Source organism: Duganella sp. 1411 (genome assembly GCF_017833525.1).
GTDB lineage: Bacteria > Pseudomonadota > Gammaproteobacteria > Burkholderiales > Burkholderiaceae_D > Rugamonas.
Window position 1 is genome coordinate 1 of sequence record NZ_JAFICD010000006.1, and the last position, 57,671, is coordinate 57,671.

The 57,671-nt window shown below is 65.2% G+C and carries 47 protein-coding genes and 1 pseudogene (1 of these 48 running past the window's edge); 11 read left to right on the plus strand and 37 right to left on the minus strand.

The genetic code is table 11. The features are described from left to right. Positions 1 to 3,758 (plus strand): S-layer family protein (locus tag JOD97_RS24955; protein WP_209724625.1); only part of this gene is annotated, 3,758 nt, incomplete at its 5' end. 139 nt (positions 3,759 to 3,897) lie between these two features. Here JOD97_RS24955 and JOD97_RS24960 read toward each other — a convergent pair. Genes JOD97_RS24960 through JOD97_RS24970 form a run of 3 tightly spaced genes read right to left on the minus strand, consistent with a single transcriptional unit; the run spans position 3,898 to position 6,180 of the window. Continuing rightward, the gene (locus tag JOD97_RS24960; RefSeq protein WP_209724627.1) at positions 3,898 to 4,917 is read right to left on the minus strand and encodes an alpha/beta fold hydrolase; all 1,020 of its coding nucleotides are present in this window, start codon (positions 4,915 to 4,917) and stop codon (positions 3,898 to 3,900) included. A 28-nt stretch (positions 4,918 to 4,945) separates the two neighbouring features. Continuing rightward, positions 4,946 to 5,476 (minus strand): thioredoxin family protein, encoded by a 531-nt coding sequence (locus JOD97_RS24965; RefSeq protein WP_209724629.1) that lies wholly within the window; start codon positions 5,474 to 5,476, stop codon positions 4,946 to 4,948. Between the two features lie 2 nt (positions 5,477 to 5,478). Then, positions 5,479 to 6,180, minus strand: a complete 702-nt coding sequence (locus JOD97_RS24970) for a cytochrome c biogenesis CcdA family protein (RefSeq protein ID WP_209724631.1) — start codon at positions 6,178 to 6,180, stop codon at positions 5,479 to 5,481. A 173-nt stretch (positions 6,181 to 6,353) separates the two neighbouring features. On the opposite strand from JOD97_RS24970, the gene JOD97_RS24975 reads away from it, so the two are divergent. Both JOD97_RS24975 and JOD97_RS24980 read left to right on the plus strand, forming a co-directional pair. Next, a complete protein-coding gene (locus JOD97_RS24975) occupies positions 6,354 to 7,091 on the plus strand; it encodes a response regulator (RefSeq protein WP_209724633.1) in 738 nt (245 codons plus the stop codon). Further along, positions 7,088 to 8,401: an ATP-binding protein gene (locus JOD97_RS24980; RefSeq protein WP_209724636.1), complete on the plus strand. Its 1,314-nt coding sequence runs from the start codon at positions 7,088 to 7,090 to the stop codon at positions 8,399 to 8,401. Before JOD97_RS24975 ends, JOD97_RS24980 begins: the two co-directional genes overlap by 4 nt. Positions 8,402 to 8,408: 7 nt before the next feature. Here the strand turns inward: JOD97_RS24980 and JOD97_RS24985 are convergent, their stop codons facing one another. The 8 genes from JOD97_RS24985 to JOD97_RS25020 form a co-directional block, all read right to left on the minus strand. Continuing rightward, positions 8,409 to 9,416 carry an NADP-dependent oxidoreductase gene (locus tag JOD97_RS24985; RefSeq protein ID WP_209724638.1) on the minus strand — a complete coding sequence of 336 codons (1,008 nt, stop codon included), beginning with the start codon at positions 9,414 to 9,416 and terminating at the stop codon, positions 8,409 to 8,411. Positions 9,417 to 9,444: 28 nt separating this feature from the next. After that, positions 9,445 to 10,521, minus strand: a complete 1,077-nt coding sequence (locus JOD97_RS24990; protein ID WP_209724640.1) for an alkene reductase — start codon at positions 10,519 to 10,521, stop codon at positions 9,445 to 9,447. Positions 10,522 to 11,101: 580 nt separating this feature from the next. Then, complete coding sequence (locus tag JOD97_RS24995) at positions 11,102 to 11,446, minus strand: CzcE family metal-binding protein (RefSeq protein ID WP_209724642.1); 345 nt, start codon at positions 11,444 to 11,446, stop codon at positions 11,102 to 11,104. A 116-nt stretch (positions 11,447 to 11,562) separates the two neighbouring features. Further along, positions 11,563 to 12,981: a heavy metal sensor histidine kinase gene (locus JOD97_RS25000; protein ID WP_209724644.1), complete on the minus strand. Its 1,419-nt coding sequence runs from the start codon at positions 12,979 to 12,981 to the stop codon at positions 11,563 to 11,565. Then, complete coding sequence (locus JOD97_RS25005) at positions 12,978 to 13,649, minus strand: heavy metal response regulator transcription factor (RefSeq protein ID WP_209724646.1); 672 nt, start codon at positions 13,647 to 13,649, stop codon at positions 12,978 to 12,980. Before JOD97_RS25005 ends, JOD97_RS25000 begins: the two co-directional genes overlap by 4 nt. Positions 13,650 to 13,822: 173 nt before the next feature. Next, positions 13,823 to 15,340: a family 43 glycosylhydrolase gene (locus tag JOD97_RS25010; protein ID WP_209724648.1), complete on the minus strand. Its 1,518-nt coding sequence runs from the start codon at positions 15,338 to 15,340 to the stop codon at positions 13,823 to 13,825. Between the two features lie 148 nt (positions 15,341 to 15,488). Then, complete coding sequence (locus tag JOD97_RS25015; protein ID WP_209724650.1) at positions 15,489 to 16,118, minus strand: M17 family peptidase N-terminal domain-containing protein; 630 nt, start codon at positions 16,116 to 16,118, stop codon at positions 15,489 to 15,491. 111 nt (positions 16,119 to 16,229) lie between these two features. After that, the gene (locus tag JOD97_RS25020; protein ID WP_209724652.1) at positions 16,230 to 17,159 is read right to left on the minus strand and encodes an AraC family transcriptional regulator; all 930 of its coding nucleotides are present in this window, start codon (positions 17,157 to 17,159) and stop codon (positions 16,230 to 16,232) included. A gap of 169 nt (positions 17,160 to 17,328) precedes the next feature. Here JOD97_RS25020 and JOD97_RS25025 point away from each other — a divergent pair, with 169 nt between their 5' ends. After that, the gene (locus JOD97_RS25025) at positions 17,329 to 18,378 is read left to right on the plus strand and encodes an NAD(P)-dependent alcohol dehydrogenase (RefSeq protein ID WP_209724653.1); all 1,050 of its coding nucleotides are present in this window, start codon (positions 17,329 to 17,331) and stop codon (positions 18,376 to 18,378) included. 36 nt (positions 18,379 to 18,414) lie between these two features. Here the strand turns inward: JOD97_RS25025 and JOD97_RS25030 are convergent. Further along, positions 18,415 to 18,966 (minus strand): annotated as a pseudogene (locus JOD97_RS25030) (carboxymuconolactone decarboxylase family protein); the annotation flags it as partial. Between the two features lie 110 nt (positions 18,967 to 19,076). Here JOD97_RS25030 and JOD97_RS25035 point away from each other — a divergent pair. Continuing rightward, on the plus strand, positions 19,077 to 19,460 hold the full coding sequence (locus JOD97_RS25035) for a carboxymuconolactone decarboxylase family protein (protein WP_209724655.1): 384 nt from the start codon (positions 19,077 to 19,079) through the stop codon (positions 19,458 to 19,460). Here JOD97_RS25035 and JOD97_RS25040 read toward each other — a convergent pair. Both JOD97_RS25040 and JOD97_RS25045 read right to left on the minus strand, forming a co-directional pair. Then, complete coding sequence (locus tag JOD97_RS25040) at positions 19,457 to 19,843, minus strand: cyclophilin-like fold protein (RefSeq protein ID WP_229264713.1); 387 nt, start codon at positions 19,841 to 19,843, stop codon at positions 19,457 to 19,459. The genes JOD97_RS25035 and JOD97_RS25040 overlap by 4 nt on opposite strands. Before the next feature lie 47 nt (positions 19,844 to 19,890). Continuing rightward, positions 19,891 to 21,090 (minus strand): MFS transporter, encoded by a 1,200-nt coding sequence (locus tag JOD97_RS25045; protein WP_229264714.1) that lies wholly within the window; start codon positions 21,088 to 21,090, stop codon positions 19,891 to 19,893. 166 nt (positions 21,091 to 21,256) lie between these two features. Between JOD97_RS25045 and JOD97_RS25050 the strand changes: the two genes are divergently transcribed. Further along, the gene (locus tag JOD97_RS25050; RefSeq protein ID WP_209724657.1) at positions 21,257 to 22,150 is read left to right on the plus strand and encodes a LysR family transcriptional regulator; all 894 of its coding nucleotides are present in this window, start codon (positions 21,257 to 21,259) and stop codon (positions 22,148 to 22,150) included. Positions 22,151 to 22,371: 221 nt separating this feature from the next. Here JOD97_RS25050 and JOD97_RS25055 read toward each other — a convergent pair whose 3' ends face one another. The 7 genes from JOD97_RS25055 to JOD97_RS25085 all read right to left on the minus strand — a co-directional run bounded on the left by JOD97_RS25055 (position 22,372) and on the right by JOD97_RS25085 (position 30,797). Continuing rightward, a complete protein-coding gene (locus tag JOD97_RS25055; RefSeq protein WP_373999934.1) occupies positions 22,372 to 23,475 on the minus strand; it encodes an alpha/beta hydrolase in 1,104 nt (367 codons plus the stop codon). 219 nt (positions 23,476 to 23,694) lie between these two features. Then, complete coding sequence (locus JOD97_RS25060) at positions 23,695 to 24,792, minus strand: NADH:flavin oxidoreductase/NADH oxidase (RefSeq protein ID WP_209724659.1); 1,098 nt, start codon at positions 24,790 to 24,792, stop codon at positions 23,695 to 23,697. A gap of 139 nt (positions 24,793 to 24,931) precedes the next feature. Beyond that, positions 24,932 to 25,690, minus strand: a complete 759-nt coding sequence (locus JOD97_RS25065) for a PEP-CTERM sorting domain-containing protein (protein ID WP_229264715.1) — start codon at positions 25,688 to 25,690, stop codon at positions 24,932 to 24,934. Positions 25,691 to 26,147: 457 nt separating this feature from the next. After that, positions 26,148 to 26,942, minus strand: a complete 795-nt coding sequence (locus JOD97_RS25070) for an isocitrate lyase/phosphoenolpyruvate mutase family protein (RefSeq protein WP_209725357.1) — start codon at positions 26,940 to 26,942, stop codon at positions 26,148 to 26,150. A 10-nt stretch (positions 26,943 to 26,952) separates the two neighbouring features. Further along, entirely contained in the window at positions 26,953 to 29,337 is a 2,385-nt protein-coding gene (locus JOD97_RS25075) for a DNA polymerase II (protein ID WP_209724661.1), read from the minus strand. A 106-nt stretch (positions 29,338 to 29,443) separates the two neighbouring features. Next, positions 29,444 to 30,148, minus strand: a complete 705-nt coding sequence (locus JOD97_RS25080; RefSeq protein WP_209724663.1) for a histidine phosphatase family protein — start codon at positions 30,146 to 30,148, stop codon at positions 29,444 to 29,446. Positions 30,149 to 30,230: 82 nt separating this feature from the next. Next, complete coding sequence (locus tag JOD97_RS25085) at positions 30,231 to 30,797, minus strand: TetR/AcrR family transcriptional regulator (protein ID WP_209724665.1); 567 nt, start codon at positions 30,795 to 30,797, stop codon at positions 30,231 to 30,233. Between the two features lie 100 nt (positions 30,798 to 30,897). Between JOD97_RS25085 and JOD97_RS25090 the strand changes: the two genes are divergently transcribed. Beyond that, positions 30,898 to 32,337, plus strand: a complete 1,440-nt coding sequence (locus JOD97_RS25090) for an amidase (protein WP_209724667.1) — start codon at positions 30,898 to 30,900, stop codon at positions 32,335 to 32,337. Between the two features lie 5 nt (positions 32,338 to 32,342). On the opposite strand, the gene JOD97_RS25095 is transcribed toward JOD97_RS25090, so the two are convergent. The 6 genes from JOD97_RS25095 to JOD97_RS25120 all read right to left on the minus strand — a co-directional run bounded on the left by JOD97_RS25095 (position 32,343) and on the right by JOD97_RS25120 (position 38,952). Continuing rightward, a complete protein-coding gene (locus tag JOD97_RS25095; protein WP_229264716.1) occupies positions 32,343 to 32,960 on the minus strand; it encodes a membrane integrity-associated transporter subunit PqiC in 618 nt (205 codons plus the stop codon). After that, on the minus strand, positions 32,957 to 34,588 hold the full coding sequence (locus tag JOD97_RS25100; RefSeq protein WP_209724669.1) for an intermembrane transport protein PqiB: 1,632 nt from the start codon (positions 34,586 to 34,588) through the stop codon (positions 32,957 to 32,959). Before JOD97_RS25100 ends, JOD97_RS25095 begins: the two co-directional genes overlap by 4 nt. Continuing rightward, positions 34,581 to 35,855: a paraquat-inducible protein A gene (locus JOD97_RS25105; protein ID WP_209724671.1), complete on the minus strand. Its 1,275-nt coding sequence runs from the start codon at positions 35,853 to 35,855 to the stop codon at positions 34,581 to 34,583. Before JOD97_RS25105 ends, JOD97_RS25100 begins: the two co-directional genes overlap by 8 nt. Positions 35,856 to 36,034: 179 nt before the next feature. Then, positions 36,035 to 36,478, minus strand: coding sequence for a thioesterase family protein (locus tag JOD97_RS25110; protein WP_209724673.1), 444 nt, complete (start codon positions 36,476 to 36,478; stop codon positions 36,035 to 36,037). Positions 36,479 to 36,493: 15 nt separating this feature from the next. Beyond that, positions 36,494 to 37,723, minus strand: coding sequence for a M20/M25/M40 family metallo-hydrolase (locus JOD97_RS25115; RefSeq protein WP_209724675.1), 1,230 nt, complete (start codon positions 37,721 to 37,723; stop codon positions 36,494 to 36,496). An 11-nt stretch (positions 37,724 to 37,734) separates the two neighbouring features. Further along, complete coding sequence (locus tag JOD97_RS25120) at positions 37,735 to 38,952, minus strand: urate hydroxylase PuuD (RefSeq protein WP_209724677.1); 1,218 nt, start codon at positions 38,950 to 38,952, stop codon at positions 37,735 to 37,737. Between the two features lie 126 nt (positions 38,953 to 39,078). Here JOD97_RS25120 and JOD97_RS25125 point away from each other — a divergent pair, with 126 nt between their 5' ends. Both JOD97_RS25125 and JOD97_RS25130 read left to right on the plus strand, forming a co-directional pair. Beyond that, entirely contained in the window at positions 39,079 to 40,017 is a 939-nt protein-coding gene (locus JOD97_RS25125; RefSeq protein WP_209724679.1) for a LysR substrate-binding domain-containing protein, read from the plus strand. Between the two features lie 105 nt (positions 40,018 to 40,122). Beyond that, positions 40,123 to 41,889 carry an allantoate amidohydrolase gene (locus JOD97_RS25130; protein WP_209724681.1) on the plus strand — a complete coding sequence of 589 codons (1,767 nt, stop codon included), beginning with the start codon at positions 40,123 to 40,125 and terminating at the stop codon, positions 41,887 to 41,889. A 136-nt stretch (positions 41,890 to 42,025) separates the two neighbouring features. Here the strand turns inward: JOD97_RS25130 and JOD97_RS25135 are convergent, their stop codons facing one another. From JOD97_RS25135 to JOD97_RS25175, 9 genes are all read right to left on the minus strand, one after another. Next, positions 42,026 to 43,444 carry a tetratricopeptide repeat protein gene (locus JOD97_RS25135; protein WP_209724683.1) on the minus strand — a complete coding sequence of 473 codons (1,419 nt, stop codon included), beginning with the start codon at positions 43,442 to 43,444 and terminating at the stop codon, positions 42,026 to 42,028. 55 nt (positions 43,445 to 43,499) lie between these two features. Further along, positions 43,500 to 44,735, minus strand: coding sequence for a Zn-dependent hydrolase (locus JOD97_RS25140; protein WP_209724685.1), 1,236 nt, complete (start codon positions 44,733 to 44,735; stop codon positions 43,500 to 43,502). A gap of 16 nt (positions 44,736 to 44,751) precedes the next feature. Further along, complete coding sequence (hydA, locus tag JOD97_RS25145) at positions 44,752 to 46,146, minus strand: dihydropyrimidinase (protein ID WP_209724687.1); 1,395 nt, start codon at positions 46,144 to 46,146, stop codon at positions 44,752 to 44,754. A gap of 10 nt (positions 46,147 to 46,156) precedes the next feature. Continuing rightward, positions 46,157 to 47,641: an NCS1 family nucleobase:cation symporter-1 gene (locus tag JOD97_RS25150; RefSeq protein WP_209724689.1), complete on the minus strand. Its 1,485-nt coding sequence runs from the start codon at positions 47,639 to 47,641 to the stop codon at positions 46,157 to 46,159. A gap of 144 nt (positions 47,642 to 47,785) precedes the next feature. After that, the gene (gene preA, locus JOD97_RS25155; protein WP_209724691.1) at positions 47,786 to 49,078 is read right to left on the minus strand and encodes an NAD-dependent dihydropyrimidine dehydrogenase subunit PreA; all 1,293 of its coding nucleotides are present in this window, start codon (positions 49,076 to 49,078) and stop codon (positions 47,786 to 47,788) included. Then, positions 49,078 to 50,463 (minus strand): NAD(P)-dependent oxidoreductase, encoded by a 1,386-nt coding sequence (locus JOD97_RS25160; protein WP_209724693.1) that lies wholly within the window; start codon positions 50,461 to 50,463, stop codon positions 49,078 to 49,080. The genes preA and JOD97_RS25160 overlap by 1 nt, the downstream gene beginning before the upstream one ends. A gap of 38 nt (positions 50,464 to 50,501) precedes the next feature. After that, a complete protein-coding gene (locus JOD97_RS25165) occupies positions 50,502 to 52,004 on the minus strand; it encodes a CoA-acylating methylmalonate-semialdehyde dehydrogenase (RefSeq protein WP_209724695.1) in 1,503 nt (500 codons plus the stop codon). 23 nt (positions 52,005 to 52,027) lie between these two features. Then, a complete protein-coding gene (gene ald / locus JOD97_RS25170; protein WP_209724696.1) occupies positions 52,028 to 53,143 on the minus strand; it encodes an alanine dehydrogenase in 1,116 nt (371 codons plus the stop codon). Between the two features lie 101 nt (positions 53,144 to 53,244). Then, on the minus strand, positions 53,245 to 54,561 hold the full coding sequence (locus JOD97_RS25175; protein WP_209724698.1) for an aspartate aminotransferase family protein: 1,317 nt from the start codon (positions 54,559 to 54,561) through the stop codon (positions 53,245 to 53,247). Between the two features lie 187 nt (positions 54,562 to 54,748). Between JOD97_RS25175 and JOD97_RS25180 the strand changes: the two genes are divergently transcribed. Both JOD97_RS25180 and JOD97_RS25185 read left to right on the plus strand, forming a co-directional pair. Then, positions 54,749 to 56,224, plus strand: coding sequence for a PLP-dependent aminotransferase family protein (locus tag JOD97_RS25180; protein ID WP_209724700.1), 1,476 nt, complete (start codon positions 54,749 to 54,751; stop codon positions 56,222 to 56,224). Next, positions 56,206 to 56,883: a TetR/AcrR family transcriptional regulator gene (locus tag JOD97_RS25185; protein ID WP_209724702.1), complete on the plus strand. Its 678-nt coding sequence runs from the start codon at positions 56,206 to 56,208 to the stop codon at positions 56,881 to 56,883. The genes JOD97_RS25180 and JOD97_RS25185 overlap by 19 nt, the downstream gene beginning before the upstream one ends. Positions 56,884 to 56,974: 91 nt before the next feature. Here the strand turns inward: JOD97_RS25185 and JOD97_RS25190 are convergent, their stop codons facing one another. After that, positions 56,975 to 57,671, minus strand: the 3' portion of a protein-coding gene (locus tag JOD97_RS25190) for a choice-of-anchor A family protein (protein WP_209724703.1). Its footprint extends 377 nt past the window's final position; the window shows 697 of its 1,074 coding nt (coding positions 378-1,074); its start codon lies beyond the right edge, outside the window; its stop codon occupies positions 56,975 to 56,977.

The window sequence follows — 57,671 nt, forward strand, 5'->3', positions numbered from 1 at the left end:
CCTCGGCCACCCTGGCCACGGGAGCAGAAGACACCGCCTACGTCGTCAGCGCGGCCGCCCTGCTGGCAGGCTTTGGCGACGTCGACGGTGACACCTTGAGCGTCTCCGCGCTTGGCGCCGACCACGGCAGCATCACTGACAACGGCGACGGCACGTACACCATCACCCCGGCTGCCAACTACAACGGCGCGGTCAGCCTTAGCTACAGCGTCACCGACGGGCACGGCGGCAGCGTCGCGGCAACCCAGAGCTTCACGCTGGCGGCGGTCAACGACGCGCCGGTTGGCACGGCCTCGGCCACCCTGGCCACGGGAGCAGAAGACACCGCCTACGTCGTCAGCGCGGCCGCCCTGCTGGCAGGCTTTGGCGACGTCGACGGTGACACCCTGGCCATATCCTCGCTGATCAGCGACCATGGCAGTGTCGTCAACAATGGAGACGGCACTTACACGATCACGCCGACCGCCAACTACAACGGCGCGGTCAACCTTAGCTACAGCGTCACTGACGGGCACGGCGGGACGGCGCCAGCGACCCAGAGCTTCACGCTGGCGGCGGTCAACGACGTGCCCGCCGGCGCGGCCTCGGCCGCCCTGGCCGCAGGCACCGAAGACACTCCCTACGTCGTCAGCGCGGCCGCCCTGCTCACAGGCTTTGGCGACGTCGATGGCGACACCTTGAGCTTCTCCGCGCTGGGCGCCGACCACGGCAGCGTGGTCAACAATGGAAACGGCACCTATACGATCACCCCGGATGCCAACTACAACGGCGCGGTCAGCCTCAGCTACAACGTGATCGACGGCCATGGCGGCAGCGTCGCGGCGACCCAGAGCTTCACACTGGCTGCGGTCAACGACGCGCCGGTTGGCACGGCCTCGGCCAGCCTGGCTACGGGCACCGAAGACACCGCCTACGTCGTCAGCGCGGCCGCCCTGCTCGCAGGCTTTGGCGACGTCGATGGCGACACCTTGAACGTCTCCGCGCTGGGCGCCGACCACGGCAGCGTGGTCAACAATGGAAACGGCACCTATACGATCACCCCGGCTGCCAACTACAACGGCGCGGTCAACCTTACCTACAGCGTCACCGACGGGCACGGCGGCAGCGTCGCGGCGACCCAAAGCTTCACACTGGCGGCGGTCAACGACGCGCCGGTTGGCACGGCCTCGGCCACCCTGGCTACGGGCACCGAAGACACCGCCTACGTCGTCAGCGTGGCAGCCCTGCTGGCCGGCTTCGGCGATGTTGACGGCGACACTTTGAGCGTCTCCGCGTTGGGTGCCGACCACGGCAGCATCACTGACAATGGCGACGGCACGTACACCATCACCCCGGCTGCCAACTACAACGGCGCGGTCAGCCTGAGCTACAACGTGATCGACGGCCACGGCGGCAGCGTCGCGGCGACCCAGAGCTTCACGCTCGCGGCGGTCAACGACGCGCCGGCCGGCGCGGCCTCGGCCGCCCTGGCCGCAGGCACCGAAGACACCGCCTACGTCGTGAGCGCGGCCGCCCTGCTAGCCGGCTTTGGCGACGTCGACGGCGACACCTTGAGCGTCTCCACGCTAAGCGCCGATCACGGCAGCATCACTAACAACGGCGACGGCACCTACACCATAACCCCGGCTGCCAACTACAACGGTGCGGTCAGCCTTAGCTACAGCGTCACCGACGGCCACGGCGACAGCGTCGCGGCAACCCAGAGCTTCGTGCTGGCGGCGGTTAACGACGCGCCGGCCGGCGCCGCCTCGGCCGCCCTGGCCGCAGGCACCGAAGACACCGCCTACGTCGTCAGCGCGGCCGCCCTGCTCGCAGGCTTTGGCGACGTCGACGGTGACGCCCTGGCCATATCCTCGCTGATCAGCGACCATGGCAGCGTGGTCAATAATGGAAACGGCACCTACACGATTACCCCGACCGCCAATTACAACGGCACGGTCAACCTTAGCTATAACGTGATCGACAGCCACGGCGGCAGCGTCGCGGCCACCCAGAGCTTCATGCTGGCGGCGGTCAACGACGCGCCTGCCGGCACCGCCACGGCCACCTTGACCGCGGGCATCGAAGACACCGCCTACGTCGTCAGCGCGGCCGCCCTGCTTACAGGCTTTGGCGACGTCGATGGAGACGCCCTGACCATATCCTCGCTGACCAGTGATCATGGCAGCGTGGTCAACAACGGGAACGGCACCTACACGGTCACGCCGACAGCAAACTACAACGGTACGGTCAACCTTAGCTATAGCGTCACCGACGGCCACGGCGGCAGCGTGGCGGCGACCCAGAGCTTCACGCTGGCGGCGGTCAACGACGCGCCGGCCGGCGCCGCCTCGGCCACCCTGGCCGCAGGCACCGAAGACACTCCCTACGTCGTCAGCGCGGCCGCCCTGCTCACAGGCTTTGGCGACGTCGATGGAGACGCCCTGACCATATCCTCGCTGACCAGTGACCATGGCAGCGTGGTCAACAATGGAAACGGCACCTACACGATCACGCCGACCGCCAATTACAACGGTACGGTCAGCCTCAGCTACAACGTGATCGACGGCCACGGCGGCAGCGTCGCGGCCACCCAGAGCTTCACGCTGGCGGCGGTCAACGACGCGCCGACGATCACATCGGACGGCGGCAACGCGACCGCAACCGTCCAAGTCGCCGAAAACACGACAGCCGTGACCACCGTGAGCGCGATTGACCCGGACGCCGCCGCGGCCCTCAGTTATGCCATCGCAGGCGGGGCGGACGCCGCAAAATTCACCATCAACGCGTCGACGGGCGCGCTGGCATTCATCGCGGAGCCGAACTTCGAGACCCCAACAGACTCGGGCGCAAACAACGTCTACGACGTCATCGTCAACGTATCCGATGGTGCGCTAAACGACACGCAATCGATCGCGGTCACCGTCACCGACGTGCTCGCCGAGACAATCGTCGGCGGGTCCGGGAATGATGTCCTCATTGGCACCAACGGCGACGATACGTTCGACATCTCGGCTGGCGGCAACGATTCCGTGTCCGCTGGCGGCGGCAATGACACCATTGATGCCGGTTCCGCAATGACGAGCGCGGACACCATCGACGGCGGCTCAGGTTCGGATACGCTCATCCTGAGCGGAAGCTATATGAACCTTGTCTTCGGCGCGTCGACGATGACGGGTGTCGAAAACCTTGTGCTGGCAGCGGGCGGCAACTACAACCTGAGCACCAACAATGCGACCGTCCTGCCCGGCCTATCGTTGACGATTAACGGAGCGGCGTTAGGGGCCGGCAATACACTAACGGTCGATGCCTCGGCCGAGAGCGACACCACCGCAACCTACGTTCTTAACGGCGGATCGGGCAACGATTCGCTGACCGGAGGCGCCGGCAACGACGCATTGACAGGTGGCGCCGGCAATGACATCCTGACCGGCAACAAAGGCCAGGATACCTTGACCGGTGGCGCAGGCGCCGACACGTTCAAATTCGGCGCCACGTCGGATACCATCGTCGCCTTGCCTGACACCATCAAGGACTTCGTCCACGGGGTCGACAAGATCGACTTGTCATCGATCGATGCAAACCTGGCGGCAAACGGCAGACAGCACCTCACGTACGCAGGATCTAATTCGAATACCGTGGCCTTTAGCGTCACGTGGTCCGAAACGGCAGGTAATACCGTTATCCATCTCGACAATACCGGCGATACGGGAAGCGATGCGGAAATCATCTTAACAGGAATAAACCTCGGCCTGACCGTGGGAGACTTTGTCCTGTAGCGGACAGGGGCGGCGCCGCGAGCACTCGTCAATACATCGACAAGGTCGACATGGGTAAAGGGCGTGTCGTCAACGCCCGCTTCGCCGTCGCACGCGCCCGAGCCGGCACGGGCGCCGCCGGCTCGAACGTTACAGGCCGCTAAGTCAGCTTCGCCACATCGAGGATGGCCTGCGCAAAGGCTTGCGGCGCCTCCTGCGACAGGTTGTGGCCGATGCCGCCGGTGATCAGCCGGTGCTCGTACTTGCCGGTGAATTTCTTCGCGTAGTTCTTCGGATCGGGATGCGGGGCGCCGTTGGCGTCGCCCTCCAGCGTGATCGTCGGCACGCCGATGTCCGGGAAGCGCGCCAGTTGCCGCTCCAGATCGTCGTAACGCGCCTCGCTCGGCGCCAGTCCCAGGCGCCAACGGTAGTTGCTGATCGAGATGGCGACATGGTCCGGATTGTCCAGCGACGCGGCGGAGCGGGCGAACGTGGCGTCGTCGAATTTCCACTGTGGCGAGGCCAGTTCCCAGATCAGGCGCGCAAACGCGTGGGTGTTGGCGCGGTAGCCCTGCTCGCCGCGCTCGGTGGCGAAGTAATACTGGTACCACCATTGCAGCTCGGCCTTCGGCGACAGCGGCGCGCGGTTCGCCTCCTGGCTGCCGATCAGGTAGCCGCTGACCGACACCAGCGCCGTGAACCTGCGCGGCCACAACGCGGCCAAGGTGGCGGCGATGCGCGCGCCCCAGTCGAAGCCGGCGACGATGGCCCGGTCGATCTTCAGAGCGTCCATGAAGGCGACGGCGTCGGCGGTGAAGGTGGCCTGCTGCCCGTTGCGCAAGGTCTGCGCCGACAGAAACCGCGTGCTGCCGTAGCCGCGCAGATGCGGGATGATGACGCGGTAGCCCGCCGCCACCAGTATCGGCGCCACCTCGGCGAAGGCGTGGATGTCGTACGGCCAGCCGTGCAGCAGCAGCACCGGCACGCCGTCGGACGGCCCCATGTCCACATAGCCGACATCGAGCAGGCCGGCCTTGATCTGCCGGATCGCCGGGAACGCGCCCGCCGGCGAGGCGACGGCCGCCAAGGCGCCGCCCGCGTAACCCATTTGCATCGCCGCCAGTCCCAGCGCGGCCGTGTTCAGAAAATCGCGGCGTTTCAGGTTGGTCATTTCAGTCATGATGATTCCTTTCGAGTGGGTGGGTGAATTACTGGGCGGCGGGCGCCGGCTCGGCCAGCAGCGCGCGGATCTTCGCCTCGGTTTGGGCGTACTCGCCTTCGCCGAAGTGTTGGTAGACCACCCTGCCCTGCTTGTCGATCAGGTAGACCGCCGGCCAATAGCGGTTGCCGTAGGCGTTCCAGGTGGCGTACTGGTTATCCTGCGCGACGGCGTACGGGATGCCGAAGCGCTTGATGGCGCCTTTGACGTTGTCGGTCGAGCGCTCGAATGGATATTCAGGCGTGTGCACGCCCACCACGACCAGGCCCTGGTCCTTGAACTTCTCGTGCCAGCTCTTCACGTACGGCAGCGTGCGGACGCAGTTGATGCAGGTGTAGGTCCAGAAGTCGACCAGCACCACCTTGCCGCGCAACTGGCGCATGGTCAGCGGATCGCCATTGAGCCATTTATCGATGCCGGTGAATTCCGGCGCGGTCGGCGCCATCGGCGCCGCCATGGCGGTGACGCTGGCGGCGGACAAGGCGGTGGCGGCGAGCAGCGTGTTGATCAGGGATTTCATGTTCAATATCCTTTCAGGGTGGGGAAGAAGTCGGCCAGCGCGGCGTAGATGACGACGTCGTACTGGAAATAGATGGCCAGCCCGGTCAGCAGGATCAGCACACCGAAGAGTTGAATCAGGCGATGCGAGTGGCGCGCCAGCACCCGCACCCGGGTCGCCATGAACTGGCCACCGTAGGCGATCACCAGCATCGGGATGCCGGCGCCGAGGGCGTACAGCACCAGCAGCGTGGCGGACCAGCCGATGTCCTGCGCCTTGGCCACCAGCACCAGGATCGACGCCAGCACCGGACCGGCGCACGGCGTCCACACGGCGCCGAGGGACATGCCGAGCACGAAGCCGCCGGCGTTGCCGCCGCTGTCGGCGGACGGGCCGCCCAGGTTGAGCAAGCCGCCCATGCGGCCCATCAGCCATTCATACGGCCGGCGCCACAGCATCAGCAGCCCGGTCAACATCAGCATGCCGATGCCGGCCAGGCGCAGCGTCTCCTGGGCGATCACCACGTGCTGCGAGGCGCTGGCCAGCAGCATGCCCAGCGCCGCGAACGTGACAACGAAGCCCGCCACGATGAACAGGGGCCGGGTGGGATTGCTGCGTTGGAGGGTGCTCCCCAATACGATCGGCAGGATCGGCAGCACGCAGGGAGACGCGATGGTCAGTACGCCGGCGAGCGTCGCCAGCGGCAGTTCGATGAGGTGGTTCATGGCGGGTTGTCCTGTTTTTTTCCTGTTTTTGAAGACTCCATTTAACGGCCGCGGTGTGTACCGGCTGTGTCCCAAAACCCCTCTTTTGCAATCTTGTGTGTACAAGTACGATCCGGATACACTGAGATACAAAGCCGGCGATACCGCCCTTCTTCACAGGTTAAGATGCGTCCATGGAAAATACAGACCACATCCTCATCGTCGACGACGACCGCGAAATCCGCGAACTGCTGGCCGCCTATCTGGAAAAGAACGGCATGCGCGCCACCGTGGCGGCGAACGGCCGCCAGATGCGCGCGCTGCTGGAACAACAAACGTTCGATCTGCTGGTGCTGGACCTGATGCTGCCCGGAGAGGACGGCCTGACCTTGTGCCGCGAGCTGCGGGCCAGCAAATGGCGCGCGCTGCCGGTGCTGATGCTGACCGCGCGCGGCGAGGAGACCGACCGCATCATCGGCCTGGAGATGGGCGCCGACGACTATCTGACCAAGCCGTTCGCGGTGCGCGAACTGTTCGCCCGCATCCGTTCGGTGCTGCGCCGCGCGCGCATGCTGCCCCCCAATATGCAAGTCGACGAGCCGGGCCAGTTCATCACCTTCGGCGACTGGAAGCTCGACACCGTCGGCCGCCACCTGCTCGACCGCGCCGGCACGGTGGTCTCGCTGAGCGGGGCCGAATACCGACTGCTGCGGGTGTTCCTCGACCATCCGCAGCGGGTGCTGACGCGCGATCAACTGCTCAACCTCACCCAGGGGCGCGACGCCGACAGCTTCGACCGCTCGATCGACCTGCTGGTGAGCCGCCTGCGCCAGCGGCTATTGGATGACGCGCGCGAGCCGCGCTACATTAAAACCCTGCGCAGCGAAGGCTATGTGTTTTCGTCCGGGGTCGACCTGGGCGGCGCGGCATGACGACACCGACGTTCCGCTGGCCGCGCACGCTGTTCACGCGCCTGACGCTGATCCTGTTCGTCGGCCTGGCGGCCGCGCATGCGCTGTCGTACTGGGTGATCATCAACGAACGGCGCGAGGCGACCACCGGCCTGATGCTCGGCTACCTGGAGCAGGACGTCGCCAGTTCGGTGGCGTTGCTGGACCACTTGCCGGCCAACGAGCGGGCCGCGTGGCTGCCCAAGCTGGCGCGCCGCACCTATGAATTCTCGCTGCGCCAGGGCGATGCCGGCCACGCGCCCGACAGCGAGCTGTCGAAGCGGATCGCGGCGTCGTTCGTCAAGGCCATCGGCAAACAATACCCGGTCACCGCCAGCGCCGTGCCGGGACACCCGAACCGGGTGCAGGCGCATGTCACGCTGTCCGACGGCACGCGGCTCACCATCGACATGCGCCCGGCCGGCCTGCCGATCCCGTCCTGGCTGCCGGCGGTGCTGATGCTGCAGCTGGGGCTATTGGGGCTGGTCACGTGGTACGGCGTGCGGCTGGCGACCCGGCCGCTGGCGCGGCTCGCGGAGGCGGCCAACCGCCTCGGGCCGGATCTGAAAGCCGCTGCCGTTTCCGAAAGCGGCCCGCTGGAGGTGGCGCGCGCCGCGCGCGCGTTCAACGCCATGCAGCAGCGCATCGCCGACCATCTGGACGAGCGCACGCAAATCCTGGCGGCGATTTCCCATGATTTGCAAACGCCGATCACACGCATGCGCATGCGCGCCGACATGCTGGACGACGACCAGCAGCGCGAGAAAATGAACCGCGACCTGGTCGAGATGGAGATGCTGGTGCGCGACGGCGTGGCCTACGCCCGCACCTTGCACGGCACGTCCGAGGCGCCGCGCAGCGTCGATCCGGACTCGCTGCTGGAAAGCCTGGTCGGCGACTACCTGGACGCCGGCCACCCGATCCAACTGCACGGCAAGGCCGGCGCGCCGCTGGTCACGCGCCCGCACGCGCTGCGCCGGGTGCTGGGCAATTTGATCGACAACGCCCTCAAATATGCCGGTTCGGCGGAGCTGCACGTCGGCGACGAGGATGGCCGCCTGACGATCCGCGTGCGCGATCACGGCCCCGGAATTCCCGACGCGGAGCTGGACAACGTGATGCAACCGTTCTACCGCCTCGAGGCGTCGCGCAACCGGGACACCGGCGGCACGGGACTGGGACTGGCGATCGCGCGCCAGCTGGCGCAGGCCATCGACGCCACGCTAACCCTGCGCAACCATCCCGACGGCGGGCTGGAGGCCAGCCTGGCGCTACCCGCCGGGGAACGCTAAAACTTGATCAGTCGCGCACCATCCGCACCACGACCTTGCCCTTGGCCCGGCCCTGCGCCAGGTAGGCCAGCGCCTCGACCGCCTCGGTGAACGGGAACACCTTGTCGATCACCGGACGCACGCTCCCATTCTCGAGCAGCTTGCCAATCTCGGCCAGTTGCGCCCCGTCCGGCCGCACGAACATGAACGCGTAACCCGCGCCGCGCCCGCGCGCCAGGCCGATGATCTTGCGGCTCAACAGGCCGAACACGAAGCGCATGAAGAAGTTCATGCCGCGTCCGCGCGCGAAGGCGGCGTCCGGCGGCCCGATCAGCGACACCACGGTGCTGCCGGGACGGACAATTCGCAGCGCCTTTTCCAGCCCGTCGCCGCGCACCGTGCCCAGCACCGCGTCGTAGTCCTTCATCGTCTCCTCGAAGTTCTGCCGCTTGTAGTCGACCACCTCGTCGGCGCCGAGGCCGCGCACCAATTCGACGTTGGCGGTGCTGGTGGTGGTGCCCACCGTGGCGCCGAACTGCTTGGCCAACTGGATGGCCATGGTGCCGATACCGCCCGAGCCGGCCGGCACGAACAGCTTTTGCCCCGGCTTGAGCCGCATGCGCTCCTTCAACGCCTGCCACACGGTCAGGGCCACCATCGGCATCGCCGCCGCCTGTACGAAATCGAGGTTGGCCGGCTTGAGCGCGGCCGCGCTCTCGGGCACGACCGCGTATTCGGCCAGCGAGCCGCGCCCCAGATCGAACAGGGTGGCGTAGACCGCGTCGCCCACCTTGAAGCGGCTCACGCGGTTGCCGACTTGCACCACCACCCCGGCCAGATCGTTGCCCATCACGGCCGGCAGCTCAAACTTCAGCAATGGCTTGAACGCCCCCGTCGGGATCATGTTGTCGATGGGATTGAGGCCGGCGGCGCGCACCTGCACCAGCATTTCATCGGATCCGACGATGGGCCGGGCGATCTCGGCGAACTCCAGCTTGCCGGCCTTGTTGTAGCGTTTCAACACCAATGCTTTCATTTTTCTTCTCCTGGTTTTGGATCGACGCTCAGCCAGCCGCTACCGGGTAATCAGTATAGCCCTGGGCGCCCGGCGTGTAGAACGTCGCCTGGTCGGGCGTGTTCAGCGGCTGGTCGGCGCGCAGGCGCGCCACCAGGTCGGGGTTGGCGATGAAGGGGCGGCCGAACGCGATCAGGTCGGCTTTGCCGTCGGCCAGCGCCTGCTCGGCGCTGTGTTTGTCGAAGCCGCCGGCGAGGATGAACGGGCCGTTGAAGGCGGCGCGCAGCTCGGCCTTGAGCGCGGCCGGCACCGGCGGCGTGCCCATCGCGGAATGGTCCAGCACGTGGACGTACATCAGGCCCAGCGACGACAGTTCCTTCACCAGCGCCAAGTACTGCGCATCCACGCCGTCGAAGGCGCCGGCCGCGTTGACGACGCCGTGCGGCGACAGGCGGATGCCGACGCGCGCGGCGCCGATTTCCTTGACGGCGGCGCGCGCCACCTCCAGCACCAGGCGGTTGCGGCCCTCGGCGCTGCCGCCGTAGCCGTCGGTACGCTTGTTGATGTTAGCGTTCAAGAATTGTTCCAGCAAATAGCCGTTGGCGGCGTGCAGTTCCACGCCGTCGAAGCCGGCCTCGATGGCCAGGCGGGCGGCGGTGGCGTACTCCGCCGCGGTGGCGGCGATCTCCGCCTCCGTCATCGGGTGCGGCGCCGTGTGCGGCAGTTCGCCCTTGCCGTCGACGTACATCGCGCCCGGGCAGATCTCGGACGACGGCCCGACGACCTTGGCGCCAGGCGGCAGGTTGCCCTCGTGGCTCACGCGGCCGGTGTGCATCAGTTGCACGACGATCTTGCCGCCCTTGGCGTGCACGGCGTCGGTGACCAGGCGCCAGCCGGCCACCTGGGCGTCGTTGAACAGGCCCGGAATGCGCGGGTAGCCCAGGCCGTTGGGCGACGGCGACGTGCCTTCGGTGATGATCAGGCCGGCCTCGGCGCGCTGGGCGTAGTAGGTGGCCATCAGGCTGTTGGGGGTGTTGTTGTCGACCGCGCGGCTGCGGGTCAGCGGCGCCATGACGACGCGGTTGGCGAGCTCGACGGAGCGCAGCGGGAAATGATCAAATAACATTTTTAGTATCCTTGTAAGAGAAGTTGATTGCGTGGACTCAGGCCTTCAGGCGCGGCGCCGGCACGCCGGTCTGGGCGGCGCTGAACAGGGCGACACGGAGGCACCGATGCCCGACGAGGCACCGGTCACGACAGCGATTTTTGCGGGAGGTGGTAGACATCTTTTCCTTTTCTCCAGCCGCCCTAAGATATGACGACCATCATATACTCAATTAAAAAAATCCGCCAGCACTTATCCGGCGTCCGGCGACAACTGTTTGGTGGTGGCGTCGCACAGCGCCGCCGAAAACTTGGGATCGTCGACGGCGCGGGCCACCATGGTGGTGCCGATCAGCGCGCAGACCATCGACATCGCCTTTTCGCGAGCCTTGCCGTCGCCCCGGTCGGGCAGCCGGCGGGCGATGCCACCTCGACGATGCGCTCGTGCGTCTGTTGCTTGCGGCTGGCGGCCGATTTCTTGGATTCGCTGTACATGATGGTCATCATATGCTATTTTTTCCAAACGTGCACGCCCCCCTTGCCGAGCCATTCGTCGAGGTGTTTGAGCGGCCCCGTTTGGCGGCTCTGTATGCCAGTCCCGCTTAACCGCGATAGAGCGGATTGGGCGCGACGTAGACATACACGCCGTGCGTCTCGATGCCTTCCGGAGCGATCGCCGACAGCGCGAATCGATCGTCCGGACGCAGCGTGTCGAATTGCCAGGTGAAGCTTTTGCCATCGATGTTGAATTGGACCACGTCGCCCTGGTTGACGTTGATGCCGCCGGTGGCGGCGGAGATCGTGATGACACGCGTCGCGGCGGCGGCCGGCGCCGCGCTGCCGAACATCTGATTGGGGCGCGCCTCGCCAGCGTGCGCAAGGACGGCCAGCGGGCCCAGGGCGATAACGGTGACGGCGGCGGCGAGTGTGCGTTTGATGGAGTTCATGCTCGGTTCCTTTAAGTGGGTTGATCGAATTCGTCTGTTTGTGAATTCGATGCAGCCATTTTAAGTAGCCAACCCGCACACCCGAATGACGCTCACATTACATTTAAATGACAGCGTTAAATGACAGCGGCAGGCGGGGCATCCGGAAAGAACAGGGAAAAACAGGTGTGCCCGCCGATCTCGCTGGTGACGGTGGCGCCTCCGCCGTGCAGCGCCATGATCGATTTGACGATGGCCAGGCCAAGGCCGGCCGATACCGAGCCGCTCGAACGCGATGGGTCGGAGCGGTAAAACCTGTCGAACAGGCGTGACAGATGTTCAGGGGCGATGCCGGCACCGGGGTTCGACACCGACACCGCGACGCCACCGGGCGCGGCGAGCGCGGATAGCCGCACCGCGCCGCCGCGCGGCGTGTAGCGGATGGCGTTGGCGACCAGATTGCTGACGGCGCGCCGGAACAGCAGCGCGTCGGCCCGGACCGCGCCGCCGGCGCTGATGGCGAACGAGACGCCGGCATCGAGCGCGGGGCCCTCGAAGTAGTCGGCGATACGTGCCAGTTCGGCGCCGACGTCGAGCGGCTCGGTGGCCAACGCGATCTGGTCATGATCGGCGCGGGCGAGGAACAGCATGCTCTCCACCATGCGGGCAAGCCGTCCAAACTCCTCGTAGTTCGATGACAGCAGGTCCTGATATTCCTCCGGCGACCGTGGCTGCGAAAATACCACCTCGGTCTGCACCATCAGGTTGTTGAGGGGCGTGCGCAAATCATGGGCAAGATCATCGGCGAACTGCGACAGATTGACAAAGCTGCCTTGCAACCGGTCCAGCACGGCGTTGAACGCCCGCGCGAGCTCGCGCAACTCCTCGGGCGCCGCCTCGGCGTCGAGGCGTTTCGCCAAATTATGCGCGCTGACCTCGTGCGCCTGGCGCGCCAGCGATTTGACGCGATCGAATCCGCGCCGGACCAGCAGGAATCCGAGCAGCGCCGTCAGGACGGCGCCGGCGAACGCCGCCGCCAGCACCTTGCGCCGATGGCCCTGCATGACGGCAGCGCGGTCATCGGCCGTATGCGCCAGCGCGATACGCACCAGCGTCCCGCCAGCGCCGACCGCGCCCATGGCCGTGAGGGCGCGCATCCGCGCACCGCGCCCGGAGGTCGCGTCGACGGCGTCCGCGGTGGACGGCTCGCGCCCCGCCGCCACCGGTCGCGCGATTCCGACAAATGCGCGGTCCCCGGTGTTCTGGGTCAGCGGTTCGCCGTCTTCGGCCTGTATCACCATCAGCAGGCCGCGTCCCCGGTCGACGGCGTCGAGGAAACGATGGGGATCGGCGCGCACGGCGGCGGCGTCCCGCGTTTCCGTCAGCAGATGTCTGATGCGAAGCGCATGCTCAACCAGGTCGGCGTCATCGCGCGCCTGCAGCTGCGCCGCGAGCGCGTGACAAAGATAGGTGGCGACCGCCGAGAAAACGATGGCCGCCACCACCGCAAACAGCGCGCCCAACTGCACGGTCAGCGACGGACGTCCGAATCTCATCGGCGGTCTTCCAGCACGTAGCCCATGTTCCGTATGGTGTGGATCAATTTGACGTCGAACGGATCGTCGATCTTGGCACGCAGCCGGCGCACCGCCACGTCCACCACGTTGGTGTCGCTATCGAAGTTCATATCCCACACCTGCGAGGCGATCAGGGAACGCGATAGCACCTGGCCGACGCGCCTGGACATCAGGTGCAGCAGCGCGAACTCCTTGGCGGTCAAATCGATCCGCGCCCCGCCCCGTGTGACGCGACGCTTCGGCACGTCCAGCTCCAGATCGGCCAGGTGGAATAGCTCGACCTCCTTGATCGGGCCGCGCCGCAGCAACGTGCGGATGCGCACCAGCAGTTCGGCGAACGCGAACGGCTTGACCAGGTAATCGTCGGCGCCCAGTTCGAGCCCTTTGATGCGGTCGTCGAGGGCGTCGCGCGCGGTCAGGAACAGCACCGGCGTGTCCACGCTCTTGCGCAGCGCCGTAATGATCTGCCAGCCGTCCAGTCCCGGCAACATCACGTCCAGCACGATCAGATCGTAATGGCAGGTGGTGGCGGCGTGCAGCCCTTCCGGACCGTTGTTGGCCCAGTCGACCACGAATCCCGATTCGGTCAGGCCTTTTTGAATGTACTCCCCGGCTTTCTGCTCATCCTCAACGACCAATAAACGCATTCTGTATTCTCACATGCTGGAAGAGGGCTGCCGCCCGTGACACATCGGCGCGGTTGCGCCACAGGCAGTTTACCTCGCAAACATGGCGCCAATCTGACCGGGAGATTACATTTTTGTCAGAAATCGCTGCCGCGTCGCCGCTGCAGCGACGTGGAAACCATCGAAAGACCGGCCTAGTTCTTAGTCAAACTAAAGTCATCGACATTAATCCAATTGCCGGCGTTGGCCACCTGATACATGCCGATGGTGGCCTTGCCGTTGGTGACCTGGATGTTGGGAATGGTGACCTGGGTCCAGTTCGGGATCGCCGTGTTGATGCTCGACACCAGCTCGGTGCCGCCGAAGTTCTTGACGTAGATGCGGGCGATGCTCTGCCCGCCGCTGCTCTTGACCCAGGCGCTCAGCGTGTAGGTGCCGTTCGGCAGCCCCGTCAGGTCCTGATAGCGGCTGGCGGAGTACGCGGCGGTATGGTATTGCTCGGCGTTCCAGCGGCCCGTGTGCCCGCGCAGCAGATTGTTATTCGGATCGGCGTCGGTCAGGTTGGTCCAGGTGCTCCAGCCGGCCAGCGCGTTCTGCCGCACGCGGTCGGCCTCGAAGCTCGGATTGATCGCGTAGTTGTTGCCCGCGCCGACGGTCCAGGTGCCGGTCGCCGCGTCCAGGTTGAACTGGCTCAGCGAATTGAAACGGGGTGTGGTGCCGTTGAACGACAGCGGCACCCACTGGTTGTAGCCGATGCCGTTGCCGGCGAAATCGCTCCAGCGGTCGCCCGCGTACAGCACCGTGCTGGCGCCGCTGCCGTTGACCTGAATGAAGAAGCCGCTCTGCGACACGTGGGAGAAGTCGCCCTGCGAGCCGTCCATCACGAACTCGGCGGTGTACGGGCCGTTGATGGCGTTGGCCGAGCGGCAGTAGGTCTGCGACGCGTTCCATCCGTGCAGCTCCGACGAGCAGAAATAGTACACGCCGGCATGCTTGAACAAGGCGTTGCCCTCCCTGCCCGCGCTGTTGAGCGCGATGTTGACGGCCGGCTCGATGTTGAGCGAATCGGAGGCGCGGATCTGCGCCACGTACGAGCGCGCGCGGCCGTTGGAATTGCTGAAAATCAGATACGAGGCGCCGTCGTCGTCCGTATAAATGGTCTGGTCGCCGGTGGCCGGCGTCACCACGTTGGTGATCTGCGGCTGGATGTGGTCGAACACGAAAGGACCGACCGGCGTGTTGCTGGTGGCGAACAGCACGCCGTTGCCCAAGGTCGCCGAGCCGATCTGCGTGATCAGCACGTATTTTTTCGTGTTGGCGTTGTAGACCACGCCCAGGCGGCCGATCCAGTTGGCCGGCTCCCACGGTCCGCCGACCGCTCCGGCGGAGGCGGCGTTGCCCTCGAACTTCCAGGTGGCCAGGTCGGTCGACGAGTACACGGTCACGGCGTTGAAGCCGGTGTTGCTGTTGGACGAGACCGGATTGGCCGCGTACGTCACCGCCCCGTCGTATTTGACGCCGTACCAATAGTAGGTCGCGCCGACCTTGAGGATGCCGCCGCCCTGCGAATAGATCGGGTTGTTGTTCGTGTCCTTCCAGAAGGTATCGTTCTTGATTAATCTGGGCGCGGCCTGTGCCGGCAGGATCGAAACACCCGCCGCCACACCCGCGACCGCCATGCAGCGGCCTATCGAAGCCAAAAATCTCGTCATTGTCGTTCTCCAAGAAATAAAACCGTTCGAAATGCACGACCCAACTGCGCGGGCTTTGAACGCTCATCGTTCAGTGCATTGATCGAATGTAATAGTTCGACAATGTGAAGCTGATCAATCTTTTGATTGTTTGCGGAAGGCCGCCAACCTAGCGGCGCTCGAACGCGGCGGCGAACGCCTGCGCGGCCCCGGCCACGCGCGCCGCGCCCACGTCGAAGGTGCAATGGCGCAGCGCCGGCGGCGGCGACAGGTCGGCGGCGGCCAGCGCCAGCTCGGCGCGCAGCGCGCTCAGCATCCCGTCCAACATCACCGCCGGCATGTCGAGCGCGGCGTTGTCGGTGTGGCCGGCGTCGAGCACGCTGGGCGCAAAGGCCATCGACCGCGCGCCGTGGCGGATCGCCTCGCGCATCGCCACCCGCGTGGCCTGGCGCAGGCGGTCGGCGTCGAGCGTGGCCGGATCGCCCAGGCCGATCACCAGCACCGCGCGCGGCGTCATGCCCGGCGGCGGCGAGGCGATCAGCATGGTTTCCATCGGCTGCGCGCGGAACGCGCCGTGGGCGCGCATGCGCGTCAGGTGGCCGCCCAGCGCCTGGTCCAGTGCCAGCAACCCGCCGGCGATGGGGGCGCCGCCGACCTCGTGTTCGAACATGCAAGCGACGCTGAAGTCCACGTCGGCCTGGGCCGGTCCCCAGGCGACGACATCGAACACCACGCCGTCGGAGGTGCCGATCGGCAAGCGTACGGGTTCGGAATATGTGGCAAGGTTGGCGGCGGTCATGGTGGATTCTTACGATAGGCGGAAGTTCCGATCTTACCGCCTGAACGCGACGCGCAGGCCCCGCCAAAAGGGAGGGAGACGAAAAATATCGCACGGCCGCGCCTGGAAGGTTCAGCCGCCGTCGTGCGCGCGGTTGCGCATCTCCATGATGTCGCGCTTGGGTGACAGCCCGTACAGGCGGCTGTACTCGCGGCTGAATTGCGACGGGCTTTCATAACCGACCTTGTAGGCCGCGCTGGCCGCGTCCAGGTGCTCGTTGAGCATCAGCCGCTTGGCCTCGTTCAAGCGCAGCCACTTCTGGTATTGCAACGGACTCATGGCGGTGAGCTGGCGGAAATGCTGGTGGAACGTCGTCGCGCTCATCTGCACGCGCGCCGCCAGGTCGTCGACCCGCAGTGGCAACGCGTAGTTCGACTTCAGCCAGCCGATGGCCTTGGCGATGCGGTGGCCCTGGCTGTCGACCGACGTGATGCGCCGCAGATGGCCGGCCTGGTCGCCCCGCAGCAACCGGTAATGAATCTCCCGCTGTATCATCGGCGCCAGCACCGGGATGGCCTCGGGGTCGTCCAGCAGCGCCAGCAGCCGCTCGAACGGCGCCAGGATGTCGGGCGTCGCCGCGCCGATGCCGACGCCGGTGCCGCCCGTGCCGGCGCCCGGCGACGGCAGGCCGCCCTGCGCGATAAGCTCGGCGAGCACGCGCAGGTCGAGCTTCATGGCCAGGCCCACGCACGGCCGCTGCGGACTGGCGGTGAGCACCTCGGAGCCGCCCGGCACGTCCAGCGACGTGACCATCAAGCGCGAGCTGTCATACAGATAGGCGTCGCCGCCGACCCACAGCCGTTTGGCCCCTTGGGACACGACCACCACGCTCGGCTCGACCATGCACACGGTCGGCGGCGCCGCCGCGTCGCGCCGGAAAAAGCGCAGGCCCGGTATGCCCGTGTCGTAGTCGCCGCTCGCGCCCACGCGGCTCGTGATCATCCGCGCCAGCGCTTGCTGATGGGCGCCGCGCGCCGCCGCCATGTTGTCCATCGCTCCCATTGCTCGTCATTCCTCCTGACGCCGATTGTATCCTTGCGCATCCGCCCATGCCTACCAAACAACCGGCCCGCCGCAGGATCGGGCAAGAAATCGGGCGGAACGAGCTACCGATCCAAGGGTCCGCACCCTGAAAATGTCCATTCCGTTCAAAAGCACCAAGGAGTTCCCCATGCAAGTACAAGCCTACGGCGCCCATGCCGCCGACAAACCCCTCGAATCGCTGGAAATCACCCGCCGCGCGCCCGGCGCGCACGATGTCCAGATCGACATCGCCTTTTGCGGCATCTGCCACTCGGACCTGCACCAGGTGCGCGCCGAGTGGGCCGGCACCCAATACCCGTGCGTGCCGGGCCACGAGATCGTCGGCCGCGTGTCGGCCGTCGGCGCCCACGTGACAAGCCACCGGGTCGGCGACCTGGTCGGCGTCGGCTGCATCGTCGACAGCTGCCAGCATTGCGCCGAGTGCGACGAAGGCCTGGAGAACTATTGCGACGGCATGATCGGCACCTACAACGCGCCGACGCCGGACGCGCCGGGCTGGACGCAGGGCGGCTACGCGGAAAAGATCGTCGTGCACGAGCGCTACGTGCTCAAGGTGCGCCATCCCGAGGAGCAGCTGGCCGCCGTCGCCCCGCTGCTGTGCGCCGGCATCACCACGTACTCGCCGCTGCGCCACTGGAACGCCGGCCCGGGCAAGAAGGTCGGCGTGGTCGGCATCGGCGGCCTGGGACACATGGGCATCAAGCTGGCCCACGCGATGGGCGCGCACGTGGTGGCGTTCACCACCTCCGATTCGAAGCGCGAGGCGGCCAGGCAGCTTGGCGCTGACGAGGTGGTCGTGTCGAAGAACGCCGACGAGATGGCGGCCCACGCCAAGAGTTTCGACTTCATCCTCAACACGGTGGCCGCGCCGCACGACCTCGACGCCCTGCTGGTGCTGCTCAAGCGCGACGGCACGATGGCCCTGGTGGGCGCGCCGGCGACGCCGCATCCGTCGCCCAACGTCTTCAACCTGATCATGAAACGGCGCTCGCTGGCCGGCTCGATGATCGGCGGCATACCGGAAACCCAGGAGATGCTGGACTTCTGCGCCGAACACGGCATCGTCGCCGACATCGAACTGGTGCGGGCCGACCAGATCAACGACGCCTACGAGCGCATGCTCAAGGGCGACGTGCGCTACCGCTTCGTGATCGACAACGCCACGCTGGCCGGCTAGCCGGGTTGGCGCCTCGCCGCGTGATGGCCCCGGCCATCACGGCTTGCCCGCCGCCAGATGCGCCTCAAGCGCGGCCTGCGCGCGGCGGGCGCTATCGGCGTCGACGCGGGCCGCCAGCACCTCGATGAATTGGCGCAGCTGACGCCCGCCGAGTCCCACATTCATGCTGATGGCCACGTGCGAGCGCAGCTGCGGCTCCACCCCGCTCATGGCCGCCAGCGCGGCGACGGTCGCCAGCTCGCGGCTTTGCCAATCGAGGTTGGTCCGCGCGAAAATATCGCCAAACAAATGGGTTTTCAAATAGCGGTCGATGGCGGGCGCGAAGTCGAACAGCGGCCCCGCGACCGGCACGCCCACCAGCTTGGTCTGGTTGGCCGTGCCCACCGCCAGCAACTCGTCGCCCACCGGCACCGGCCCGCTGTCACCACCCGGTTGGTCGGTGATGCCGCGTTCCTTGCGCCGCTCCAGCACTTTCTTGAACTCGCCGAGCGCATTCAAACTGCGGGGAAATCCCGCGTAGGCGTACAGCTGCACCAGAATCTCCTTGCAGTCGCCGATCGTCAAGCCGGCGGCCAGGCCTTGATCGAGAGGGGCGCGATCACTGTGGCGCGATACCAAAGAGGTATCACGAAAACGGCATTGGCCCGGTTCCGCCAGCGCGCCTACACTGCCTCCACCATCAACCGACGGAGGATTCCATGAACAACGAACGTTACGACCGTGGCTTGGCCAAACTCAAAGAGATCGACGGACTGGCCGGTGAAAAAGTCATCGACAGCCTGAAGGACATCGCCCCCGACTTCGCGCGGCTGCTCATCGAATTTCCGTTCGGTGACATCTATTCGCGCCCGGGCCTGGACCTCAAGGTGCGTGAGCTGGCCGTCGTGGCGGCCCTCACCGCGCTGGGCAACGCGGCGCCGCAACTGAAGGTCCACATCCACGGCGCACGCAACGTCGGCTGCTCGCAGGCGGAGATCGTCGAAATCATCATGCAGATGGCCGTGTATGCCGGATTTCCCGCCGCGCTCAATGGCTTGTTCGCGGCCAAGGAGGTATTCGCCGTGGAGGCCGCGCACGGCTAATCGGCCCGTTCGATTCTGACTTTCAGCTCGCCGCCGCGCTTGTACGCGGCCACTCCCGCATCGGCGGCATCGATGGTTCCCAGCGTGACCAGGCCGCGCGAGTACGCGAAGTCCTTGTAGAAGAACGCCAGGTTGCCCCACGGGGCGTAGTAGGCGATGGTGCCGGCCTTCGGCGTGCTGCCGGCCGGCGCGCCGGCGGTCGACAGCTTGCGGTCCAAATAGACGATTTTCTCGGTGTCGGCGTAGTCGTCGAGCGTCAGCGTGAGCGGCAGCATGGACAGCAGGTCGCGCGTGGTCGGGTTGTCCGTCAACGTGGCGGCGATGACCCGCCCTTCCACGATCATGCGGATTTTTTGGGCGTGCGCGGGGGCGCCAGCCATCATTGCAATAGTCATAGTCAGGGATGAATAAAGTAGTGTTGATCCGCGCATCAGCGGGCCCCTTGGGGTTTGAGCCGGCCGCCGTTGCCGACGATGATGGAGGATATGGCCAGCATGGCCGCGCCGCCGATCAGTGTGGCCATGATCGACAGGTGATCCAGCAGCAAACCGCCCAGCGCGGCGCCGAGCATGATGGCCAGCTGGATCGCCGCCACCAGCAGGCCGCCGCCGCTTTCCGGTTCGTCGGCGATGCCCTGGCTCAGCCACGTCGACCACGCGACCGGGATCGCCGCGTTCAGCGCGCCCCACCCGACCAGCGCGACGGCCACCGCCCAGAACACGTGGCCGACGGCCGGCAACGCCAACGTGACGGCGCCCAGCGCCAGCGGCAGCCAGCGCAGCAATCCGTACAGATGGCTGCCCAGCATGACCGTCGCGCCGTAGGTGCCGAGGAAGCCGGCCGCGCCCAGGCCGAGCAACAGCATCGACAGCTGCGGCACCGTCACCCCGGTGTACGTCTCGAGGAAGGGCCGCAGGTAGGTGAAGGTGGCGAACGCGCCGCCGAACGAAAACATCACCCCGGCCATGCCGAACGCCACATTCGGACGCTTGAGCAGGCCGAGGACTTTGCCGACGGGATTGGCGACCTGCGGCGGCATCGACGGCAGGCTGGCCCACTGCCACGCCAGATTGGCGACCACGAACGGCGTCAGCGCCCAGAACGTGCCGCGCCAGCCGATGACGGCGCCGAAGTAGCTGCCGATGGGCGCCGCGAACGCCGCCGCCACGGCGTTGCCGGTGTACATCAGGCCGAGTGCCTTGGGAATTGACTCGGCCGGAACCAGGCGCATCACCGTCGCCGTGGCCAGGGCCCAGAAGCCGCCCACGGTGATGCCCAACAGGGACCGCGCCACCATCAGCACGGCGAAGTTCGGCGCGCAGGCGATCAGCACCAGCGAGGCAAGCATCACGCCGGTCAGCGCGATGAGCACGTGGCGGCGGTCGAAGTGACTGGCGACGGCCGGAATCAGCAGGCTGGTGACCACCGCGAACAGGCCGGAGATCGAGATCGCCTGGCCGGCCATGCCCTGAGTCGCGCCCAGGTCACTGGCGATCGGCGTGAGCAGGCTGACCGGCATGAACTCGGAGGCGATCAACATCGCCACGCACATGGCCATCGAGCCCACGGCGCTCCAAGCCGGCTGGCCGGTGAAGGACTGTTTCGGTATCGCGTTGCTGGCTATTTCCATTTTTCTCTTCGTCTTCCAAAATTGTGGGGCCATGGTAGCGGCACGGGCGGGTCCGCACGCTATCCAAATTCGCTAGGGTTTATGCAGGAAAATCATCAATCGGCGCCGTACGAACGGCGCGGCGCAACTGCTAGAATGCCAAATCAACCCACCCGGAAGCGATCCCATGGCGCGCGAAAACATCAACGACATCCTTGTGTTCCTGGCGGTGGCGCGCGAGCGCAGTTTCACGCGCGCGGCGGCCAAATTGGGCATGTCGCAGTCGGGACTAAGCCACATCGTGCGCGGGCTGGAAGCGCGCATGGGCGTCCAGCTGCTGGCCCGCACCACCCGCAGCGTCGCACCGACCGAGGCCGGCGAGCGGCTGATGGAGACGGTGGCGCCGCGCTTCGCCGAAATCGAGGCGGAGATCGCCGCCATCAGCGACCTCGGTGGCAGCCCGGCGGGCTTAATCCGCATCACCGCCATCGACCACGTGATCGACAGCGTGCTGTGGCCGCGCGTGGCCCACCTGCTGCCGCAATACCCCGACCTGCGCATCGAGATCAACTCCGACTACCGCCGCCACGACATCGTCGCCGAACGCTTCGACATCGGTGTGCGCTGGGGCGACCAGGTCGAACAGGACATGATCGCCGTGCGCCTGACCGCCGACGCGCCGATGGTGATCGTCGGCTCGCCCGACTACTTCAAGGGCCGGGCGATACCGACGTCGCCGCAGGAACTACTGCAGCACAACTGCATCACCTTGCGCCTGTCCTCCAACGGCGGCTTGTACGCGTGGGAGCTGTGCGACGGCGACCGCCCGATCGAAGTGAAGGTCAGCGGCCAGGCGACCTTCAACAGCGCCTATCAGATGCTGAACGCGGCGCTGAGCGGCGTCGGCTTGGCGTTTCTGACGGCGGAAATCGCCGAACCGTACGTCAAGGACGGGCGCTTGCTCAGCGTGATGCCGGAGTGGTGCCCGCCCTTCCCCGGTTTGCACGCCTACTACCTGTCCAGACGCCATCCGTCCCGCGCGTTCACGCTGGTGATCGACGCGCTGCGCTACCAGGGTTAGCCAAGGAGACACGTAGGGCGGATTAGGCGGAACGCCGTAATCGGCCATGCCAGCGCTGCCGACGGCTCACGCATTGGCGGATTACGCTGCGCTAATCCGCCCTACGTATCTCCACGTGGACTCAACGTTTCGTGGCCACGGTCGCTGCCTGACCACGGAGACACGTAGGGCGGATTAGGCGGAACGCCGTAATCCGCCATGCCAGCGCCGCGACAGCTCATTTATTTCAAGTGCAGCGTAAAGAAGTTCGCCAGCTTATTGAAGGGAATAAGCTTGGTCCGGTCATACAGATCGACGTGGCCCGCGCCCGGAATGACAACCAGCTCCTTCGGCTCGGCCGCCAGCCGATAGGCATCCTCGCTGAACTCGCGCGAGTGCGCGACCTCACCGGTAATGAACAGCATCGGGCGCGGCGAGATCGTCTCGACGTCGTGGAACGGATAGAAGTTCATAAACTTGACGTTGCTGCTCAAGGTCGGATGCGTGGTCAACTTCGGCGACGAGCCTTTCGGCGTGAACTCCCCGCGCGGGGTGCGGTAGAAATCATAAAACTCGCGCTGAATGGCCGGCGTCTCGCTGTTAATAACATGGGTAGTGCCACCGGTGTACTGCGTCTCGCCGCCTTTGAACTCGAGATGGCGTTGCTGGGCCGCCTCGGCGATGATTTGTTTGCGCTGTTCGAGCGTCTGGCCATGCCGCAGGCCGTTGCGGGTGACCGCGCCCATATCGTACATGCTGACGGTGGCGATGGCCTTCATGCGCGGATCGATCTTTGCCGCGCTGATGACGAAACTACCGCTGCCGCACACGCCGATCGCGCCGATCCGGTTGCTGTCGATGAAAGGCTGGGTGCCGAGGAAATCGACGGCCGCGCTGAACGCCTCCGCGTACATCTCCGGCGCCACCATGTTGCGCGGCTTGCCGTCGCTGTCGCCCCAGAAGGGCAAATCGATCGACAGCGCCACGAAGCCCTGCTCCGCCATTTTCGTCGCGTACAGGTTCGCGCTCTGCTCCTTGACCGCCCCCATCGGATGGCCGACGATGATGGCGGCGTTTTTCGCGTGCCGGTTCAGCGTGCGGGGGATGAACAGATTGCCGCCGACCTTCATCTGGTACTGGTCCTTGAAGGCGACCTTCTGCACGGTGACCTTGTCACTGGTGTAGAAGTTATCGGCGCCGTTGGACATATCCTGCGCCCGCGCAGCGCTGCCCAGCACAGAGGTCATCGCCAGCGCGGCCGCGCCGGCGCCGGTCAGCTTGACCATCTGGCGGCGGCTCAGGTCAAGGCTATCGTTTGCTTCGATCGGGGTATCGATGTCGTTCATGTCGTCGTCCTGTGAGGAGTGTCAATGACTTGACTGTAAACTCAACCAGGACCGGGATATAGACGGCGAACGCGCATGCCTTTATGCGCGGCGTGCATGAATGCCCGCATGAATCTCGAATCTCGGAATCACGTAGGGCGGATTAGCGCAGCGTAATCCGCCATGCATGCGCCCCGGCGGCTCACGCATGGTCGATTACGGCGTTCCGCCTAATCCGCCCTACTCAGTGGCGAACAGGTTCTTATACGCCGCCGGCTGCGAGCGCCAATACTGCTTAGGCGCCTCGACCTGCGCGCCCAGCGCGGCCGCCGCATGCCACGGCCAGCGCGGGTCATACAGCACGGCGCGCGCCAGCGCCACCAGATCGGCGCTGCCATCGCGGATCGCCGTTTCCGCCTGCTCCGGCGTGGTGATCATGCCGACGCCAATAACCGGCACCTCGACCTGGCGCTTGATCTCGCGCGCGAAGGCTAGTTGATAGCCCGGCCCCACCTCGATCTTCTGCAACGGCGACAAGCCACCACTGGAGACGTGGACATAAGCACTACCGCGCGCGGCGACCGCCATGGAAAACGCCACGCTCTGCTCCAGATCCCAGCCGCCGTCGACCCAGTCGGTGGCCGAAATGCGCACGCCGACCGGCTTCTCCGCCGGGAACGCGGCGCGCACGGCGTCGAACACCTCCAGCGGGAAGCGCATGCGGTTCTCCAGCGAGCCGCCGTACCGGTCGGTGCGCTGGTTGGACAGCGGCGACAGGAACTGGTGCAGCAAGTAGCCGTGCGCGGCGTGCACTTCGATCATGTCCAGTCCAAGCCTGGCCGCGCGCCGCGCCGTTTGCCCGAAGGCCTCGCGTATCCGCGCCAGGCCGGCATCATCCAGCGCGGTCGGCGGCCGGTCTTCCGGCGCGTAAGGCAGCGCCGACGGCGCCTCGGTCTGCCAACCACCGGCGTCCAGCCCCACCTGTTTGCCACCCTCCCAGGGGGCGGCGGTGGAGGCTTTGCGTCCGGCGTGCGCCAACTGGATCCCGATCGGCATGCCCGAATGCTGGCGCACCGCTTTCAACACCCGCGCGAGGGCTTGCTCGTTGGCGTCCGAATACAGGCCCAGATCGGCCGGCGAAATGCGCGCCTCCGGCGACACCGCGGTCGCCTCCAGTATCAGCAGGCCGGCGCCGGACAGCGCCAGATGGCCCAGGTGGATCATGTGCCAATCGGTGGCGTCCCCCTGTTCGGCCGAGTACTGGCACATCGGCGCGATCACGATGCGGTTGGACAGCTCCAGCTGTCCGATCTTCAAAGGAGAGAATAGTTTGCTCACGCCTTACCCTTCGGTGATGTGAAGGTTTTGATTATGTCATGACTGAAAATTTCAGCTCTCACGAATGCCCGCCGGCTCGTGGCTTGTGACGTCAGGCGAAATCGGAAAGCGGTGCACCACTTTCCGATGCCCCCGTCGCTTACGCGGCGGAACCGGCGCGCGATTTGCGCCGCTTCATCCAGCCCACCAGTCCCAGGCCGCCGAACATCATCGCGTAGGTCGACGGCTCGGGCACGGCGCTCACCGAGATGTTGTCGACGGCGACGTCAAAATCGGTGAAGCCGTACATATAGCCGGGCACGTAGGTCGTAAACACCAGTTCGTCGACGCCGGCCAGCACGTCGGCGAAGCTGCGGCCGGGCGGCAGGCCCGGTCCGGCGGCGTCATCGGAGGAGCCGTAGCCGCCCCAGCCGGTCGGCATCGCCGTCGACGTCGTATCACCGATAGTTACAGACAGATGCTGCCATCCCTTGGTTGCGTCGATGGTGCCGAGGTCGTACCAAACGCTGGTGTAGGGCATACCTTGCGGCGTATTGCCATAGTCGCGCAGCTCGACCACCATGTGGCGCGACACTTCCTGGCCGAAGTAGCGGATCGAGTTGGCGACCACGTCCAAACCGATGGTGACGCTACCAAGCTTGCCGTAATCTCCGAGGTAGGACTGGTTGGTGGAATTGCTGAAGCTGACACCGAAGTTTTCCATCACGGTGTGCAGCGCGGGCGCTCCGTTGCCCATGTTGGTATCGATGCCGGAGCCACCGGCGCCATTCAGCGGCTGCATGCCTTCCCACCCTTGCGCGCCGTCGGAAAAATCGACAAACGACGAACTCGGGGCGGCCGTCGCGGCGGCCCCTGCGAGCGACAAGGCCAGTACCATCATTGCTTTATTCAAAGTCATGTGTCTTCCTTTTTTATCAGACAGTTAGAGAGATAGCGCTAACACCACACCCGCTTTTCTGGCGCCTGGCGGTTGGCCTGACAACAGGTTGGAAGCATCGGAATGAATGTTTCTTAAGCGGGTGTGAGGCCAATTCTGCAACGGCTGGTCTAGCTTGCATGAAACTATTTTGTAAGCGAAATGTAACCAAGTTTCTCTGCAGGTATGTGATATTCCGATAAGAAACTGTAACAAGAAGTTTCAGAAGACGATCAAAAGTAGCGGATTCCCTATGAGGAAATATTTGACCCGATGAGCAAATTTGTCCGAATGGAAAAGGAAAAACGGCGCGTTTTGGCGACGCGCCGTTGTCATCAAAATGTTTCTATTTCGCTACAGGCAGGTGGTGGCGTTTGGCGCCGGCGCCGACAGCTGCAACAACCGCAAAAAGGCCTGATGCCGCCCTGCGCCCCACGTGTTACCGGGGCGTAAACAGCGCCTGCAACTCACCGTACGGCATCGCCTTGTCGATCAACGGACCGGCGTCGCCGGTGGCCAGAAAACCCTTGGCCATGTCGGCGGCAACGGCCCACAAGGCCTGCGGTATGCCGGAACCGGCGCTTAAACGCCGCACGCCCAATTTATGCAATTCCTCGGCGGACGGTCTGCCCGGCCAGTCCATCACATTCACCGGCAACCCGGCACTGGCGACGACGGCCTTGATTTCATCGCCCCCGCAAATACCGGGCACGAACAAACCGTCCGCACCGGCGGCCTTGTAGATAGCGGCGCGCTTCAACACCTCCGCCACCCGCTCTCCCTCCGGCACCAGACCTTTCAGATACACGTCGGTACGGGTGTTGATGAAGATATCCTTGCCGGCCGCACCCAGAAGCTTCTTGATGGCGGCGATCTTCGCGGCCAGCGCCTCCGGCGCGTCCCTGCCATCTTCCAGGTTGATGCCGGCCACACCGGCGTCGACCAGCTTCTTCACGTTTTGCGCGACCACCTCCGCATCGTCCGAGTAACCGTTCTCCAGATCGACCGACAGCGGCACCGTCAGCACGCGCGCGATGTTGACCGCGATGGCGATGGCGACATCGGCCGGCATGTTATTGCTATCGGCGTAACCGGCGGCCCAGGCCACACCCGCGCTGGTGGTGGCGATGGCCGACGCGCCCAGGCTCTCGAACAACCGCGCGCTGCCCGCATCCCAGGCGTTGGGCAGGTGCAGCAGCTTGCTACCGTCGTGCAGCTTCTTGAAATCGTTTATGGTCGCTTCCTTAAAAAAGACTGGCTTGTGAGGTGGTGAGGCTGGAAAAACTGTCCTTCATCGGCAGCAGGATCGAGTCGGCGATCGGCTGCAACTGCTTGGTCAGATAATGATCGTAATCGATATTCGAGCGCATCGCCTCCAGCGGCTCCGGGCCGCCGGTCGTCATCACGTAGCTTATCCAGCCGCCGTTCTGATAACGCAGCGGACGGCGATGCGACTGGTTGTATTCATCGGCCAGGCGCGCGGCGCGCACCTGCGGGGGTACGTTGACTTTGTACTCGTCCAGCCGGTGGCGCAGCCGCTTGCGGTAGACCAGCAGCTCGTCGAAATCGCCCGACAGCGTCTTGCGCGCGTAGTCGCGCACGAAGTCCTGGTAAGGCTCGTCCTTGAAGATGCGCAGGAACAGGCCTTTCTGGAACTGCTGCGCCAGCGGCGTCCAGTCGCTGCGCGCCACCTCGAGGCCGCGGTAGATCACCTCTTCCTCGCCTTTGGCGTTGATCATCAGGCCGGCGTAGCGCTTTTTGCTGCCCATTTCCGTGCCGCGTATCGTCGGCATGAAGAACTTCTGGAAGTGCGTGTCGAACTCGATCTCAAGATGACATTCCAGGCCGTGCTTTTGCTTGAGCATGGCGCGCCACCAGGCGTTGATCTTGTTCGCCAGTTGCTGGCCGATCTCCAGCGCGTCGGCGTTGCTGTGTTCTTTTTTGAGCCAGATGAAAATCGAATCGGTATCGCCGTAGATAACGTCATATCCTTCCGCCTCCACCAGCTCGCGCGTTTGCTTCATCATCTGGTGTCCGCGCAGGGTGACCGAGGAGATCAGGCGCGGATTGAAGAAACGGCATTCGGTCGCGCCAAGCACGCCGCAGAAGGAATTCATCAGCAGCTTGAGCGCCTGCGACAGCGGCTCGTTCTTCGCCCGCTTGGCGGCGTCGCGCTGATTCCAGATCTGCGTGGTGATCTCGGGCAGGCAATGCCTATGGCGCGAGAACACGGTGCCGTTGACGCCCTCCACCACCGACGCCGGATCTTCGGCGGCTTCGCCCTCCACCAGGCCGACCGGATCGACCAGGAAGGTGCGGATGATCGACGGATACAGGCTTTTATAATCGAGCACCACCACGGAGTCGTACAGACCAGGCTTGGAATCCATGACGAAGCCGCCCGGCGACGCGCCGCCGGAGATGTCGCCCACGTTCGGCGCCACATAGCCCTCGCGGTGCATGCGCGGCAGGTAGTGGTGGCCGAAGGCGGCGATCGAGCCGCCCAAATGGTCTGCCTGCAAACCGGTCACCGTCGCGCGCTCGATCATGAACGCCAGCAGGTTGGCCTTGTCGAAGATGCGGGTGACCAGTTCGCAGTCCTTCAGGTTATAGAGGGCCAGCGCCGGCTTGTCCTCCTGGAAGCGGCGTTCGATCTCCGCCATCTTGTCGTAGACGTCGCCGATGTCTTTGCCCTCGCCCAGCATCGCCTGCGAGACGTTCTCCAGGCTGAACGACGGGAACGTCCACGACGCCGACTTGAGCGCGTCGATGCCATCGAGGACGACGCGGCCGACCACCGGTGCGAACATGTATCCCTGCTTGCCCGGATGCTCGCGCCATTCGATGGTTTTGCCCTCGCGACCCAGGGTCAGCGCGATCTTGTGCTTGTCGGCGTTTTTCTGCAGCACGCGCAGGTCGAACTGCACCACGTTCCAGCCCACCAGCACGTCCGGGTCGTGGCGCGCCATCCAGGCGTTGAGTCTTTCGATCAGCTGGCGCGGCGTGGCGCAGTATTCCAGGTCGAAGTCGATCTCCGGCGACGCCTGCGCCGGAGCCGCGCCGAGCATGTACACCTGGCGCTGGCCGCAGCCTTCGAGCGCGATCGAATACAGGTCTTCGAAGGCGCTCGTCTCGATATCGAGCGACACCATCTTGAGCTTGGGGCGGTAGTCGGGGGCGGGCTTGAGTTTGCAATCGTGGATGGTGGCGCCGTCGACGCGGCCGCCCTCCACCTGCACGCCGGCGGTGATGAAGCGCTCCATCAGATAGCGCTCCGGCGGGCGGATATCGGCCTCGTACATCTTGATGCCGTGGTCGCGCAACGTGCGCTCCAGCGCCGTCAACTGTTTGTAGCGGGACGAATAGACGCCGATCACGGGCTCGCGCTCGAACGTTTTGAGCTGCAGTTCGCGCAGCTCGACGCCGGCCGACTGGTCCAGCAGCGCCTCGATGGCGGCGCGCTCGCGCGCCTCCGCGAAGGCCACGGAAGTCTGCGCCGTCAGGCGGATTTTCCGGGGGCCGTCGTCGGTCGCCAGCCAGAATTCGATCTCCGTCCCGTTGGGCGCGTCGCGCCAATGGCGGGTCAGGATGAAACCCTGCTGAGAAGTTGGAGCCAAGGGAGTAAGCATGACTTAATTATACTGTATGCTCATACAGTCAACAGCCGCCGGCCCGGGATGACCGGTCAACACGCGTGGGGCACCACGTGGTGCCGTGGCCCGTGTGGTGCCGCGTTCAGCGGTACGTCACCACCCCGGGTTGGCCCGGCTGTTCAAGGTGCGAATAATTATTCAGATAACCGAGGCCAAACTCCCCCGGCCGGTGCAGCAGCCTGGTAACGGCACAATTAGCCAGCTTCCACGTCATCTCCATCACCTGAAAATCCTGGAACCCCAGCACGTGCTGAATCACGGTCGCAATCACACCGCTGGACGTGAAAACGATGGTGGTCCGCTTGCTATCCGGCTGATCGAGCCGCTCCAGCGCGGACACCACCCGGCGGCGGAAATCGGGCCAGGCTTCGGCGTATTGATCGTCATGCCAGCCGGTCATCCAGCGCTGCATCGCCGCCCGGAACAACTGCTCCGCCGCGCGCTGGGGATCGGCGGACCTGGCCAGCAGTTCCTGAAAAGTAGCGGGATCGGCAAACTCCGGACAATGCCGCAGCATCACCTCATGATGGCCGAACTCCGCGAAACCCTCGTCGGTCAGACACTCCGCCCCGTCAACCTGCGCCCGCGCCAGCTGCGCCAGACAAGCATCGGCAGTCTGGTGGTGCCGCGCCATGCCGCCGGTGATCATCCGATGGAACGGCTGCCCGCCTTTGGCCAACCAGCGCCCCAGCAAGCGCGCCTGCTCATGGCCCAGCTCCGACAGCTGATCGTAATTGGCGCTGCCGAAGGATGCTTGGCCGCTGCGCACCAGGTAGATTTGTCCCATATTTTTTTATCCCGATCCAAACAGGCCCCCAGCTTAACGGCCGGACTAAAAATCATCAAATGAATAATGTGATTTCACGGCGCTAGCCCGCATTCAGCACCGTCTCGGCTAGCTTGAGCAGATTTTCGCGCAGACGCGGCACCGATCCGTTTTGCGCGGCCGTCTGCGCGCCCTCGAGCAAAAAGGTCAAATGAATGGCCGCCAGCTTGGGTTCGGCCACACCCGCCCTGGCGCACAAGGCGCCGATGCGGCGCAGTTGACGCGCCTTGTGCACCTCGATCAGTTGGCGCGCCGGATGGGCGGCGTCGGGCAGCTCGGCGATGGTGTTGATAAATGGGCAGCCACGGTAAGACGCACGCACCACATCGTCGGCGATGAACTCCGCAAAGCCCATCAACTGGCGGCGCGCGTCGTCCGGGTAACGCGCCTCCAGCCCGTCCATCACCGCCGCGTACTGCGCCACCAGTTGCCGCACCCATTCGGTGATCAGCACGTCCTTCGACTCAAAATGGCGGTACAGCCCCATTTTGGTGGTCCGCGCTGCCTTGGCGATTGCCTCCACGCCGACGCCGCGTATGCCCTCGGCATAAAACAACTGCGACGCGGCGTCGAACAACCGATCGCGGATGGACTGTTTTTCTACGTTCATGACGACTCCGGGAATTTCCTTGACAAAGATACCGTTCGGTATCATTATCCCACAAACAGATGATACCGGTCGGTATCACTCCAATGTTTAGGGGATCGATATGAAACTTTCGGAATATGTACGCTATGACGCGCTGGGCCTGGCGGCGCTGGTGGCAAAGGGTGACGTGCGCAGCGAGGAGCTGCAAAGCGCCGCGCTCCAGGCGATCGGCGCGCTCAATCCGCGCATCAACGCCGTGGTCGAACACTGGCCCGGCGAAGCGCCCGACGCCGGTGGTGCCGGCGGCGCCTTCGCGGGCGTTCCCTTCCTGATCAAGGATGTCGCCATCGCGATGGCCGGCAAACGGGTGGAACTCGGCAGCCGTATCGTGGCGGGCCACGTCGCCGCCGCCGACTCCAACCTAATGCGGCACTTCAAGCGCGCCGGCCTGGTGACGCTGGGGAGGACGGCGTCGCCGGAGATGGCGTTCAGCACCACCACCGAATCGCTGTTCAACGGGCCGACCCGCAACCCGTGGAATCTGGAGCATAGCGCCGGTGGCTCCAGCGGCGGCAGCGCGGCGGCCGTCGCCGCCGGCATCGTGCCGATGGCGCACGCCACCGACGCGGCGGGGTCGATCCGCGTACCGGCCGCGTCGACCGGATTATTCGGCCTGAAACCGACGCGTGGCCGCGTCTCCAACGGGCCTGGCATGGACGAAGTGTTCAACGGCTCCGGCGTTCAACTGGGCGTCAGCCGCACGGTGCGCGACAGCGCCGCGCTGCTCGACGCGATCAACCATCCGGACGCGGGCGAGCCCTATTTCACCGCACCGCCGGCGCATACCTTCCTGTCCGAGGTCGCGCGCGCGCCGGGCAGGCTGCGCATCGGCGTGATGCTGCCGGCGTGGAACGGCCGGCAGCCCGCCGAGGATGTCGCGGTGGCCACGCTGGCGGCAGCGGAATTGTGTCGCAGCTTAGGCCATGACGTCGACGAGGCACGGCTCGACATCGGCGTGTCGTGGGAAGAATTCGTGCACGCCAACGCGCAGATCTGGTGCGCCAACCTGGTCGGCTGGATCGACGGTTTCGCGGCGGCCAGCGGCCGCCAAGCCGGCTTGGCGACGCTGGAACCGTCCACGCTGGCCTGTTACGAATACGGCCGCCACGCGCTGGCGCCGGCATTCGCGGGCGCGCTCGATGTACGTAACCGCGTCAGCCGCGCCGTCGCCGCCTTCTTCGACAAGTACGACGTGCTGCTGACGCCCGCGCTGCCGGAAACCGCGCAGCGCATCGGCGCCTACACGGAGGGAACGGCGCGGATGGACGGCCTGGAATGGACCGCGCACGTGTTCCGCCATTCGCCCTACACACCGCTGTTCAACGTGGCGGGCGTGCCGGCGATGTCGGTGCCACTGGGATCGGGCACGGATGGATTACCGATCGGCGTGCAGTTCACGGCCGGTTTCGGGCGGGACGGCCTGCTGCTGCGCCTTGCCGGTCAGCTCGAACAAGCGGCACCATGGGCGGGGCGCATCCCGCCGGTATGGGCGGGACGCTAGCCCGTTCAGCAGCCCGGGTTGCCGCCGGCGGCCAGCGCTCGCACCGCCTTGGAGATATCGGCGCCGATGCGCACGACGGCGCGGCGATGGCCGGCCACCAGCGCGTCGTTGCCGGCGCCGACCTCCTCGTTGGCGACGCTGCGGCAGGTGAGCACCTTGGAACCGCCCACCAGCCGCACGCTCCACACCGCGTCGATCAGCGCGTACTTGCCGGGCGCCGACTCGAAGCGCTGCACGTTGGTGCTGATGCGGTAGACCGGCGTGCCGTCCGGCGACGGCGTGCGGAACACGTCGATGGTTCCAAGCTCGCCCGAAATCGCCAGCGACAGCGCCTGGCCGATCTCCGACGCCGGCGGCGAAGCCCAGCGATCGTACTCAAGCAGGTCGATGCTGCCGGCGCCGGTGGTGACCACCATCTGGTTGCGCGCGACCTGCTGCGGCACCGTCACGGCGGGCACTTCGATGTAGTAGCCGGCGGCCGGCGTTTCGGCCTTCGGCGCCACGCCCATGCCGTTACTGAGGCTGTAGAAATGCTCCGGCGGCGTGCTGGCGCAGCCGGCCAGCGCGAGGACTGCCGCCGTCATTACCGCCAGCCCGGTGCGCCGATTCATCGTTTGCGTCATTTCTTCTCTCCCAGTTTATCCTGCTTGCTGCCTTTGCCACGCAACAGCGACTCCGGATGCCGTTCCAGATAATCGGACAAGGCGTTCAGCGATTGCATCGTCTGCGTCAGCTGCTGTAGGGCTTCGCGCAGGTCGGACTGCACCGGCGAATCCTTCTGCAGTATCTGGTCGGCGGTGCTGAAGGTCTTGCGCGCCGCGCCCAGGGTGTCCTTCATCTCCGGCACCACCTGCGCGTCGAGCTGCTTGATCAGCACATTGGCGCTCTTGAGCGTATCGCGCAGATTGACGCCGATCTCGTCGAACGGCACCTTGTCCAGCTTACGCGCGATGCTGGCCAGCTGCGTTTGCAGTTCGTCCAGGCTATTGGGCACCGTCGGCAGCTCCACCGTCTCCTTGCTAAGATCCAGCTTGACCGGCGCCGCGTTCGGGAAGAAGTCCAGCGCCACATACAGCTGCCCGGTCAGCAGATTACCGGTGCGCAGCTGGCCGCGCAGGCCGCGTGCCACCATCCGCTCCAGCACCTGCGGGCCGGCGCTGTTGCGCTGATCCTCATCGATGGTCTTCTGGAAGGCGCGGCCCAGGCGCGCTGGGTACATATCCACCGTCACCGGCATGCGGAACGACTTCTTGACGGGATCGAACTCCACGCCCACCGAGCGCACCTCGCCCAGCACGATGCCGCGGAAATCGACGGTCGCGCCCTGCGACAGGCCGCGCAGCGACTGGTCGAAGTACAGCACCGTGGTGATCGGCGCGCCATCGGGCTCGCGCAGGGCGCTGGCCTGGTCGGCGGCCAACAGGAATTCGCTGCCGGTCGGCGCGGCGGCGGCGGGCTTCTGGCCGTTCATGCTTTCGAAGGCGATGCCGCCGACGAGCAGCGCGGCCAGCGACTGCGTGTTGACCTTGAAGCCGTTGGAATCGAGCCGCACGTCGACACCGCTGGCATGCCACCAGCGGGTGTTCTTGCCGACGTACTGGTCGTACGGCGACTTGACGAACACCTTCATATTGATGCCGCGCCCCTTCGGCTCCAGATCGTAGGCGGCGACCTGCCCCACCTGGATGCGGCGATAGAAGATCGGCGAGCCGACATCGACCGAGCCGAGGGTCTCGCCATGCAGCGTGTAGTAACTGCCCTTCTCGTCGAACGCCACCTGGGGCGCCTGCTCAAGCCCGGTGAATTCGTCCTTGGTCTCCTCCGACTTGCCGGCATCGACGCCGATATAGGAGCCAGACAACAAGGTGTTAAGCCCCGAAACGCCGCTGGCGCCGATGCGCGGGCGCACCACCCAGTAACGCGTGTCGATGGCGGTGAAGCGCGACGCCTCCTTGCGCATGTCGATCGTGACCAGCACCTTGGACAGGTCGCGCGACAGCGAAATCGAGCGCACCAGGCCGATGTCCACGTCCTTGAACTTGACCTTGGTCTTGCCCGGTTCCAGGCCGTCGCCGCTGCGGAAGCTCACCGTCACGGTCGGCCCGCGATCGATGAACGACTTGACCACCAAGCCGGCGCCGATCAACGCCGCCAGCAGGGGAATCAGCCACACCAGCGATGGCAGCCAGCGGCTGGCCTTCTCCACATGTGGCGCGTGCAGCGGCGGCTGGCCGCCCTCGTTTTCAGGCATGTTTTTCTCCATTTGAATCGGTTGCATCCCATATCAGACGCGGGTCGAACTGCATCGACGCCAGCATCGTCAGCACCACCACCGCGCAAAACGCCAGCGCGCCGGGACCGGCGGTGATCACCGCCAGCGTCTGGAAGCGCACCAGCGCCACCGTCAGCGTGATGACAAAAATATCGAGCATCGACCAGCGGCCGACGAACTCCACGATCCGGTACAACACGGTGCGCTCTTGCGGGCGCCAGCGCGAGCGGGTCTGCGCCGTCAGCGCCAGCAGCGACAGCGCGGCCAGCTTCAGCACCGGCACCACGATACTGGCGACGAAAATGATGATCGCCAGCGCCTGCGAGCCGCTATTCCAGAACAGCATCACGCCGCTGATGATCGTATCGTCCTCTTTGCCGAACAGCGAATCGGTGTACATCACCGGCAGCAGCATGGCCGGGATGTACAGGATGGTCGCCGCCAGCAGGAACGCCCAGGTGCGGCCGACGCTGTCGGGGCGGCGCCGGTGCAGCGCCGCGCCGCACCGCTCGCAGCGCTGATGGCGCGCCGTTCGCGGCACGGTCGCCACCAACCCGCAGCTATGGCAGGCCTCGAAATGGGCGCCGGCGGGCACCGCCTTGTATCGGAACTGCCGTTGCGACGGACGCGGACCACCGGGGCCGGGCAGGTGCTCGCCGATATTCCACAGGTACTTGGGATCGAAGGAGACCACGATGGCCAGCATCAAGGTCAGCACACCGAAGGCGAACAGGCCCGGTTGCAGCAGCACCTGCGCCAGGCTGGTCATCTTGACGATGGTGATCAGAATGCCGATCATCAGCACCTCGGTCATGCCCCAGCGGCGCGCCGCGCCGACCGCGCGCAGAAGATGGTCGAAGCCCGGAGGACGCCGCCCGGCGCGCAGCGCCATGGTCACATAGAACAGCGCCCCGAGTTCCACCGCCGGCAGCACGATCGTAAACAGGAACACCACCGCCGCCACCACCTGCATCTGTTCGTGCCAAAGCACGCGGATGGAACCCAGCAGATTGGCGCTGGTGCTGTAGTCGCCGATTTGCAGCTCGACGATCGGAAAGAACTGCGCGATAAGGAAGGTGACGATGGCGCCGAGGGTGATGGCGGCCATGCGGTTGGGGTCCGAATGGACGCCGCGATAGAGGACGGAGCCGCAGCGCACGCAGCGCGCCTTCTCGCGCGGTCGCACGGGGCGGTACTGGTGCAGCACCCCGCAGTCATGGCAACTGATTAACTCGTATCGATGCACAGTCTAGCCGTATGGACAATAATTTCCATATCATACGGCAATCTTGAAAGTCGCAGCCGTGCGCCACCCCACACCCAGCTCCGGGGTCAGATCCACCATTTCTACACGACCCCGAGTGTAGGAGCCCGTACGCTCCCGCCCGTGTAGAATTGGTGGACCTGACCCTGGATTGCCGCCGGTTATTTGATGCTCGTGTTGAGTTCCTGGAAGTCGTCCGTGCGGGCCAGCGCTTGCCACGTGGCCAGCAGCGCCGGCGGCGGCGCGATCAGTTTGCGCGCGTTCAGGTCCAGCCAGCCGCCGGTGCTGGTGATGCGCGCGGCCAGCTTGCCGTCCGGCCGTATCACGTCGCTGCGCAGCTGCCAGCGGCTGCCGTCCGGCGCCAGGCCGGCCACGCCCAAGGTCACCGTGATCTCGTCGAGCAGCATCACTTCCTTGAAGTACGCGATTTCGTCCTTCATCACCACCGGGCCGATTTTCAGCCGCATCAATTCACTAATCGGAAAGCCGTGCTCCGACAGGAACATCATGCGGATGTCGCCCGCCTTGTCCATGAACGCCGTGTTGCGCATATGGCTGTTGAAGTCCATATCGCCCCAACCCGCCATCAACTTCTTTTCAAACATGAGTCATCTCCCCTATCAACCCAGGAAGTCTAACAGGGTCGCGGCGACCACCTTGGTGGCCTTGCGCAGATCGTCCAGATTCAAACGCTCGTCGGCCTTCTTGGCGTTCGACTCGGGCACCGTACGCGGCCCGGCGCCATACAGCACCGCCGGGATACCGTGCTCGCCGTACAGGCGCGCGTCCGCGTACAGCGGCGTGCCCTGCGCCAGAATCAGCTCGCCGATGTAGGTTTGCGCGTTGTGCTGCAGGCTGGCGACCAGCTTCTCCGTCCCCGGCTGCTCGCGCAGCGCGTGCGACAGCAGCAGGCGTTTGATCTCCAGACTGATGCCGGGCATGCCGCGCACCGCGTTTTCGATCATCGCGCGCACCTGCGCCTCGACCTCCACCGGCTCCTCTTCAGGAATCATGCGGCGGTCCATCTTCAGCACCACCTTGCCCGGCACGACATTGGTGTTGGTGCCGCCGTCGATGCGGCCCACCAGCATCGTCGGCGAGTCGATGCCGGCTATCCGGGATTTGATCTTCTTCAGCTCCGGCAGCTGGTCGTAGATGGCGTTGAGGATTTTCGTCGCCGCCTGCAGCGCGTCGTGGCCCGTTTCCGGCATCGCGCCATGGCCGGACTTGCCGTTGACCGTGATCTCCAGCTGCAGGCAGGCGTTGTGCGCGGTGACGATGTTGTAGCTGAAGCCAGCCGCGATGACGTAATCGGGCTTGGTCAGTTTTTGCTCAAGCAGCCAGCCCGGCCCGAGCAGGCCACCGAATTCCTCGTCATAAGTGAAGTGCAGTTCCAGCCCGCCCTTGAGCGGCACGCCCAGCGCCTCCAGCGCACGCGTGGCGAAAATGTAGGTGGCGAAGTCGCACTTGGAGACGGCGGCGGCGCGTCCGTAGATATAGCCGTTTTCCACCACGCCGCCGTACGGTGGATAGGTCCAGTTGTCACCGGGCGGCACCACGTCGCCGTGGGCGTTCAGCGCCACGGTCGGACCGCCGGCTTGGTAGGGACGGCGCACAATCAGGTTGGTGATCGTCTCCATGCCGTAGTCCCGCACCACCTGTTGCGGCACCGCGTGCTTCTCGGCGCTCCAGCCGTAGGCCTTGACCAGATCGGCCACCATGTCGGCGTGCGGCGCGTTGTTCCCGGGCGGCGTATCGGTCGGCACGCGCAGCAGCTGCTGCAAAACGCCGACCTCCTCGTCGAAGTGCTCGTCGATCCATTTGGCCAGTTGCTCTTTGGTGCTGCTCATAGTCGCTTCCTTCATTTGGCGCCGGCTTCGTACCAGGCGGCGATTTGCGCCCGCTCGGCGTCGGTCATTTGGGTCAGGTTCGCCAACGGCATGGCTTTCAGCTGGACCGTCTGTTTGTAGATTTTCTCGGCATTTTGATGGATTTCGGCCGCGTTCTCAAGCATCACGCCAAGCGGCGCCGCCGCGAAGCCGGGTTGCGTGGGCCGTTCGGCGTGGCAGGTGGCGCAGCGATGCGCGATGATGGCCTGCACTTTGGCGAATTCCGCCGCCGGATCGGCCGCCGGCGCCACCGCCACGGGACGGGCCGGGGCGATCGCCACGGCCACGCCGGCCAGCAGCGCGACGCCGATCGCCGGATAGCGCCACTCGACGCGGCCCTTGTGGCGCAGATTGAAGAAGTGGCGAATGAAGACGCCCGCCGCCATGATGAACGCCAGCACCAGCCACGCGTGATCGTGGCGGTAGGTCATCGCATAGTGGTTGCTGATCATGATGAACAGCACCGGCAGCGTGAAGTAGTTATTGTGGACGCTGCGCTGCTTGGCCTTTTGGCCGTGGATCGGGTCCGGCAGGCGGCCGGCCGACATGGCCTCGACCATCTTGCGCTGGCCGGGGATGATCAGCATCAGCACATTGCCGACCATGATGGTGCCGATCAGCGCGCCGACGTGGATGTAGGCGGCGCGCCCGCTCAACACATGCGTCAAGCCATAGGCCGCCGCGACGATCAGCGCAAACACCACGATGCCGAACCACAGGTCATGCTTGCCCAGCGGGGAGCGGCACAGCAGATCGTAGACCGTCCAGCCGGCGACCAGCGTGCCGACGCCGATGCCGACCGCCTGCAGGCTGCTGATGTCGGCCACGGATTTATCGATCATCATCGCCTGCGCGTTGAAGTAGTAGGCGATCGTCAGCAGCGCGATGCCGGACAACCAGGTGGAATAGGCTTCCCATTTAAACCAGTGCAGCTCCTTGGGCAGCTCCGCCGGCGCGACCAGGTATTTTTGCGGGTTATAGAAGCCGCCGCCGTGCACCGCCCACAATTCGCCGGAGACGCCCTTCCTGGCCAGCTCCGAACCGGGTGCGGGCGGGCGGATCGAGTTATCCAGCCAGACGAAGTAGAACGAGGCGCCGATCCAGGCGATGCCGGTGATGACGTGCAGCCAGCGCACGATCAGGTTCAGCCACTCAAGGCCGTACGGGATCAGATAGGCGAATAATTCCATGGATGCTTTCAGGTCAAGAATGTGGCTAATTTACAGAAGATAAACGGATTTGGCACTGCCCACATGAACATTAGAGTATATTAAACATATCGGTTCCCGTATAACTCATTCAATCGCATATCGTTCATGCCCGCCCTGCCGCAACACCTGGACCTCCACCTGATCCGCATTCTCTACCTGCTGCTGGTGGAGAAAAACGTCTCCCGCGTGGCGCTCAAACTCAATCAGCCGCAGCCCTCGATCTCCGCCTCGCTGCGCAAGCTGCGCGAGCTGACCGGCGATCCGCTGCTGGTGCGCGGCGCGCGCGGCATGGTGCCCACCCAGCACGGCGAGAGCCTGCTGATTCCGGCCAAGCGCATCCTCGACGAGACCGAAAACCTGTTCCTCAAGAAGACGCCCTTCGTCCCGCAGGAGGAGGCGCGCACCTTCCACATCGCCGCGCCGGATTACCTGGACAGCCAGTTCCTGCCCAATCTTGTGGCGCTGCTGCGGCGCGGCTCGCCCAACAGCCGCGTCAAGATCCACAGCCTGGGGCCGGGCGTCGACTATGTGCGCCTGCTGTCGGACGGCGACATGGACCTGGTCATCGCCAACTGGGACGAGCCGCCCGAGCACCTGCACATGTCCAAGCTGTTCGAGGACCCGATCATCTGCGTGATGCGCGCCGACTGTCCGTACGCCCTGCGCACCGCCAGCGACGCCATGACGCTCAACGATTACCTGGCCCTGCCCCACGTGGCGCCGACCCAGATCCTGCCGGGCTACCACGGCGTCATCGACGACTACCTGGAGCGCCAGGGACTGCAGCGCAACGTCGTCGTCGAATCGGCCTATTTCGGCCTGATCCCCTATATGCTGACCCAGACGGACCTGGTGCTGACCACCGGCCGCCAGTTCGTCCGCTACTACGAAAAGCAAATGCCGCTGAAGACCTATGCGGTGCCGGTGAAATTCCCGGCGATGCGCTTCTATCAGCTGTGGCACGAACGCGTGCACCAGGCGCCGGAGCACAAATGGCTGCGTGAGCAGGTGGCCGCCGCCGCCAAGGCGCTGATCCAGAAGTAAGCCGCGCGCGAGGTAAGCCACCTGATATATATCTTACGGCATACCGCGTATATCGCGCGAGCTCCGACGAGGTTATGATGGAGGTTCGATACCGGATACCACGCCATGACCACACTCTCGGATTTAAACAGCTGCGACGCCGCCGCCTTCGTCGAATGCCTCGGCGGCATCTATGAGCACTCGCCCTGGATACCGCAACGGGCGGCGGCGCAACGCCCCTTCGCCAACACCACGGCGCTCAAGCTGGCGTTACAGGGCGTGGTCAGCGCCGCCTCGCTGGACGAACAACTGGGTTTGATCCGCGCACACCCGGAGCTGGCCGGCAAGGCGGCCGTCGCCGGCCAGTTGACGGCCGAATCGACCAGCGAACAGGCCAAATCCGGCCTGCACCTGTGCAGCGCCGAGGAATTCGCCACGCTGCACCGGCTCAACGCCGATTACAACGCCAAATTCGGCTTCCCCTTCATCCTGGCGGTCAAGGGTCCGGACGGACAGGGGCTGACCCGGCGCCACATCATCGCCACCTTCACGCGCCGGCTGAAAAACCAGCGCGCCGACGAAATCGCCGAATGCCTGCGGCAGATTAAACGCATCGCGGAGATCCGCCTGAACGACCTGCTGGGACTGACGCTGGACTTCGGCCCGACCATCATGCAGTGGAGCGAAACCATCGGGGCCTGGAGCGACAGCGACAATAGCGGCGACGCGGACTTCGACCTGACCTGCGCCTACATGACGCCGGCGCACCGCCGCACCGCCGCCCAGCTGGCGGACTGGATGCGCGAGGCGGGCATGGAGTCGCACATCGACGCCGTCGGCAACGTCGTCGGCGTCTATCGCTCCGACGTCCCGGACGCGAAAACGCTGATGACCGGGTCGCACTACGACACGGTGCGCAACGGCGGCAAATACGACGGCCGGCTGGGCATCCTGCTGCCGATCGCCATCGTGCGCCATCTGCACCAGCGCGGCGAGAAGCTGCCGTATCACTTCGAGATCGTCGGTTTCGCCGAGGAGGAAGGCGTGCGTTTCAAGAGCACTTTCCTGGGCAGTAACGCGGTGGCGGGCCGCTTCGACCTGTCGCTACTGGACCAGACCGACGCCGACGGCGTCACGGTGCGCGATGCGCTGCTGGCAGCGGGGCACGATGTCTCTTCCATTCCGCACATTGCGCGCGATCCGGCCAAGCTGCTTGGCTTCGTCGAGGTCCACATCGAACAGGGCCCGGTGCTGCTCGAGCGCGACCTGGCGCTGGGCGTGGTGACGGCGATCGCCGGCAGTTCGCGCTATCTGGTCGAGCTGACCGGATTGGCCAGCCACGCGGGCACCACGCCGATGACGATGCGTAAGGACGCGGCGGCGGCGGCGGCGGAAATTGTGCTGCTGGTCGAGCGGCGTTGCGCGCAAGGCGTCGCGCTGGTCGGCACGGTGGGGCAGTTGCAGGTGCCGGGTGGGTCGGTCAACGTGATTCCGGGCGCGTGCAGGCTGTCGCTGGATATCCGCGCCGCCGATGACGCGGTCAGGCTGGCGGCGGTCAAGGATGTATTGGATGGTATAGCGGAGATCTGCGCTCGGCGTCAGGTGGAATTTAGTTTGCAGCGGATCGTCGATGCGTCGGCGGCGCCGTGCGCGCCGCGTTTGATGGATCAACTGGGCGCGGCGATCGAGCGCGCGGGTCTGCCGCGTTTCGATCTGCTGTCCGGGGCCGGGCACGACGCGATGGCGATGGCGGCGATCACGGACGTGGCGATGCTGTTCACGCGTTGCGGCAACGGCGGCATCAGCCACAATCCGCTGGAGACCATGACGGCGGATGATGCCGATATCGCGGCGCGGGTGCTGCTCGATTTTCTGCGGAATTACGCGGTTTGATCGTTCTGCCAGGACGCCTGGCATCCCGAGGAACCACGCGATCCACGGGCTGACCACGTAGGGCGGATTAGGCGGAACGCCGTAATCCGCCATTGTGTGAGCCGTCGAGACGCACGCAATGGCGGATTACGCTGCGCTAATCCGCCCTACGTGTTTCGGCGTGTGTTTCGGCGCGTGTTTCGGCGTGTGTCTCCGGGGTGTTGTTTAGCTTTAGCCGCAGCGCTGCCGCCACTTCCGCTATCACGGCGGCCCAGCCGCCACCTTCCGGCTGGCGGAACAAGCGCATCGACGGATACCACGGCGTGTCGTTCCGCTCCGTCATCCAGCGCCAGTCGCAGCGATGGTCCGGTAGCAGCAGCCAGCACGGCTTGCCCAGCGCGCCGGCCAGGTGCGCCACCGCCGTATCCACACTGATCACCAAATCCAGGTTGGCGATGACGCCCGCCGTATCCGCGAAGTCCTGTAACCTCGGCGCCAACGCTTGCAGCGTCATGCCGGCCGGTGGCGTCAGCGCCTCGGCCTCCGCGTCGCCTTTCTGCAGGCTGACAAAGTGCACATCAATATCCGCCAGCGGCGACAGCGTGTGCAACGATGGCAGCGAACGCTCGGCGTCGTTCTCGAATTGCGGATTGCCCTTCCACGCCAAGCCCACCCGTAATCCTGTTCGCGGCAGCATGCCGCGCCAATAGCGCACCGACTCCGGATCGGCGGCGATATATGGCGCCGATGAAGGAATGTTCGACAGCTCCGTACCGAACAACGCCGGCAAACGCATCGGATGCGTCCAGAAATCCCAGCCGCTCGCCGGCACCGCGCCCTGCTGGACATACACCTCGTCGACACCGTCCAACCCCGCCAGCAACCGCCGCAACGATGGCGGACACGCCACCGCCACGCGCGCCGCGCCGGCGTCCTTCAACAGCGTTGCGTAACGGCTGAAGTGGATCATGTCCCCCTGCCCCGCCTCGGAGACGATCACCACCGATTTTCCCGCGAGCGGCTCGCCCTCCCACGGCGGGCAATTGAATGGCTGCGCGAGGCTGTCGAAATGCCAGCGCGATTCCAGCAGCGGCCAGCCTTCGGCGTACCGGCCTTGCCGCAGCAGTATGTAGGCGAGATTGAACTGCGCCTGCGGATAATCCTCGTCCAGCTCCAGCGCGCGCCGGTGGCAGGCTTCGGCCTCCTGTTCGCGCTTCACGCACGTGAGCAGCACGCCCAGCTGGCTCCATGCCGACGGCGACTCCGGCGCCAGCTCCAGCGCCATGCGCGCGGCGGCCTCCGACTCGTCGAAGCGCCTGGTCTTTTGCAGTAGCACCCCGAGGTTTTGATACAGCTGCGCGTGATCGGGCAGCAGCGCGATCGCCTGCAGGTAGTAGAATTCGGCCTCCAGCAAGTCCCCGCGCAGCTCCTTCAGGTAGCCGAGATTGGCGCGCGCGCCGGCGTGCTCCGGCAACAGCGCGATCGCCTGCCAGAAGCATTCCTCGGCACCGATCGCGTCACCGACGGCCATGCGGCGGTTGCCATCGAGATAGGCTAGCTGTGGGTCTGTGTACATCGGGGAGGAAGCTTGTGCAAAACCAAAAGCATACCATCCCCGTGTTTGCGGCCGCCTAGACGATCCGCGCGCGCTCCAGCATGGCGTGCAGCAGGACGTTGCAGCCAGCTTCCAGATGTTCGGACTTGGCGTCCTCGATCTCGTTGTGGCTGATGCCGTCCTTGCAGGGCACGAAGATCATGCCCGACGGCGCCAGGCGCGCAGCGTAAATCGCATCGTGGCCGGCGCCGGAGACCACGTCCATCGTCGAATATCCCAGCTTGGCGGTGGCGTTGCGCACCGCGTCCACGCAGTCCGGATGGAACGGGCATGGCGGGTAGTAGGACACCCGCTCGATCGAAATCCCCAAGCCGCTGTCGGCGCGGGTCTTGTCGATAAAGGCCAGCATCTCCTCGTGCATGGTGTTGAGCAGTTCGTCGTTCACGTTGCGCAGGTCGATGCTGAATTTGACTTCGCCGGGAATGACGTTGCGGCTGTTGGGGAACACCTGCACCATGCCGACCGTGCCGCGGCCATACGGCGGATAGCGGTTGGCGATGGCCACCACCTCCTGCATGATGCGGGTCGAGACCTGCAGCGCGTCCTTGCGCAATCCCATCGGCGTCGGTCCGGCGTGCGCCTCCATGCCGCTGACCACGCAGTCGTACCACGACAGGCCCATCACCGCAGGCACCACGCCGATCACCTTGTCGGCGTCCTCCAGCACCGGGCCTTGTTCGATATGGGTTTCGAAGTAGGCGCCGATCGGATGCCGGCCCGGCACCTGGTCGCCCTTGTAGCCGATGCGCGCCAGTTCCTCGCCCACGGTCTTGCCTTCGGTGTCCTTGGCGGCGTAGGCGGTCTCCAGGCTGAAGGCGCCGCAGAACACGCCGGACCCCATCATCACGGGCACGAAGCGCGAGCCTTCCTCGTTGGTCCAGAAGGCGACTTCGATCGGCGCCTCGGTCTTGATCTTCAAATCGTTGAGCGTGCGCACCACCTCGAGACCGGCCAACACGCCGTAATTGCCGTCGAACTTGCCGCCGGTGGGCTGGGTGTCGATATGGCTGCCCGTCATGACCGGCGGCAGCGCGTTGTTGGTGCCGTCGCGGCGCATGAAGACGTTGCCGATCTGGTCGATCGTGATCGACATGCCGGCATCCTTCGCCCAGCCGACCACCAGGTCGCGGCCCTGCTTGTCCAGGTCCGTCAACGCCAGGCGCTTGACGCCGCCCTTGGGGGTGGCGCCGATTTGGGCCAGTTCCATCAGCGCCGCCCACAGACGGTCGCCATTGATGCGCATTTCGCTCATGCTCTGCTCCTGTAAATTAACGCGCCGACGTGGCTTTGAACGCGGGACGGTCGATGTGGCGCCCCGCGCCCTCCACCGCCATCAACACGCCGCGATGGAATACGACGTTACCGGCGGCCAGGGTGGTGCTGGGGATGCCGCGCACGGTGCGGCCCTCGAAGACGTTGAAGCCGCCCTTGGCGAACTGGGTCAGCGCCGAAATCGTGCGGGTGCCTTCCGGGTCCCAGACGACGATGTCGGCGTCGGAGCCGACCGCGATCAGTCCTTTGCGGGGATACATATTGAAAATCTGCGCGGTGTTGGTCGAGGTGACCTTGACGAATTCCGACGGCGTCAGCATGCCGCTGTTGACGCCCGCGTCCCAGATCACCGACATGCGGTCCTCGACGCCGCCGCAGCCGTTCGGAATCTTGGTGAAGTCGTCCTTGCCGGCCGCCTTCTGCTCGGCGCAGAAGGTGCAGTGGTCGGTGGCCGTGGTGTGCAGGTTGCCGCTCTGCAGACCGTGCCACAGCGCGGCCTGGTGATGCTTGCTGCGGAACGGTGGGCTCATGACGTGGGCGGCGGCGTATTCCAGGTCGTCGCTGTGGTACACGCTTTCGTCGATGATCAGGTGGCCAGCCAACGCCTCGCCGTACACCCGCTGGCCGTTGGCGCGCGCGCGGGTGATGGCGTCGAGCGACTCGGCGCACGACACGTGGACGATGTAGACCGGCGTATTGAGCACGTTGGCGATCGCGATGGCGCGGTTGGCCGCCTCCGCCTCCACCGCCGGAGGACGCGACAACGGATGCGAACTTGGTCCCGTCAATCCCTTCTTCAGCAAATCCTGCTGCAACTGATAAACCAGCTCGCCGTTCTCCGCGTGCACGGTGGGAATGGCGCCCAGTTCCAGCGAGCGGCGGAAGCTTTTCACCAGCGTTTCGTCATCGGCCATGATGGCGTTTTTGTACGCCATGAAGTGCTTGAAGCTGTTGACGCCGTGGTCGCGCACCAGGATTTCCATATCGCGGTGCACGGTCTCGTCCCACCAGGTGATCGCCACGTGGAAGGTGTAGTCGCCGGCGGATTTGCGCGCCCAGCCGCGCCATTGATGATAGGCCTCGATCAGGTTCTGTCCGGGCGCGGGAATCACAAAGTCGATGATGGTCGTGGTGCCGCCGGCCAAGCCGGCGGCGGTGCCGGTGTAAAAATCGTCCTGCGTGACGGTGCCCATGAAGGGCAGGTTCATATGGGTGTGCGGGTCTATCCCGCCCGGCATCACGTACTGCCCGGCGGCGTCGATCACGCGCGCCGAGGCCGGGGCTTCCAGGTTTTCGCCGACGGCGACGATCTTGTCGCCGTAGCACAGCACATCGGCACGAAAGGCACGGTCGGCGTTGACGACGGTACCGCCGCGGATGATTGTTGTCATTTACATCTCCTTAGGGATGGGCCGGCGCCCTCACCGCGGGCACCGTCTTCCCCTTCATCATAACCCCATACACGATTGCGGATATCGCGATTCCAACGAACCATGCGTAGGTGTATATCGTTTTAAAACCCTCCCCCACGCCCGGGAACGAAGCCGGGAACGCGGCGTTGAGGAAGCCGGGAATATTCGGCGCCACGCCGACCGCGAAGGCCACCAGCGCGACGACGTTCCAGCCGTTGCCATACGAGTAAACGCCGTCTTCGCGATACAACTCGCCGACATTGAGTTCGGTCTTGCGCACCATGTAGTAGTCGACGATCAGGATGCCGGCGATGGGGCCCAGCAGCGCCGAATAGCCGATCAGCCATGTGAAGATATAGCCCTGCGTCGATTCGAGTATCTTCCACGGCATCATGACGATGGCGATGCCGGCGGTGATGTAGCCGCCGGTCTTGTACGTAATCCGCTTGGGCGCCAGCGACGAGAAATCGTACGCCGGCCCGACCAGATTGGCCGCCAGGTTGACGGAGACGGTATCGATCAACAGGATCAACAGCGCCACCAGCACCGCGACGCCGGTCATGCGGCTGGACAGGTCGACCGGGTCCCAGATCGCTTTGCCGTACAGGACCACCGTGGCCGAGGTGACGATCACCGCCATCATCGCCAGCAGCCCCATAGGCACCGGCAGGCCGACCGACTGGCCGATGACTTGGTCGCGCTGCGACTTGGCGAAGCGGGTGAAGTCGGGGATGTTGAGCGCCAGCGTGGCCCAGAAGCCGACCATCGCCGTCAGCGAAGGCCAGAACACGGACCAGAACTGGCCGGCCTTTTTACCGCCGGCGACGAACTGCGAAGGCGCCGACAGCAGGTCGCCAAAGCCGCCGGCCTTGTTGTGCACCCACGCCAGCAGCACGAAGCAGATGGCGATCTTCAGCGGCGCGGTGTAGGTTTCCAGCTTGCGGATCGCGTCCATGCCGTGCACGATGTACCAGAACTGGATAGCCCAGAAGGCCAGGAAGCAAAGCAGCTGCGCGCCGTTGATGCCGAGGAAGCCGAGTTTGGCGCCGCCGATCTCGCCGCCCATCATCACGCCCAGCAGCGTGTAGATCATCGAGCCGCCGAACCAGGTCTGGATGCCGTACCAGCCGCAGGCGACGATGGCGCGCATCAGCGCCGGCAAGCGCGCGCCGGCGGTGCCGAACGAGGCGCGCGCCAGCACCGCGTACGGAATGCCGTACTTGGTGCCGGCGTGGCCGATCAACAGCATCGGCAGCAGGACGATGGCGTTGGCGAGGAACACCGTGAGCACCGCCTGGTAACCGGACATGCCGCCCTCGATCAGGCTCGCCGACAGCGTATAGGCCGGAATGCACATCACCATGCCGACCCACAGTGCGGCGAAGTGGTACCAGCGCCAGGTGCGCTGCGCCGCCGTCGTCGGCGCCAGGTCTTCGTTCCACAGTTGCGTGCTGCCAGAGAGTTCTTTACTCACGGGGCGTTCTCCAAGGGTTGATCGTATGCTCTCACCGTTGCAAGTTTCGTACCTTGACGCCGGCTTTCACCCCGCACGGCGGCGTGCCGGGGTCGTACCCCACGGGTACGACCCCATTCGGCTTCGGGTTACTGCGCCGCTCAATCATGCCGTCTCCTCCACCTTCACGTTTTCCGCACGCGGGTTGCGCGGGTCCTGGGTCCAGTTCATGTAAGGCTTGCCGGTGTTCTGCGGCACCATGGTGATGCAGCCCTGCACCGGGCAGGTGATCTCGCACAGGTTGCAGCCGACGCATTCCTCCTTGATCACCTCATAGGTGCGCACGCCGGCGGCGTCGATCAGTTGCGCGATCGACTGGTGCGAGGTGTCCTCGCAGGCCACGTAACAGCGCCCGCACTTGATGCAGTCGTCCTGGTTGATGTGCGCGATGACCTGATAGTTCATGTCCAGGTACTTCCAGTCGGTGGTGTTGGGCACCGCCTTGCCGACGAATTCGGCGACGCTCTTGTAGCCCTTCTCGTCCATCCAGCGCGACAGGCCGTCCTTCATCTCCTCGACGATGCGGAAGCCGTGCAGCATGGCCGCCGTGCAGACCTGCACGCAGCCGGAACCGAGCGCCATGAATTCGGCGGCGTCGCGCCAGTTGCCGATGCCGCCGATGCCGGAGATCGGCAAGCCTTTGGTGGCCGGGTCGCGCGCGATCTCGGCGACCATGTTCAGCGCGATCGGCTTGACCGCCGAACCGCAGTAGCCGCCGTGCGTGCTGGCGCCGCCGACGATGGGGAACGCCACCATCTGGTCCAGGTCCAGGTGCGTGATCGAGTTGATGGTGTTGATCAGCGAGACCGCGTCGGCGCCGCCGGCCTTGGCGGCGCGCGCCGGCGCCCGCACGTCGGTGATGTTGGGCGTGAGCTTGACGATCACCGGCAGCTTGCTGTGCGTCTTGCACCAGCGCGTGACCATTTCCACGTACTCGGGCACCTGGCCCACCGCCGCGCCCATGCCGCGCTCCGGCATGCCGTGCGGGCAGCCGAAATTGAGTTCGATGCCGTCGGCGCCGGTGGCTTCCACCAGCGGCAGGATGTCGGCCCACAGCTTCTCCTCGCAGGGCAGCATCAGCGAGACGATGATCACGCGGTCAGGCCAGTCTTTCTTCACCTGCGTGATCTCGCGCAGGTTGATGTCCAGCGAGCGGTCGGTGATCAGTTCGATGTTGTTGAAGCCGAGGACCTCGCGGTTCTTGCCGTAGTGCGCCGAGTAGCGCGACGACACGTTGACGGCGGCCGGGTCCTCGCCCAGCGTTTTCCACACCACCCCGCCCCATCCCGCTTCGAAGGCGCGCACCACGTTGTAGGCCTTGTCGGTCGGCGGCGCGGACGCCAGCCAGAAAGGATTGATCGACTTGATGCCGCAGAATTCTATGCTCAGGTCAGCCATTATGCAGCCTCCACTTTCGGTGCGTTGCTCGTTGCGAGGAGATCTTGATGTATCGCGTGCGCCGCCAGCTTGCCATGCTGGACCGCCTGCACGGTCAGGTCCTGTCCGGGCGCCACACAGTCGCCGCCGGCGTAGATGCGCGGCAGCACCGTGCGGAACTGATCGTCGACGTGGATTTTGTCACCGTCGCGTTTCAGCGTTTTCGCCAGTGGATCACTGATGCTCGTTTCGTCCATGGCCTGGCCGATGGCCTTGAAGATGGCGTCGGCGGCGATCTCGAAGGTCTCGCCGGTGCCGCCGAAGCGGCCGTTGGTCATGGCGGTTTTCTCGAAGCGCATGCCGCGCACGCGGCCCGCCTCGTCCAGCAGCACCTGCCGCGGCTGCGCCCAGGTGCGCATGCGCACCTGGTTTTCCTTGGCGATGTGCTGTTCGTGTTCGGTGGCGCTCATGCCCTCGAAGCCACGCCGGTAGACCAGCGTGACCTCCTCGGCGCCGAGGCGCTGGATCTGCACCGCCATGTCGATGGCGGTGTTGCCGGCGCCGATGACGATGGCGCGCGAAGGCAGCGGCAACCGGCTCAAATCGTCCGCCTGGCGCAGCGCGGCGATGTAGTCGACGGCGGCCAGCAGGCCCGGCGCGTCCTCGCCGGTCAACCCCAGTTGCTTGCTGGCGCCCAGGCCCAGGCCGAGGAACACCGCGGCGTACTGCGCGTGCAGATCCTTCAGCTGCACATTGACGCCCAGGGTCTGGCCGTGGCGGATCTCGATGCCGCCGATCGCCAGCAGGAAGTCGACCTCCTTCTGCGCGAAGTTATCGGTCAGCTTGTACTTGGCGATGCCGTATTCATTGAGGCCGCCCGATTTCTCGCGCGCCTCGTAGATCACCACGTCGTTGCCCAGCATCGCCAGCCGGTGCGCGCACGACAGGCCCGCCGGGCCGGCGCCGACGACGGCGATCTTCTTGCCGGTCGATGCGAAGCGTTTGAATGGATGCTCGGTGAGCGACATGTTGTCGATGGCGTAGCGCTGCAGCAGGCCGATTTTCACCGGCTGGCCCTCGGCGTCGTGATTGCGCACGCAGGCGTCCTCGCACAGGATCTCGGTCGGACACACGCGGGCGCAACTACCGCCCAGGATATTCTGCTTGAGGATACCGACGGCCGCGCCGTTGACGTTGCCGTCGTGGATATTGCGAATGAAGCTGGCGACGTCGATCTCCGACGGGCAGATGCGCGTGCACGGCGCGTCGTAGCAATACAGGCAGCGCGAACTTTCGATCGCGGCCTTGCGCGCGTTCAGCGCCGGCGCGAGATCGGTGAAGTGTTCCGCCAATGCCGCATTGTCTTCCTTCGGGTGCGGCATGTATTTCAGGGATTCGATCATCATTCTTTTTCCTGGCAATTGGCTCGGTACTTTGGGGGCGACTACTTCATCTGAGGGAATGCAAATTCCGCGCCAGCGCTGGCGGTGTTCGGCCAGCGCTGCATGACCGCCTTGTGGCGCGTGTAGAAACGCACGCCTTCGGGACCATAGGCGTGGTGATCGCCGAACAGGCTGCGCTTCCAGCCGCCGAAACTATTGAAGGCCATCGGCACCGGCAGCGGCACGTTCACGCCCACCATGCCGACCTGGATCTGGCGCACGAACTCGCGCGCCACGCCGCCGTCGCGCGTGTAGATCGCCACGCCGTTGCCGTACTCGTTGCGGTTGATCAGCTCCACCGCGCTGCCCACGTCGGGAGAGCGCATCATGCACAGCACGGGGCCGAAAATCTCCTCCTTGTAGATCGTCATATCCGGCGTGACGTGATCGAACAAAGTGCCGCCGATGAAGAAGCCGTTCTCGCGTCCGGGCACGCTGTGGTTGCGGCCATCGACCACCAGTTTGGCGCCCTGCTCCACGCCCTCGCCGATCAAGCGCTCTATACGCTGCTTGGCCGCGCTGGAAACGACCGGTCCCATTTCGGCGTCGTGCGCCATGCCGTCGCGCACTTTCAGTGCGGCCGTGCGCTTCGCCAGTGCGTCGACGATTTTATCGCCGGCGTCGCCGACGGCGACCACCACGGAGATCGCCATGCAGCGCTCGCCCGCCGAACCATACGCGGCGCCCATCAAGGCGTCGACGGTCATCTCCATGTCGGCGTCCGGCATCACCACCATGTGGTTCTTGGCGCCGCCCAAAGCCTGCACGCGCTTGCCCGCCGCGCAGCCGCGCGCGTAGATGTATTCGGCGATCGGCGTCGAGCCGACAAAGCTCAGCGCCTGCACCACCGGATGGTCGAGCAGCGCGTCGACCGTGGTTTTATCGCCCTGCACCACGTTGAACACGCCGTCCGGCAAACCCGCCTCCTGCAGCAGCTTGGCGTGCAGTAGCGACGGCGACGGATCGCGTTCGGACGGCTTGAGCACGAAGGTGTTACCGCAGGCGATGGCGACCGGGAACATCCACATCGGCACCATCACCGGGAAGTTGAACGGCGTGATGCCGGCCACCACGCCCAGCGCCTGGCGCATCGACCAGGCGTCGATGCCGCGCGAGATCTGGTCGGTGAATTCGCCCTTCAGCATCTGCGGAATGCCGACCGCGAACTCCACCATCTCGATGCCGCGCGCGACCTCGCCCTGCGCGTCGGCGAAGGTCTTGCCATGTTCGCGCGTGAGCATCGCCGCGAATTCGTCGACGTGCTGCTGGCACAGCTGAAGATACTTGAACAGCACCCGCGCGCGCGTCAGCGGCGGCGTCGCCGACCATGCGGGGAAGGCCGCTTCCGCCGCGCGCACGGCGGCATCGACTTCCTCGACGGTGCCCAGCGCAACGCGCGCCACCGGTTCGCCCAGCGCCGGATTGAACACGTCCGCATAACGGCCGCTTTGGGTGTCGGCTTTGGCGCCGTTGATGAAATGGGTGATGGTGTCAAGGTTGCTCATTGCGTTCTTCTTTCAGTGTGTGGTCAGCCCAGCAGGCTGTCCGCGTCTACATAGGGGTAGCCCAGCGCGTTGGCCACCGCCGCGTAGGTGACGTGGCCACGGCAGACATTCAGGCCGTTCTTCAGATGGGTATTGGCTTTAAGCGCCTTCTGCCAGCCTTTGTCGGCCAGCGCCAGCGCATGGGTGATGGTCGCGTTGTTCAGTGCGAAGGTCGAGGTGCGGGCCACCGCGCCGGGCATGTTGGCCACGCAGTAGTGCACCACGCCGTCGACCACATAGGTCGGGTCCTGGTGCGTGGTGGCGTGCGAGGTCTCGAAGCAGCCGCCCTGGTCGATGGCGACGTCCACCACCACCGCGCCGGCCTTCATGCGCGAGATCATCGCGCGGGTGACCAGCTTGGGCGCGGCCGCGCCGGGCACCAGCACGCCGCCGACGACCAGGTCGGCGTCGAGCACCGCCTGCTCGATCGAGTGGGCGCTGGAGAACATCGTCGAGATGCGGTTGCCGAACACCAGATCGAGCTGGCGCAGGCGGTCGATGTTCTTGTCGAGGATCGTCACGCGCGCGCCGATGCCGACCGCCATTTGCAGGGCGTTGGTGCCGACCACGCCGGCGCCGATGATGGCGACGTGACCGGGCGCCACGCCAGGCACGCCGCCCAGCAGCAGGCCCATGCCGCCCTTGGATTTTTCCAGGTGCGCGGCGCCGGCCTGGATGGCCATGCGCCCCGCCACCTCGCTCATCGGCGCCAGCAGCGGCAGGCCGCCGTTGTCGCCGGTGATGGTTTCGTAGGCGATGCAGACCGCGCCCGATTCGACCAGCGCCTTGGTTTGATCCGCGTCCGGGGCCAGGTGCAGATAGGTGTAGAGGATCTGGTCCTGGCGCAGCATCGCGCATTCGTTCGGCTGCGGCTCCTTGACTTTGACGATCATGCCGGCGCGCGCGAAGATCTCCGCCGCGTCGTCGACGATTTCGGCGCCGGCGCCTTCATACATCGCGTCGCTCAGGCCGATGGCGGCGCCCGCGTCCTTTTGTACAAGGACTTGGTGGCCGCGCAGTACGAGCTCCTTCACGCTGGCCGGGGTAAGGCCAACGCGGGACTCCTGGTTCTTGATTTCTTTTGGAACGCCTACCAGCATGATGGTCTCCTCTATTTAAACCCGCACGTCGTGACAGGGGTCGGACGGGGACGCCGAGTTCCCGAGGGGTCCGACCCCGCATTTAACGGGTTACACCGTGGTTACTCCAGGTTTTTCAGTACCGTCGTCAGCTTGCCGAACAATTCATCGATGTGTTTTTTCTCCAGCACCAGCGGTGGCGACAAGGCGATCGTGTCGCCCGTCGTGCGTATCAGGATGCCGTCGGCGAAGGCTTGCTTGAAGGCCGTGAACGCGCGCGCGCCAGGTTTGCCCGCGATCGGCGCCAGCTCGATGCCGGCGATCAGGCCGATGGTGCGGATGTCGATCACGTGCGGCAGGCCCTTGAGCGAGTGCACGGCGTCGGCCCAGTACTCGGCGATGCCGGCCGCGTGCTCGAGGATCTTCTGTTCCTTGAACACTTCCAGGGTCGCCAGCGCCGCCGCGCAGGCCACCGGGTGGCCCGAATAGGTGTAGCCGTGGAAAAGCTCGATGCCCGCCGGCGCGTCCATGAAGGCGTCGTGGATGTACTGTTTGCTGAACACCGCGCCCATCGGAATGACGCCGTTGGTCAAGCCCTTGGCGGTGGTCATCATGTCCGGTTCGACGTCGAAGTAGTCCGCCGCGAACGGCGTGGTCAAACGCCCGAAGCCGGTGATCACCTCGTCGAAGATCAGCAGGATGCCGTGCTTGGTGCACAACTCGCGCAGGCGCTTCAGGTAGCCCTTGGGCGGTATCAGCACGCCGGTCGATCCCGCCACCGGTTCGACGATGACGGCGGCGATGGTCGAGGCGTCGTGCAGCGCGACGATGCGTTCCAGTTCGTCGGCCAGCTCGGTGCCGTATTCCGGCTCGCCGCGCGTGTAGGCGTTCTTTTCCAGGTTGTGCGTGTGCGGCAGGTGGTCGACGCCGGGCAGCATCACGCCGTACGGCTTGCGGTTGCCGGCGATGCCGCCGACCGAGATGCCGCCGAAGCCGACGCCGTGGTAACCGCGCTCGCGGCCGATCAAGCGGGTGCGGCCGGCCTCTCCGCGCGCCTTGTGGTACGCCAGCGCGATCTTGAGCGCGGTGTCGACCGCCTCCGAGCCGGAGTTGGTGTAGAAGACGTGGCCGAAGCGGTGGTTGGTGTAGTCCATCAGCTTTTCGGCCAGGTCGAAGGCGGCCGGGTGGCCCATCTGGAAGGTCGGCGCGAAATCGAGCTGGCCGACCATCTCGCGCACGGCGGCGACGATCTTCGGCTGCGCGTGGCCGCACGGGACGCACCACAGGCCCGCCGTGCCATCGAGGATGGCGTTGCCGTCGACGTCCTTGTAGTACATGCCCTCGGCCGACACCAGCAGGCGCGGGTTGGTTTTGTAGTCGCGGTTATTGGTGAACGGCATCCAGAAGGACGCCATCGATTCCGGTCGTGTTTCGTTCATGCATATCTCCAGTGACGCCAAGCGGATTTTTTGACGAACCGTAAAAAAATTTACCAGTTGGCAAAATGATGATGCAATAATAGACAGCGCTACAACTATGGCACAGATACACAAATATCAAAACTGTCCAACCGTATCGGTGGCGAAAACAGTACAGTTTTGCTTTGCGTTGCCTTTGGAGTCAAGGATGGAACCAGCGAATTCCGCGATCGATCAACCGGACTGCCCACCCGCCGCGGCGGGCTGGCCCGTCGTCGCCATAGAGCGCGGCGGCAAGGGCGGCCTGGTGGACCAGATCGTCTCGGCGATCAGCGCGATGGTGGGCGCGCGGGAGTTGCGCATCGGCACCAAAATGCCTTCGGTGCGGCAATTCGCCAAGTGTAATGGCGTCAGCACCTTTACAGTTGTCGAAGCCTACGACCGCCTCGTCACCCTGGGGCTGCTGTCCTCGCGCCGCGGTTCCGGCTACTTCGTGGCGCGCCAGGACGTGCCGGCGGCGCTGGCGCCGATGGCCGGCGAGGCCACGCCCACCGCCATCGACGCCCTCACCGCCCACCTGTACTCCGGCATGTCGGACGCGCTGGCGGTGGGCGCCGGCTGGCTGCCGCCGGAGTGGTATGGCGAGGACACCATCCTCGACGCCGTGCGCCACGCCATGCGCATCCCGGCCACCCGGCTGCGCGGCTACGGCCATCCGCTCGGCTTCCCGACGCTGCGCCAGCACCTCGCCGCCAGCCTGTCCGAGCACCTGTTCCCGGTGGAGCCGGAGCAGATCCTGCTCACCCACGGCGCCACCCACGCCTTCGATCTGATACTGCGCACGCTCACCAAGCCGGGCGACGCCGTCTTCGTCGAGGACCCGGGCTACAGCAATCTGCTGTCGCTGATCCGCCACCACGGCTGCATCGCGGTCGGCATCCCGCGCGGCGACCAGGGACTGGACTTCGACGCCCTGGCCAGGCAGGCCGCGCTCACCCAGCCCAAGATCATGTTCGTCAACACGGTGCTGCAAAACCCGCTCGGCACCTCGCTCAGCGCGGCCCACGCCCACCGCCTGCTCGGCCTGGCCGAGCAGTTCGACTTCTGGCTGGTGGAGGACGACATCTACCGCGAGCTGGCGCCGCGCGGCGAAGCGTCGCTGGCGGCGATGGACGGCCTGCGGCGGGTGATCCGCGTCGGCAGTTTCTCCAAGACGCTGTCGCCGGTGCTGCGGGTCGGATCGATCTGCGCCTCGTCCTCGCTGCTGCCGGAGCTGGTGCGGGTGAAGATGCTGGCCGGGCTGACCACCTCCGAGATCAACGAGCGCGCCGTCTACCACGCCATCAGCGCGCGGCCCTACAAGCGCATGGTCGACAAATTGATCGCCCAACTGGAGGCGGGCCGCGAGCGCACCATCGACAGCCTGCGCGGCGCCGGCCTGACGCCGCTGGCCAAGCCGCGCGGCGGCATGTTCGTCAGCGCCGGGTGGACGCAGACCCCGAGCGCCGACTGGAATGGCCAGATCATCGCCGACCAGGCGCTCAAGTCGGGCATCCTGCTGTCGCCGTGCGATTTCTTCATGCTGCGCCGGCCGGAGACGGTCTGGTTCCGCTTCAACGTCGCCTACACCGACCATCCGCAACTCCTGACCTTCCTGAGACGAATATGTCGACAGCCAAACTGACCGCAGCGCCGGTGCCGAAGATCAAACGGCGCGTCCTGAACCGCGACAAGCTCGAAGCCGAAATCGCCGCCGAGGCGGTGCGGGTGTTCGCCGAATGCGGCTACGAGGGCACCTCGATCGCCACCGTGGCGGAGAACGCGGGTCTGTCGAAGCAGAACCTGATGTACTACTTCCCCACCAAGCAGTCGCTGTATCAGCGCGTGCTCGACGAGGTGCTGGACGAATGGCTGGAACGGATGGAGAACCTGGCCGCCGAGGACCAGGACCCGCGCGAAGTGCTGCGCACCTACGTGCAGGCCAAGCTGAAGTTCTCGCGCGAGCAGCCGTGGGCGTCGCGCGTGTACGCGATGGAGGTGATCAGCGGCGCGCAGTTGTACGGCGCGCAGATCCAGAGCCGCGTGGTGCCGCTGCTGCGCAAGGATATCGAGGTGTTTGAAAAGTGGATCAGCGCCGGCAAGATCGCGCCGGTCAACGCCACCCACCTGCTGTTCGCGATCTGGGCGATGACGCAGTCGTACGCCGACTTCTCGGCCCAGATGGCGCTGGTGCTGAACCGCAAGCAGCTGACCAAAAAAGACTTCGACGACGCCGAGCGGGTCATCGTCGACATGGTGCTGGCGGCGGTCAGCGTGCCGGCGGCGCCATTGAACGCCGGCTGATCCCGCCGGCATCGGCGCGGCGACCAACCAAAAGGACTGGGCAAAAAAAACGCCACCTCGAAGGTGGCGTTTGCGTGCCGCAGGCGGCGAATTACGCTTGGGCGCCCTTGCGGCGGCGCACCATGAAGCCCAGCAGGCCCAGGCCGGCCACCATCATCGCGTAGGTTTCCGCTTCCGGCACGGCGCCGGCGAAGTTGTTGATGTGGATCTCGGCGCGCGAATCCAGGTTGTTGACGTAGACGCCGCCTTCGATGTTGGCGTTGTTGATCAAGTTGGAGTTGACGGCCAGGATCGAGCCGCCGAACTGGGCGTTGATGGTCAGGTCGGTGGCGTTGTAGAAGTTCCAGATCACTTTCTTGCCGGCATCGATCGCGCTGCCAGCGAGGAAGTTATCGTTGATCACGCCCGAGGTGATACCGCTGTTCATGTAGACCGAGGTGGCGCCGTTGAAATTGAAGGCGAATTCGTGCACCAGGTTCTGGTTGAACAGCGTGCTTTCGATGTCGGTCAGGTCGAACACGGCCACGCCCAGGTTGTTGACCTTGGCATTGAAGGTGGCCTTGCCCGCTTCAATGACGACTTTGCTGCCGGTCGACTGGTAGGTCTTCATCTGGTTCGACACGGCGGTCAGGATCTTGCCCATGTCGGTCGACGTGGCGGCGGTCGAGTTGGTGGCCTGGACGCTGCCGGCCGGCACGGTGTTCAGCTTGCTCACATTGACGTTGCCGCCGTTGGTGTTGCCCTGGATGTACACGCTGCCGTTGCCGTTGTAGCTGGTGTTGACGGAG

What these genes read in the sequence shown, in the direction of transcription:
- JOD97_RS24960 (WP_209724627.1), bottom strand. Translation starts at nt 4,917, where the DNA reads ATGACTGAAATGACCAACCTGAAACGCCGCGATTTTCTGAACACGGCC.
- JOD97_RS24965 (WP_209724629.1), bottom strand. Translation starts at nt 5,476, where the DNA reads ATGAAATCCCTGATCAACACGCTGCTCGCCGCCACCGCCTTGTCCGCC.
- JOD97_RS24970 (WP_209724631.1), bottom strand. Translation starts at nt 6,180, where the DNA reads ATGAACCACCTCATCGAACTGCCGCTGGCGACGCTCGCCGGCGTACTG.
- JOD97_RS24975 (WP_209724633.1), top strand. Translation starts at nt 6,354, where the DNA reads ATGGAAAATACAGACCACATCCTCATCGTCGACGACGACCGCGAAATC.
- JOD97_RS24980 (WP_209724636.1), top strand. Translation starts at nt 7,088, where the DNA reads ATGACGACACCGACGTTCCGCTGGCCGCGCACGCTGTTCACGCGCCTG.
- JOD97_RS24985 (WP_209724638.1), bottom strand. Translation starts at nt 9,416, where the DNA reads ATGAAAGCATTGGTGTTGAAACGCTACAACAAGGCCGGCAAGCTGGAG.
- JOD97_RS24990 (WP_209724640.1), bottom strand. Translation starts at nt 10,521, where the DNA reads ATGTTATTTGATCATTTCCCGCTGCGCTCCGTCGAGCTCGCCAACCGC.
- JOD97_RS24995 (WP_209724642.1), bottom strand. Translation starts at nt 11,446, where the DNA reads ATGAACTCCATCAAACGCACACTCGCCGCCGCCGTCACCGTTATCGCC.
- JOD97_RS25000 (WP_209724644.1), bottom strand. Translation starts at nt 12,981, where the DNA reads ATGAGATTCGGACGTCCGTCGCTGACCGTGCAGTTGGGCGCGCTGTTT.
- JOD97_RS25005 (WP_209724646.1), bottom strand. Translation starts at nt 13,649, where the DNA reads ATGCGTTTATTGGTCGTTGAGGATGAGCAGAAAGCCGGGGAGTACATT.
- JOD97_RS25010 (WP_209724648.1), bottom strand. Translation starts at nt 15,340, where the DNA reads ATGACGAGATTTTTGGCTTCGATAGGCCGCTGCATGGCGGTCGCGGGT.
- JOD97_RS25015 (WP_209724650.1), bottom strand. Translation starts at nt 16,118, where the DNA reads ATGACCGCCGCCAACCTTGCCACATATTCCGAACCCGTACGCTTGCCG.
- JOD97_RS25020 (WP_209724652.1), bottom strand. Translation starts at nt 17,159, where the DNA reads ATGGGAGCGATGGACAACATGGCGGCGGCGCGCGGCGCCCATCAGCAA.
- JOD97_RS25025 (WP_209724653.1), top strand. Translation starts at nt 17,329, where the DNA reads ATGCAAGTACAAGCCTACGGCGCCCATGCCGCCGACAAACCCCTCGAA.
- JOD97_RS25035 (WP_209724655.1), top strand. Translation starts at nt 19,077, where the DNA reads ATGAACAACGAACGTTACGACCGTGGCTTGGCCAAACTCAAAGAGATC.
- JOD97_RS25040 (WP_229264713.1), bottom strand. Translation starts at nt 19,843, where the DNA reads ATGATGGCTGGCGCCCCCGCGCACGCCCAAAAAATCCGCATGATCGTG.
- JOD97_RS25045 (WP_229264714.1), bottom strand. Translation starts at nt 21,090, where the DNA reads ATGGAAATAGCCAGCAACGCGATACCGAAACAGTCCTTCACCGGCCAG.
- JOD97_RS25050 (WP_209724657.1), top strand. Translation starts at nt 21,257, where the DNA reads ATGGCGCGCGAAAACATCAACGACATCCTTGTGTTCCTGGCGGTGGCG.
- JOD97_RS25055 (WP_373999934.1), bottom strand. Translation starts at nt 23,475, where the DNA reads ATGAACGACATCGATACCCCGATCGAAGCAAACGATAGCCTTGACCTG.
- JOD97_RS25065 (WP_229264715.1), bottom strand. Translation starts at nt 25,690, where the DNA reads ATGACTTTGAATAAAGCAATGATGGTACTGGCCTTGTCGCTCGCAGGG.
- JOD97_RS25075 (WP_209724661.1), bottom strand. Translation starts at nt 29,337, where the DNA reads ATGCTTACTCCCTTGGCTCCAACTTCTCAGCAGGGTTTCATCCTGACC.
- JOD97_RS25080 (WP_209724663.1), bottom strand. Translation starts at nt 30,148, where the DNA reads ATGGGACAAATCTACCTGGTGCGCAGCGGCCAAGCATCCTTCGGCAGC.
- JOD97_RS25085 (WP_209724665.1), bottom strand. Translation starts at nt 30,797, where the DNA reads ATGAACGTAGAAAAACAGTCCATCCGCGATCGGTTGTTCGACGCCGCG.
- JOD97_RS25090 (WP_209724667.1), top strand. Translation starts at nt 30,898, where the DNA reads ATGAAACTTTCGGAATATGTACGCTATGACGCGCTGGGCCTGGCGGCG.
- JOD97_RS25095 (WP_229264716.1), bottom strand. Translation starts at nt 32,960, where the DNA reads ATGACGCAAACGATGAATCGGCGCACCGGGCTGGCGGTAATGACGGCG.
- JOD97_RS25100 (WP_209724669.1), bottom strand. Translation starts at nt 34,588, where the DNA reads ATGCCTGAAAACGAGGGCGGCCAGCCGCCGCTGCACGCGCCACATGTG.
- JOD97_RS25110 (WP_209724673.1), bottom strand. Translation starts at nt 36,478, where the DNA reads ATGTTTGAAAAGAAGTTGATGGCGGGTTGGGGCGATATGGACTTCAAC.
- JOD97_RS25115 (WP_209724675.1), bottom strand. Translation starts at nt 37,723, where the DNA reads ATGAGCAGCACCAAAGAGCAACTGGCCAAATGGATCGACGAGCACTTC.
- JOD97_RS25120 (WP_209724677.1), bottom strand. Translation starts at nt 38,952, where the DNA reads ATGGAATTATTCGCCTATCTGATCCCGTACGGCCTTGAGTGGCTGAAC.
- JOD97_RS25125 (WP_209724679.1), top strand. Translation starts at nt 39,079, where the DNA reads ATGCCCGCCCTGCCGCAACACCTGGACCTCCACCTGATCCGCATTCTC.
- JOD97_RS25130 (WP_209724681.1), top strand. Translation starts at nt 40,123, where the DNA reads ATGACCACACTCTCGGATTTAAACAGCTGCGACGCCGCCGCCTTCGTC.
- JOD97_RS25135 (WP_209724683.1), bottom strand. Translation starts at nt 43,444, where the DNA reads ATGTACACAGACCCACAGCTAGCCTATCTCGATGGCAACCGCCGCATG.
- JOD97_RS25140 (WP_209724685.1), bottom strand. Translation starts at nt 44,735, where the DNA reads ATGAGCGAAATGCGCATCAATGGCGACCGTCTGTGGGCGGCGCTGATG.
- hydA (WP_209724687.1), bottom strand. Translation starts at nt 46,146, where the DNA reads ATGACAACAATCATCCGCGGCGGTACCGTCGTCAACGCCGACCGTGCC.
- preA (WP_209724691.1), bottom strand. Translation starts at nt 49,078, where the DNA reads ATGGCTGACCTGAGCATAGAATTCTGCGGCATCAAGTCGATCAATCCT.
- JOD97_RS25160 (WP_209724693.1), bottom strand. Translation starts at nt 50,463, where the DNA reads ATGATGATCGAATCCCTGAAATACATGCCGCACCCGAAGGAAGACAAT.
- JOD97_RS25165 (WP_209724695.1), bottom strand. Translation starts at nt 52,004, where the DNA reads ATGAGCAACCTTGACACCATCACCCATTTCATCAACGGCGCCAAAGCC.
- ald (WP_209724696.1), bottom strand. Translation starts at nt 53,143, where the DNA reads ATGCTGGTAGGCGTTCCAAAAGAAATCAAGAACCAGGAGTCCCGCGTT.
- JOD97_RS25175 (WP_209724698.1), bottom strand. Translation starts at nt 54,561, where the DNA reads ATGAACGAAACACGACCGGAATCGATGGCGTCCTTCTGGATGCCGTTC.
- JOD97_RS25180 (WP_209724700.1), top strand. Translation starts at nt 54,749, where the DNA reads ATGGAACCAGCGAATTCCGCGATCGATCAACCGGACTGCCCACCCGCC.
- JOD97_RS25185 (WP_209724702.1), top strand. Translation starts at nt 56,206, where the DNA reads ATGTCGACAGCCAAACTGACCGCAGCGCCGGTGCCGAAGATCAAACGG.